This is a genomic window from Alloalcanivorax mobilis (assembly GCF_002864685.1).
Classification (GTDB): domain Bacteria; phylum Pseudomonadota; class Gammaproteobacteria; order Pseudomonadales; family Alcanivoracaceae; genus Alloalcanivorax; species Alloalcanivorax mobilis.
The window spans coordinates 1-43455 of sequence record NZ_NMQZ01000045.1 but is presented as its reverse complement, the minus strand read 5'-3'; the positions used below and the strand labels follow the sequence as shown (position 1 = coordinate 43455).

The 43455-nt window shown below is 61.7% G+C and carries 29 protein-coding genes and 1 tRNA gene; 6 read left to right on the top strand and 24 right to left on the bottom strand.

Features of this window, described 5'->3' with window-relative positions; translation table 11 throughout:
* Positions 1-87: 87 nt before the first annotated feature.
* From ligA to CGS25_RS16765, 5 genes are all read right to left on the bottom strand, one after another.
* Entirely contained in the window at positions 88-2418 is a 2331-nt protein-coding gene (ligA, locus tag CGS25_RS16785; protein WP_101676171.1) for an NAD-dependent DNA ligase LigA, read from the bottom strand.
* A 114-nt stretch (positions 2419-2532) separates the two neighbouring features.
* Positions 2533-3468 (bottom strand): cell division protein ZipA, encoded by a 936-nt coding sequence (zipA, locus tag CGS25_RS16780; RefSeq protein ID WP_101676170.1) that lies wholly within the window; start codon positions 3466-3468, stop codon positions 2533-2535.
* A 76-nt stretch (positions 3469-3544) separates the two neighbouring features.
* Positions 3545-7054 (bottom strand): chromosome segregation protein SMC, encoded by a 3510-nt coding sequence (smc, locus tag CGS25_RS16775; protein ID WP_101676169.1) that lies wholly within the window; start codon positions 7052-7054, stop codon positions 3545-3547.
* A 407-nt stretch (positions 7055-7461) separates the two neighbouring features.
* Complete coding sequence (locus CGS25_RS16770; protein WP_101676168.1) at positions 7462-9762, bottom strand: tetratricopeptide repeat protein; 2301 nt, start codon at positions 9760-9762, stop codon at positions 7462-7464.
* Positions 9763-9849: 87 nt separating this feature from the next.
* Entirely contained in the window at positions 9850-11937 is a 2088-nt protein-coding gene (locus CGS25_RS16765) for a sulfatase-like hydrolase/transferase (protein WP_157933860.1), read from the bottom strand.
* A gap of 350 nt (positions 11938-12287) precedes the next feature.
* Here CGS25_RS16765 and CGS25_RS16760 point away from each other — a divergent pair, with 350 nt between their 5' ends.
* Genes CGS25_RS16760 through CGS25_RS16750 form a run of 3 tightly spaced genes read left to right on the top strand, consistent with a single transcriptional unit; the run spans position 12288 to position 17090 of the window.
* Positions 12288-12953 (top strand): response regulator, encoded by a 666-nt coding sequence (locus tag CGS25_RS16760; RefSeq protein WP_101676166.1) that lies wholly within the window; start codon positions 12288-12290, stop codon positions 12951-12953.
* The gene (locus CGS25_RS16755; protein WP_101676165.1) at positions 12950-14782 is read left to right on the top strand and encodes a sensor histidine kinase; all 1833 of its coding nucleotides are present in this window, start codon (positions 12950-12952) and stop codon (positions 14780-14782) included. Before CGS25_RS16760 ends, CGS25_RS16755 begins: the two co-directional genes overlap by 4 nt.
* 37 nt (positions 14783-14819) lie before the next feature.
* The gene (locus tag CGS25_RS16750; protein ID WP_101676164.1) at positions 14820-17090 is read left to right on the top strand and encodes a sulfatase-like hydrolase/transferase; all 2271 of its coding nucleotides are present in this window, start codon (positions 14820-14822) and stop codon (positions 17088-17090) included.
* 39 nt (positions 17091-17129) lie between these two features.
* Here CGS25_RS16750 and cysZ read toward each other — a convergent pair whose 3' ends face one another.
* The 3 genes from cysZ to CGS25_RS16735 form a co-directional block, all read right to left on the bottom strand.
* Complete coding sequence (cysZ, locus tag CGS25_RS16745) at positions 17130-17939, bottom strand: sulfate transporter CysZ (protein WP_101676163.1); 810 nt, start codon at positions 17937-17939, stop codon at positions 17130-17132.
* Positions 17940-18024: 85 nt separating this feature from the next.
* Positions 18025-18990, bottom strand: a complete 966-nt coding sequence (locus CGS25_RS16740; protein ID WP_101676162.1) for a cation diffusion facilitator family transporter — start codon at positions 18988-18990, stop codon at positions 18025-18027.
* Positions 18980-19705, bottom strand: a complete 726-nt coding sequence (locus CGS25_RS16735; protein ID WP_101676161.1) for a transporter substrate-binding domain-containing protein — start codon at positions 19703-19705, stop codon at positions 18980-18982. The genes CGS25_RS16740 and CGS25_RS16735 overlap by 11 nt, the downstream gene beginning before the upstream one ends.
* Positions 19706-19989: 284 nt before the next feature.
* On the opposite strand from CGS25_RS16735, the gene CGS25_RS16730 reads away from it, so the two are divergent.
* Complete coding sequence (locus tag CGS25_RS16730) at positions 19990-20316, top strand: four-helix bundle copper-binding protein (RefSeq protein WP_089032259.1); 327 nt, start codon at positions 19990-19992, stop codon at positions 20314-20316.
* 952 nt (positions 20317-21268) lie between these two features.
* On the opposite strand, the gene CGS25_RS16725 is transcribed toward CGS25_RS16730, so the two are convergent.
* Both CGS25_RS16725 and CGS25_RS16720 read right to left on the bottom strand, forming a co-directional pair.
* A tRNA-Asn gene (locus CGS25_RS16725) sits at positions 21269-21344 on the bottom strand.
* A 68-nt stretch (positions 21345-21412) separates the two neighbouring features.
* Positions 21413-22603: a pyridoxal phosphate-dependent aminotransferase gene (locus CGS25_RS16720; protein WP_101676160.1), complete on the bottom strand. Its 1191-nt coding sequence runs from the start codon at positions 22601-22603 to the stop codon at positions 21413-21415.
* A gap of 165 nt (positions 22604-22768) precedes the next feature.
* Between CGS25_RS16720 and uvrB the strand changes: the two genes are divergently transcribed.
* The gene (uvrB, locus tag CGS25_RS16715) at positions 22769-24784 is read left to right on the top strand and encodes an excinuclease ABC subunit UvrB (protein ID WP_101676159.1); all 2016 of its coding nucleotides are present in this window, start codon (positions 22769-22771) and stop codon (positions 24782-24784) included.
* A 280-nt stretch (positions 24785-25064) separates the two neighbouring features.
* A complete protein-coding gene (locus CGS25_RS16710) occupies positions 25065-26390 on the top strand; it encodes a sugar transferase (RefSeq protein ID WP_101676158.1) in 1326 nt (441 codons plus the stop codon).
* A gap of 497 nt (positions 26391-26887) precedes the next feature.
* Here CGS25_RS16710 and CGS25_RS16705 read toward each other — a convergent pair whose 3' ends face one another.
* The 14 genes from CGS25_RS16705 to CGS25_RS16640 all read right to left on the bottom strand — a co-directional run bounded on the left by CGS25_RS16705 (position 26888) and on the right by CGS25_RS16640 (position 43382).
* Positions 26888-27859, bottom strand: a complete 972-nt coding sequence (locus CGS25_RS16705) for a hypothetical protein (RefSeq protein WP_101676157.1) — start codon at positions 27857-27859, stop codon at positions 26888-26890.
* Between the two features lie 177 nt (positions 27860-28036).
* Positions 28037-28996, bottom strand: a complete 960-nt coding sequence (locus tag CGS25_RS16700) for a glycosyltransferase (protein ID WP_101676172.1) — start codon at positions 28994-28996, stop codon at positions 28037-28039.
* A 14-nt stretch (positions 28997-29010) separates the two neighbouring features.
* Positions 29011-30156 carry a UDP-galactopyranose/dTDP-fucopyranose mutase family protein gene (locus CGS25_RS16695; protein WP_232802455.1) on the bottom strand — a complete coding sequence of 382 codons (1146 nt, stop codon included), beginning with the start codon at positions 30154-30156 and terminating at the stop codon, positions 29011-29013.
* Positions 30153-31055 (bottom strand): glycosyltransferase family 2 protein, encoded by a 903-nt coding sequence (locus CGS25_RS16690; RefSeq protein WP_157933859.1) that lies wholly within the window; start codon positions 31053-31055, stop codon positions 30153-30155. The genes CGS25_RS16695 and CGS25_RS16690 overlap by 4 nt, the downstream gene beginning before the upstream one ends.
* A gap of 4 nt (positions 31056-31059) precedes the next feature.
* Positions 31060-32607, bottom strand: coding sequence for a beta-1,6-N-acetylglucosaminyltransferase (locus CGS25_RS16685; protein ID WP_101676154.1), 1548 nt, complete (start codon positions 32605-32607; stop codon positions 31060-31062).
* A gap of 6 nt (positions 32608-32613) precedes the next feature.
* A complete protein-coding gene (locus CGS25_RS16680; RefSeq protein ID WP_101676153.1) occupies positions 32614-33441 on the bottom strand; it encodes a glycosyltransferase family 2 protein in 828 nt (275 codons plus the stop codon).
* A gap of 217 nt (positions 33442-33658) precedes the next feature.
* Entirely contained in the window at positions 33659-34594 is a 936-nt protein-coding gene (locus CGS25_RS16675) for a hypothetical protein (protein ID WP_157933857.1), read from the bottom strand.
* Between the two features lie 115 nt (positions 34595-34709).
* Positions 34710-35366 (bottom strand): ABC transporter ATP-binding protein, encoded by a 657-nt coding sequence (locus tag CGS25_RS16670; RefSeq protein WP_101676151.1) that lies wholly within the window; start codon positions 35364-35366, stop codon positions 34710-34712.
* Positions 35366-36850: an ABC transporter permease gene (locus CGS25_RS16665; protein WP_101676150.1), complete on the bottom strand. Its 1485-nt coding sequence runs from the start codon at positions 36848-36850 to the stop codon at positions 35366-35368. Before CGS25_RS16665 ends, CGS25_RS16670 begins: the two co-directional genes overlap by 1 nt.
* Positions 36847-37863, bottom strand: coding sequence for a UDP-glucose 4-epimerase GalE (gene galE / locus CGS25_RS16660; RefSeq protein WP_101676149.1), 1017 nt, complete (start codon positions 37861-37863; stop codon positions 36847-36849). Before galE ends, CGS25_RS16665 begins: the two co-directional genes overlap by 4 nt.
* A 205-nt stretch (positions 37864-38068) precedes the next feature.
* Positions 38069-39445 carry a phosphomannomutase/phosphoglucomutase gene (locus CGS25_RS16655; RefSeq protein WP_232802454.1) on the bottom strand — a complete coding sequence of 459 codons (1377 nt, stop codon included), beginning with the start codon at positions 39443-39445 and terminating at the stop codon, positions 38069-38071.
* A 79-nt stretch (positions 39446-39524) separates the two neighbouring features.
* Positions 39525-41162, bottom strand: a complete 1638-nt coding sequence (pgi, locus tag CGS25_RS16650; protein WP_101676147.1) for a glucose-6-phosphate isomerase — start codon at positions 41160-41162, stop codon at positions 39525-39527.
* Positions 41163-41189: 27 nt separating this feature from the next.
* A complete protein-coding gene (locus tag CGS25_RS16645) occupies positions 41190-42500 on the bottom strand; it encodes a UDP-glucose dehydrogenase family protein (RefSeq protein WP_101676146.1) in 1311 nt (436 codons plus the stop codon).
* Between the two features lie 3 nt (positions 42501-42503).
* Positions 42504-43382, bottom strand: coding sequence for a UTP--glucose-1-phosphate uridylyltransferase (locus CGS25_RS16640; protein WP_101676145.1), 879 nt, complete (start codon positions 43380-43382; stop codon positions 42504-42506).
* Between the last annotated feature and the right edge of the window lie 73 nt (positions 43383-43455).

The window sequence follows — 43455 nt, the reverse complement described above, 5'->3', positions numbered from 1 at the left end:
GCCGGCCTCGCCTTTCGGCTCGGTTCGCGATCAAGGATCGCTCCCACAGGGGCACTGTAGCGGGCCCTGGTTCGCAAACCGCAGCCCTCAGCTCACGCTGATGCCATGGCCATTAAGAAAATGCACGAAGGCGTCTTCGTCGAGAATGCTGACGTCCAGGTCACGGGCTTTGTCCAGTTTCGAGCCGGCGGCTTCGCCGGCGACCACCCGGGCGGTTTTTTTCGAGACACTGCCGGCCACCTTGGCGCCCAGGCTTTCCAGGTGCGCCTTGGCCTGATCGCGGGTCAGGCGGCTCAGGGTGCCAGTGAGCACCCAGGTCTGGCCGTCCAGGGGGCGGCCGGCCTGGTCTTCGGGCGCCCGGCTTCGCAGTGTTTCGGCCTGCTCCCAGGCCTGTTCCAGGCGCGGCCGCCAGTCGCCTTTGTCGAGGGCGGCGGCGATCTTGTCCAGGGTGCCGGCTTTGATGCCCGGCGCGGTTTCGGAGGTCTTGGCTTGCAGCGCCTTTAACAGTTCGGGCCAGGAACCGTAGTGGCGGCCCACGCTTTCCAGGGTCTTCTCGCCGATCCCTTCCAGGTCCATGCCCAGCCGTTTGGCGGCGCGCAGCATGGACGCCAGGGAGAAACGCTTCACGAACGCCGCCGCGGGCTGGCCGGGGGATTGCGGTTCGACACCGGCTTTCAACAGGCCGTCGATCACCGTTTCATTGTGCTCTTCGGCGAAGAAGGCGGCGATCGCTTTGGCCACCTCCACGCCCACGTCCGGCACCTCCAGGAACAGCAGCAACGGCGCTCGGCGGATCGATTGCAGATCGCCGAAACTGTCCGCCAGGGCCTTGGCGGTTTCTTCGCCGATCTGCAGAATGCCCAGGGCGAACAAAAAACGGCTGAGGCTGTTTTTCTTCGAGTTTTCCAGCGCCTGGATCAGATTGTCGGCGGACTTCTCGCCCATGCGTTCCAGGCCCGCCACGTCTTCGGCCTTCAATCGATACAGATCGGCGACGTTGTCGATCAGGTTGCGATCCACCAGGGCGTCCACCAGCTTCTCGCCCAGGCCGTCGATGTCCATGGCGCGGCGCGAGGCGAAGTGCTTGATCGCCTCACGACGCTGGGCGCCGCAAATCAGGCCGCCGGTGCAGCGGGCCACCACGCCGTCGTCGGCGCGCAGGATTTCACTGCCGCACACTGGGCATTGGTCGGGCAGGTGAATTTCCCGGGCGTCTTTGGGGCGCCGCTCGGGCACCGCGCGCACCACCTTGGGAATCACGTCGCCGGCGCGGTACACCACCACGGTGTCGCCGATGCGAATGTCCAGGCGCCGGATTTCATCGATGTTGTGCAAGGTGGCGTTGCTGACCGTGACGCCGCCCACCTGCACCGGTTCCAGCTTGGCCACCGGGGTCAGGGCGCCGGTGCGGCCGACCTGCCAATCCACCTCGTTGAGGACGGTAAGCTCTTCCTGGGCGGGAAATTTGTGGGCGATGGCCCAGCGCGGCGCGCGGCTGACAAAGCCCAGATCGCGCTGCCAATCCATGCGGTCCACCTTGTAGACCACGCCGTCGATGTCGTAATCCAATCTGTCGCGGCGTTCCAGAATGTCGTGATAAAACGCCAGCAGCGCCTCGATGCCCTGGCAGTTCTTGATCTCCGGATTAACACGCAAATTCAGCGCGCGCAGGCGCTTAAGAATCGCCGAGTGGGTGTCCGGCCAGGGCTCGCCTTCCAGTTGCGCCAGCGAATAGGCGTAGAACTCCAACGGCCGCGCGGCGGTGATGCGCGGGTCCAGTTGCCGCAGGCTGCCGGCGGCGGCGTTGCGCGGGTTGGCGAAGGTTTTCTGTTCGGCCTGTTGCTGGCGCCGGTTGAGTTCTTGAAAGCCGCTGTGCGGCATCACCACCTCGCCGCGCACCTCCAGCACAGAGGGCGGATTGTCGCCACGCAGACGCAGCGGGATCGATTTGATGGTGCGCACGTTGGCGGTGATGTCCTCGCCGGTTTCGCCGTCGCCCCGGGTGGCGCCGCGCACCAGTTCGCCGTTTTCGTAGAGCAGCGAGACCGCCAGGCCATCCAGCTTCGGCTCGGCCACGTAGACCACTTTTTCGCGCACGTCCAGACGCTCATGAATACGCTGGTCGAAATCGCGCAGCTCATCGTCGCTGAAGGCGTTGCTCAGGCTCAGCATCGGCACCCGATGACGGACCTGCTGAAACGCGTCCAGGGGTTGATCGCCGACCCGCTGGGTGGGCGAATCCGGGCTGACCAGATCCGGGTGCTTTTCTTCCAGGGCCTGCAGCCGGCGGAAGCCACGGTCGTACTCCGCATCCGGCACCGCCGGCTCGTCGAGCACGTAATAGCGGTAAGACCAGTCGTTAAGCGTCTCGCGCAATTGGCGGATTTGTTCGGCCGGAGAGGGGGTCTTCGAGGTCACGATTTTTAAATCCGATTCTGGGGTTCAGCGGCAAGCGACAAGCTGGCCGTGCCGACTGGGCAGCTTGCAGCTTGAGGCTTGTCGCTCGCAACTCGCGGCGAAGCCGCGTGCGCGTCAAGCGCCGTGGGAAACGCGCTGGCGGCGCTCGAATTCCTGCACTCGCTGGCGCAGGTGTTCCATGGTTTGCGGGGTGAGCACGCTGTGTTGCTCATCCTTGAGTTCGCCGTCCAGTTGCTCGGCCATGCGGCGGCCAATCGAGAGCATGCGATCCAGCGAGCCGAGCGGCTCGCCGGGGCCGGGCAGCTTCATAAAGAAGGTGATGCCGGCGAATTGCTGCTCTTCCATGGTGTCGATGTCGAAGGTGCCCGGCTCCACCGCGTTGGCCACCGAAAATTCCAATTGCTCGGCGCCCGCCACTTCACGGTGCCGGTGAAAGATGTGCATATCGCCATAGCGCAGACCGCCTTCCAGCAGCAGACTGAGCATCGCCTGGCCATCGAAGCGCTCGGGCCGGCGGGCGATCAGATGGAATACGATTACCTCCAGCACCGGCTGGTTCGGCGCCGATTGGCGCGGCGGCTCGGCGGTTTCGCGACGGGGTGCTTCCCGTGGCGCCGGCTCTCTGACCGGCGCTTCCCGCCGGGTCGCGGCGGCGGCCGGGGCCGTCGGCGCGCGCGCCGGTTCCGGCTGCGCCGTGGGCGGCTCGGGTTCCAGCTCCGGCTCGGGCTCGGGCTCGCTGTCGAACAGGCTTTGCTGCTCGGCACTCGGTCTCGGTGGCGGCTGTTGCGCTTCGTCCATCATCATCGGCGGCGCGCCATCGTCGTCGGCGCTCTCCGGGTCGATGTCCCGGTTGCGTACCCGTGGCCCGCCCATCAGCTCGGAGGGGTAGCCGTCATCCTCGTCGTCCACGCCCTGATCCCGAAAACGCCGGTCGATGCGCATGCGCAACCGACCGTGCCGCTCACGGATCATGCGCCGCACGCCGTCAGCGAGAATCAGGAGGATCAGAATAACCAGAATGCCGATCAATGTTTCCAGATTCAGGCCCATTTGCCTCTTCCTTTCAAATTTGGCCCCAATAATTCGTCACCGGGGAGATGCTTGTCAAAGCAGGGTATTGACCAGCCTACATGGCCGCCATCTCGGCGGCCTCTTCCACGTCCACCGAGACCAGCCGCGATACGCCGGCCTCGTGCATGGTCACGCCCATCAGGGTGTGCGCCATCTCCATGGCGATCTTGTTGTGGGTGATATAGATAAATTGCACCCGCGTCGACATTTCCTGCACCAGATTACAGAACCGACCCACGTTGGCGTCGTCCAGTGGCGCATCCACCTCGTCGAGCAGACAGAAAGGCGCGGGGTTGAGTTCAAAAATACTGAACACCAGCGACAACGCCACCAGCGCCTTTTCGCCACCGGAAAGCAGGTGGATGGTGCTGTTCCGCTTGCCCGGCGGGCGCGCCATGATGGTCACCCCGGTATCGAGCAGGTCATCACCGGTCAGCTCCAGATAGGCGTGGCCACCGCCAAACACTTTGGGGAACAGCTCCTGGAGCCCTTTGTTGATGCGGTCGAAATACTCCTTGAAGCGGGTGCGGGTTTCGCGATCAATCTTGCGAATGGCGTTTTCCAGGGTTTTCAGGGCGTCGTCCAGATCGTCGTTCTGCTGATCCAGGTATTGTTTGCGCTCGGATTGCTGCTGGTATTCCTCGATCGCCGCCAGGTTGATCTGGCCCAGCCGGGCGATGCGCTGGCCGATCTGCTCCAGCTCCTCGGACCACAGCTGCTCGTCGGCGTCCTCGGGCAGGTTGGCGATCACCGTTTGCAGGTCAAAATGCTGCTCACTCAGTTGTTCCGCCACGGTCTGCCGGCGGGTGCTCAGTTCCTGCCACTGCATGCGCTTGGCGTTCATGGTGTCGCGCACGTCCTGGGCCTGCCGTTCAAACTGGCCACGGCGGCCTTCCAGGTCGCGCATCTGGTGTTCCACGTCTTCCAGACCACGGCGCGCCTCGACCAGGTTCTGCTCCGCTTGCAGGCGCATTTCCAGCTTTTCTTCCAACTGCTGTTGAAGCTCGGTGTTGGGGTCATCGCCATCGCTGGCCTGGCTTTCCAGCAGCGCTTTGCGTTCCGCCAGGCTCGCCACCTGGGATTCCAGACGGTCCAGATTCTGGCGCAATGATTGCGCCTGGGTGCGCGCGCCCTGCGCCTGCATTTCCACCTGATGGGCCAGGTCGCGCTGCTGGCGCGCCTGCTGGCGGGCTTCGTCCAGGCGCAGGCGGGTTTCGTCGCGGCGCGAGAGCAGCGCTTCACGTTCGCCGGAATCCTGCTCCATGGCGTCCAGCGCCTCGGCCAGCACGGCGCGGGCCTCTTTGATCTGTTGCTGTTCCTGTTCGAGCTGTTCGCCGGTCTCTTCGAGTTCCTTGCCAAGCCGCTCGCGGCGCATGGTGATCTGCTCCAGACGCACCTGACGGGCGCTCACCTGGGCGCTGACCTCGCCCAGTTCGCGGCTCAGCCGGCTGGCCTGGCGCTGCACTTCTTCACGCTCTTCTTCCATCGCCGCGACTTGCTCGCGGGTTTCTTCGAGCTGCGCCTTGAGGGTCTCGACGCGCTGTTCGGCGTCGTCGATCTGCCCGCCCAGCGTCTCCAGTTCACGGCGGCGTTCCAAAACGCCGGCTTCCTGGTCGCGCTCGCGGGCCACCTTCAGCCAGTCCGGCCCCAGCCAGATGCCATCGCGGGTGACCACCGACTGCCCGGCGGCGAGCCGGGCACGCAGGGCAAGGGCGTCGGCCAGGCTGTCCACCGCGTGCACGCCGGCCAGCAGGCCTTCGGGCACGGCGCCGGAGACCTGATCGCGCAGCAGCGCGCCGTGGGCGTCGCCGCCGGCGACGGCGGAGGGCTGCACCATCGGTTGCACCATGGCCACGCGCCCGTGGGTGAGGTCGGCCAGCCAGTCGCTGACCGCGTCCAGCCCTTCCACGCTGATCGCCTGCAGGGCGTCGCCGAGCACCGCCTCCACGGCGTTTTCCCAGCCTTCGGCCACGTCAATGCGATCCGCCAGCCGCGGCTTGTCATCCAGATCGTGCTCGGCGAGCCAGTCGCTGACCGCGCCGTCGTCGCCCATCGCCGCCTTCTGCAGCGCCTCCAGCGAGGTGTGCCGGCTTTTCAGGGCCTGCAGTTTTTCCCGGGCGTCGTCCAGCTCGCGGCCGCGCTCGCCGTTTTGCCGGCGGTGCTGATTGATCTCTTCCTGCAGGCTCTCGGCGCGCAGCTCGCTTTCCTCGCGCTGCTCCTGGAATTGCGCCACCTGTTCTTCGAACTGGCGCATCTCGGACGCCAGCGGGCCGGCGTCCAGCGAGGCCTGCTCTTTAGTGAGCCGCTCGGCGCGATCGCGCAGCCGCTCAATGGATTTTTCCAGATGCTGAATGCGCGACTGCTCCACCTCGGCCTGGCGGCGCGATTCCCCCGCTCGCCCGTTGAAGGTTTCCCAAGCCTGCTGCCACTCCTGCATCGCCTCTTCGGCCAGCGCCAACGCCTCGCTGGCGCTCTCCTGGCGCTCGCTGGCCAGGTCCAGGTCCGGTTCCAGCCCGGCCAGCGTTTGTTCCAGTTCGGCGAGGGTCTGGGCGTCGGTGCTCTGGTGTTGATCCGCTTCGCGCCAACTGGCGGTGACCTGCTCCAGCTCTTCATACAGCTGCTGACGCCGCTCACGCTGATGCTGGATGCTCTGTTCCAGACGCGCCACCTCGGCGCCCAGCGCATAGAACCGCTGTTGCACCTGGTTGAACTGCTCCTGCACCTCGTTGTGATTTTCGCGCAGGCGCTCGATCTCGGCGTCCACATGGCGCTGCTCGGCGATCTTCGCCTCGGTGGCCACTTCCAGCTCGCCGATCACCACATCCAGTTGTTTCACCTGGGCGTCCAGGCCCCGCCAGCGCAGGGCCTTGAGCTGGGCGCTCTTGTGCCGTTCCTCTTCCTTGAACTGCTTGTACTTTTCCGCCGCCGACGCCTGGCGGCTGAGCCGCTCCAACTGGCGGGCCAGCTCGTCGCGGATGTCGGTGAGCCGCTCCAGGTTTTCGCGGGTGCGGCGCATGCGGTTTTCGGTCTCGCGGCGGCGCGCCTTGTACTTGGAAATGCCGGCGGCCTCTTCGATATAGACGCGCAGTTCTTCCGGCTTGGCTTCGATCAGCCGGGAGATCATGCCCTGCTCGATGATCGCGTAGCTGCGCGGCCCCAGGCCGGTGCCGAGAAAAATGTCGGAGATGTCCTTGCGCCGGCATTTGGTGCCGTTGAGGTAGTAATTGGATTGCCCATCCCGGGTGACCTGGCGCTTTACCGAAATCTCGTTGAATTTGCCGTACTCGCCGCTGACGGTGGCGTCGGAATTGTCGAACACCAGCTCGATGGAGGCCTGCGCCACCGGCTTACGGGCGTTGGAACCGTTGAAGATCACGTCGGCCATGGACTCGCCGCGCAAATGCTTGGCGGAAGACTCCCCCATCACCCAGCGCACGGCGTCGATGATGTTGGACTTGCCGCAGCCGTTGGGGCCCACCACCGCGGTCAGGTTGTCGGGGAACAGGGCCGAGGTGGGGTCCACGAAGGATTTGAACCCGGCCAGTTTTATGGTTTTCAGTCTCATAGAGTACGCATCGCGGCTCATGCCGCTCCGGAAAAAGCAAAACCGCCGACGCGGTCCGCGAAACGAGGCCCGCCGCCACGTTCATCAGCGGCCCGAGGTGCGACCGTAAAGCCTGCCAGTCTAGCCTTAACAGCGGTCGAATTCACCACGCCGGGCCCATTTTGCGCACCCTGGCGGCGAGATCGGAAGATTTACCGAGAGCCGGCCTCGCGTGTTCGGGGCGGGCGGCTGGGGGCGTGGGTCGGTTCGTCTGACGTTTGACGTTTGACGTCGGACGTCGGACGTCGGACGCCAGGATCAAAACCCATTACGGGAAGCGGTGCGACTACGCAGCTATTATGGCTACACGTCGAGCCGTTGAGTTACGAGAGGCAGACGTCAGTCGCCCTGCGCCCGACCCTGGCCCTTTACGGAACCTGCCCCCATTGCCGCAACATCCGCTGATAGCGCATCGCCTGGTCGGGCTGGCCAAGCTGGTCGTAAAAGCTGGCCAGCGCGGCGATGGAGGGCCGGTGGAAGGGATGCTGACCCAGGGATGCTTCCAGAACCTCAATGGCCCCGGCGCTGTCACCGCGTTCGTTCAGCGCCAAGGCATAGACGTATGCGTATTCGGGGTTATCGGGCGCTTGGCGCCGGGCGGCGGCGAGCGCTTCCAGGGCCTGCTTGTGATGCCCGCCGCGCACTTCCAGCAAGCCCAGTGCGTAGCTCAAGGCGGGCGCCTCGGGGGCATGGCGCCGCGCTTCGCGCAGCACCGCTTCGGCCCTGTCATCGTGACCCTGAGCGCGGTGGAAATCGGCCAGATTGATCGCTGCTGGCACAAAAGCCGGGTCCAGGGCCAGCGCGGTTTCCAGCTCGGCCTGGGCGCGTTCCAGATCACCCTGGGCGGCGTGAAAACCGGCCAGCCCCAGGTGCGCCTCGGGACGGTCGGCGTTCAACGCCTGGGCCTGACGGTACTGGCCCGCCGCCGCCTGCAGGGTTTGCGACGCGGCCCGCGATGACGGTGGCGCCGCCAACGCGGCCAGCGATTCCGCCGCCGCGATGCGCACCGCGCGCACCGGATCGTCGAGCAGGGCAAGCGCCGCCGACGGATGGCGCGCGGCGGCGCGCCTTACCAGTGGCGACCGGTCGTCGGCGGCCTGCCGGAACAGCGAGCCGGCATCGTCGATTTGGTTGCCGGCGGCGCTGTCGGCGAGCAATGACAGGGCGGTGGCACGGGCGATCGCCGGTTGCTCGGGGTCGCCGATCAGCCGCTCCAGACTTTGCCCGGCGCCGGGCGCGCCTTCGCCCGCCGCCCACAATGCCGGCCCAAACCGCTGTAAGCCCTTGGTGTGAGCAGCACGCCAGTGGTCGATGCGGCCCGCCGCCCAGGCCGGGCTTCGGTCCTGGTGGCACTGGTTACAGGCATTGGGCGTGCCGAGGGACGCCGACAGATCCGGCCGGGGCACACGAATGCTGTGATCGCGGCGCCCATCGATGCGCATATAGGTGCGCTCGGGCATGTGGCAGGCCACGCACTGCGAACCCGCGGAGCCGGCCGGGTGGTGTGAGTGAGCCGGCGTGTCATAGGCGGCGGCCTGGTGGCACTGGGTGCACAGGCCGTTGCCCTCGGCACGCAACCGGGCGCTGTGCGGCTCGTGGCAATTGGCGCAGGTGACGCCGGCGTGGAACATGCGGCTCTGGATAAAGGAGCCGTATTCGAACACCTCGCCTTTGATCTGCCCGTCCGGAAAATAAAGCTCGGGGTCGAGCAACGCCACGCGGATCTCGTCGCTGACCGGCTGGCCGTGCACCGGGTCTTCGTGAATCGGCGTGCCGAGGGCGTGGCAGCGGGCGCAGGTTTCCACTTCCAATGCGCCACTGCGCGGGCCCTGCCCGATCACCCGCCCGGCGCTGGCGTCATAGCGCCAGTGGCCGCGAGCGTCTTTGCCGAAATCCAGACTCAGGCCATGGCCGGGGCCGATGTTGGCGTGCCCGTGGGGATCGCGGGCCCAGGCCAGGTGGGCCGAGCCGGGCCCGTGGCAGGCTTCGCAACCGACGCTGACCTCTGAAAAGGTGGTCGCGTAGCGCTGTGTCTTGGCATCGTAATGCTTGCGCAGCCCGGTGGAATGGCAGTGCGCACAGGCGCCGTTCCAGTTCTGGTCGATGGCGCTCCAGTGCAGCGGGCTGGAAGGCTGCCCCTGGGACTCCGGATACAGCGCGAACCAGCGCTGGCCGCCCTGTTCGCGGGGGCGGCTGTCCCAGGCGGTGCCGAAGGCCTGCAAGCGGCCACCGGGCAGTGCGATCAGATATTGCTGCAGGGGCTCGACTCCGAAGGTGTAGTGGATCGGGTAGTCGCGCACGGTGCCCTGAGGACCGGTGGTGCGCACCATGAAGGCGTCGCCATCGCGAAAAAAGGTGGCGCCGTCGCCATCCGCCAGGCGCGCTTGATTGAAATCACCGAGCACGCTGGTTTCGCTGGCCGGTTGCATCGCCAGTTGATGATGGGAACCGAGCCAGGCCTGGTGTTGTTCAGCGTGGCAGCCGGCGCAGGCCCGCGAGCCAACGAAGTCAGGCGCGCCGTCGCCGGTGCCGCGCCGGTCGATGGTCGGGCCGCCCGCGGCCGGGTCACGCCAGGCGCTGTGCAGAGCCAGGGACACCACCAGGATCATTAACCCGGCACCGACCAGCAACAGCCCCCGATTCCAGCGCTGCGCACGGCCGCTCGCCAAGACCCCGGCTTCCTTTTCCCTGTCGGTCACCGGTACCCCGTCCGGCCCCGGCCGGATAATCGCTTCGCACCCAGGCCGTCGAACACGTCAGCCGCCGTTGTCGCCGGAAGACGAACAGGCGCCGAAGCTCTCTTGTATCAAGGTCCGGTCGGTGTCGTCGGTGATGCCGTCCTGGTTGATGTCGGCCCAGCTCGAGCGGCCACCGGACTTCGCCTTGAGGTCACTCCATTGGGCGATGTCGTTTTCATCGACGGTTCCGTTTAGGTCCACATCGCCCCGGCAGGACGCCCGCGACGCCAGCAGCGTATCCATCTGATTGTTCAGGTCATCGTAATTTTGCTGCTGCTCCACGGTAAGCGATACGCCGGTGGACGCCGGCATCAGGTTGGCCTCTTCCCGGTCCAGGGTCGGGGACGGCACGGCCTGGTCGATCTGATAGAGCTCGTAGACCACGGTGTCGTCCGCGCAGGCATCGGCGCTGGCGTCGTAAGCGTCGTACTCGTTACGTACCAGCTTGTAGATCTCGTTGCGGATCGCGTAGGCGGCCTTGGGGTAGATATTGTCGGCCACGGTCAGCCCGTTGTCGTTTTGCCATTGGGCCAGCTCGCAGCACTTTCCGAAGCCCTCCGGAGGCGCACTGGCGTTGTCCGGGCCTTCGCCCCACCAGGTGCCGCCGTTGTCGTTGCACACGCCTTTGCTCGGGGCGATCTGAGTACAGGTGGTGGTGCTGTACACACAGGGCCCGTTCAGCTCGCCGTTGGCGTGCAGATTGGTGCCGATCTCGGAGAAATTGCTGGCGCGAATGGCGCTCTGGTTGGCGCTTTCCAGATACGGCCTCATGGCTTGCGAATCCAGCGGCCGGGGTACCGCCGCGTGCACATCCTCGACACCCGCCAGCTCACCGATCAGTTGGTACAGATCGACGATGTTGACCATGGCGTCCACCGAGCGGCCCGGCTCCGCGATGCCCGGCCCGGCGACGATGCCCGGGTTCCAGATGCCGGTCTGGTAGGCGGTGGATTTGGCGCGGGTGGGCTCGAACGGCGCCTTGACCACGGTGCCCAGGCTGCCGTTGTCACTGACCAGCACCACATAGGTGTTGCTGGCCTTGGGGTCATAGATCAGCTCGCCGCTCGCGCCGTAGCGAGCCAGGCCGGCGTTGACCATAAAGCGCGCCAGTTCGTGGTCCATCGATTCTTCCATCTGATTGGAAAGAATCCGCTGGTCCACCATGGAGGCGCAATCCAGATGGCTGGAGTCCGGCTGGTCGTCGGGCAAGGTGGCGCTGGGCGGTTGCATCAATGGCGTGTGATCGGTGGCGAAGCTGAGCGCGATCATCCAGGGCTGCCCTTGCGGTTGACGATCAAGCCAGCCCAGCGCGGCGTCGATCGGCTCACTGCCGCGCCAGGTGCGCGCGCGCCGGTCGGTGAGTGGCACCTGCTCCACCGAGCCGTCTTCGTGGTTGATCACCAGCGGCGACACATAGTGGCCGCTGAGCCGATTGAAATCGATGTTGCCCGGCGTCGGCGCCTGGCAGGCAGCGCCGGGATCGAAAATACCACCGCTGTCCCGGCACACCCGGCCCGGTGCCTGGGCGCCGGTCTTGCTCAACGCCTGGCAGGCACCGTCCGGCGTGTAACAAGCACCGCTGTTGGCACCGCCATGGGCGGCGTCGGGCACGAAACCACACGACCAGCTACCCTCCGGCGCCACTCCGCCGGCGGTGGTGTCGATGGACGACGGGTCGCCGGTTTGGTCCAGCCAGCCTTCGAAATAGTCGAAGCCACTGGCGTGCACCATGGCTTCGCCATCGGGGTGATTGGCCTGGATCCCCATATGGTATTTGCCAAACAACGCACTCTTATAGCCAAGCGGCTTGAGCAGCCGGGGCAAGGTGGTCTCGTTGGGGTTGAGCATGTAATTGGCCAGGTCGTTGTTGCCCAGCGCGGTATAGACCTGAGTGCGAAACGGATAACGGCCGGTAAATAAAGCAGCACGACCATTCGAGCAGGCCGGCATCGACCACAAATTCTGGAAACGCACGCCACCCTGAGCGATGGCGTCAATGTTCGGAGTCTGCGCTGGCGTATAACCGCCGTAACCAAACAGCCGCCACTGATCAATGCCGACATCGTCCACCACCACCAGCAGGAAATTGGGCGGTGCCTCGGCCACCTCGGGCGACGAATCGCCGCCGCCTCCCCCGCACGCTCCCAACAGCAAGACCAACAGACAAGGCCAAAGCGCAGCCCCTTTTATCAACGATTGGCACCGTTTCATGGTATCCCCCATCAGGCGCTCAAAAAAATCCCGGCTTGCGATTGGTTGTTCGACGGCACCCTTTTTCCGGCGACGATGCGGCTATTAAGCCCCTTTTCCGTCGCGGTGTCATGAGCCAGGCCGGTTACATTATTCATATCGCCCAGTATCGCCATCGGCGGCCGCAGGGGGGCATACCATAAATGGGGTATATTGATCGTCCGCCCTGTGCCGCACAGTCACGGGCAAATCATCATGAGCCGCTCATGGAACACAACCCGTCCACTCAAGACCCGGTGGCGCAAATCCTTCTGCTTGAGGACGATGCTCCGCTGAGAGAGCGCTTCGCGCGCATTCTGGCAGGCTGGCCCGGTGGCAGGCTGGTGACGGCGTGCGCCACGCTTGGCGAGGCCCTGGCGGCACTGGGCAAGCACAAGGTTGATCTGTTGCTGACGGATTTGCGCCTGCCGGACGGTCACGGCACCGAGGCCATCCGCCAGTTGCGCCGGCTCAATCCGAACGCCGACGCCCTGGTGATTTCGGTGCTGGCCGATGACGAAACCGTGTTGGAAGCCATTGAAGCCGGCGCGGTGGGGTATCTGCTCAAGGACGCCGACTCGATTGAGCTGCTAGAGGCGATTGAGGAGGTGCGCGCCGGGCGTTCGCCGATTTCCTCATCCATTGCCCGGGTCCTGGTACGGCGCATGGGGGCCCCGGCGCAAAACCCGACGGGGCCGGCGTTGACGCCTCGGGAAACGGAAATCCTGCGCGGCATCGCCAAAGGGTTCACCTACGCCGAGCTGGCCGAGTGGTTGAATATTTCGCATCAGACGGTGCCGGTGCATATAAAAAATATCTACCGAAAGCTGGCCGCCAACAATCGTTCGGAGGCCGTTTACGAGGCGTCGAAACGGGGGCTTATTCGTTTGTGAAGCGCGCTTGGGGGGTGGGACTACTGTGGGGACTTCTGGCCATCCTGGCCAGCGTGCCGCTGTGGCTGACCCTGCCGGAGCCCGACGCCCGGGCCATCACCCAGGCGGTGCGCGTGGAGCCGCACGGCGAGGTTCCGGTGAACCTGCCGCTGGTCGGCCGCAAAGCCGGTGGCCATGAGCATTACCGTCTGAGCTTCGAGCTTGATCAGGTGGCGCCGAGCTATTTGTTCATTCCGGTGGCCAGCCAGCAGGCCACCTTTGAACTCGCCGGGCAACCGGTCGGCAATGCCGAGGATCGTATCTCCATGGTGGGCATGGCCTCCGGCACACCGGTGCTGATCCGTTTGCCACTGGAGAGTCTCAAGGTCGGTCGCAATGTTATCGAGGTGTCGTTGCGTTCCGTGGATCTGCTGCCCACCGGTTTGTCCCGGGCTTACGTGGGCGGTATCGAGCAGCTGGCGGTGCACTATCGGGTGCGGGTGTTCGTGCTCGAATATCTGCGTTTCATGGTGCTGGCCGCGCAATTGCTGATCGCTCTGGTGGTCGGGGTGGTCTGGTTATACCGGCCGGCGGAAGCGTTGTTTGGCTGGATGTTCTCGCTGCTGCTTATGTCCATGGTGATCTATCTGGGCATGGTCTGGGAGCTGGTTCCGAACTTCATGGCGGTGATGCCCTATCTGGTGATGGCCGGCTCTTCGGCCAGCCTGATCCTGGTGATCACGGTGTTGCTGATCGCCGGGCAGCCACCGCCGCGCTGGCTGAAAATGGCGACGGTGGCGATTCCCTCGGTGTGCGTGCTGCTGGGTCTGAGCGGGCTGGTGCCGGCACATCGTCTGGTGCTGCTTGTCAGCGCGCCGCTCAATATTCTCAGCATGCTGGTGGCGTCGGGCATCGTCGCCTGGGCGGCGTTTGCCCGCCGACTACACGAAGCCTGGCTGTTGGTGTTGCCTTTGTCGTTGATGACGATTACCGGGCTCCACGATCTGCTGGTGCTGCTCGGTGAACTGAGCAACCCGATTCTTCTGTCGATGTATTACCGGCCGCTGATGTTGATTGGTATCGCCATGATTCTGATGCGCCGTCTGGGCATCAGCCTGACACGCCTGGACAACGTCAACGGTTATTTGACGGATCGCCTGGAGCAGCGCGAACGGGAGCTGGCGTGCCTGCATGAGGCGGATCGCCGCAAAGCCGCACAGCAGGTACTCAGCGAGGAGCGCGCCCGCCTTACCGCCGATTTGCATGACGGGTTGTCCGGCCATCTGGCATCCATCATTGCTTTATCCGAACGGGAAAATTCGCGGCAAGTGGAACGTGCCGCCCGCGAGGCCCTGGACGATCTGCGGTTGGTGGTCCAATCCCTGGATATCGATGACCGCGAACTGCCCGTGGCCTTGGCGGGGCTGCGTGAGCGGCTGGAGCGGCAACTGAAACGCACCGGCATCGGCCTGGAATGGTCGATGGCACGGCTGCCGGAAATCGCCGGCGTTACGCCATCGCACGCCTTGAATGTGTTGCGCATTGTCCAGGAAGCCATCACCAACGCCATCAAGCACGGCCAACCCACACGCATCCTGGTGTCCGGCGACCGGCAGGACGATGGCCGGGCACGCATCGCGGTGGAAAACGATGGCCTGCCCTTCCCCCGTCAAGCTGACCGGGGCGGCAGCGGGCTGCGCAATATGCGCCGGCGTGTGCGCCAGCTCCATGGCGATATTTATATTGAGCCGCTGGAAAGCGGCACGCGGTTATCCCTGCTTCTGCCCCTTCGCCTGCCGGAACCCACGGTGGCGGAGTCGCAACGGCCGTTGACGGGAACGCTGCTTTGAAAACATCCGTGGTGGATGTTACATAAGGGGGAACATCATGAAAGCGTTATACAGCCTTGGGCTGTTGGTGACGGCAGCGGTTCTGAGTGGCTGCCACTCCGACTCTGATTCAACGGCGCAGCAAGACGCCCAGCCACCCAACATTCTGTTTATCGTGCTCGACGACGTGGGCGTCGACCAACTGCAATCGTTCGGTTACGGCGGCCTGGTCGCACAGAACGAGGAACAGCGGGCGGCGTTCGAGGAAATGATCCGCCAACGCGCGCCGCTCTGGGACGCCGACTTCAGCGGCGCCGCCGCGATCTCGCCGGCACTGACACCGAGTATCGACGCCATCGCCGACCAGGGTGTGCGCTTTCGCAACACCTGGGCGATGCCCACCTGCTCACCCAGCCGGGCCACCTTTTTCGAAGGCCGCTATCCGTTTCGCACCAACGTGAGGAACGCCATTGTCACGCTGGACCTGGCCAATTCGCAGGTGTCGCCGTACGAGATCACCACGCCCCGGCTGCTGCGCCAAAAGGGTTACGTCAGCGCGGTCGTGGGTAAGATGCATTTGTCTGGCTCCGACCTCAACCCGGACAATAACCCGCTGGGCGATGACGTGATGCGCGAGCTGGGCTGGGATTACTTCGACGGCTACCTGGATGGCGGCCCCTACCCCATCGACACCAGCGCCGGCGGCGTTGGTGACAGCGGCGACTACCCGTGCGGTTTCGTGCCCAACACCCGGGACGCCGCCAACGGCGCCGACCAGGGCATCTGCCACCTGCCCGGTGGCGGCGAGTCGTCGATGAGCATCGATGATTACGACACCCCGGGGCAGGCCTGCCTGGAACAGGGGGGCGTCTTCGTCCCCACCGGCGTGGCGGCGGCGCCCGACTTCGACCTCCAGAACGGCTATTACACCGGCGACTGGATCATCAATAACATGGACGGCAGCGACGACCGGGCCCCTGTCGCCGACAGCCGCTCCCGGGGTTACCGCACCGTCCTGGAAACCGACCGCGCCCTGGATTGGCTGGCTCAGGTTCGCGAGCAGCAACCGGATCACCCGTGGATGCTCAGTGTCGGTTATTCCGCCATCCACACCCCCTTGCAACCGCCGCCGCGCGCTCTGTTACCCAGCGACGCCGAGCAAACCGGCGGCTACGACTGCACGGATCTGTCCAATATCCGCCAGCAACGGGTGATGACCAAACAAATGCTCGAAGCGATGGATCATGAAATCCGTCGTCTTCTGATTCAATCCGGTGTCGCCCGGACAGACGGAGACAGCCTGCAATACGATCCGCACAGCAATACCGTGGTCATTATTGTCGGCGACAACGGCACCTACGCCCCCAGCGTGCGCTGGCCCTTCGATCCGACCCGCTCCAAGGGCTTTCCCTATCAAACCGGTGTCTGGGTACCACTGATCGTGGCCGGCCCGATGGTCAACCAACCGGACCGCGACATTGGGCATTTGGTCAACAGCACCGATCTGTACAGCTTGTTCGCCGAGATCGCCGGCATCGACCTGGAGCAGGCGGTACCCGCGGAGAGAGACCTGGATGCGCAATCGCTGCTGCCCTACCTGACCGAGCCGGTTTATTCGAGCAGCGGCAGCACCGGCATCCGCGACGTCAACTATACGGAAATGGGCGCCAACCTGGCCGCCGCGCCAGCGCCGCCCTGCGTGATCCCTTCTTACAACGTTTGCGTACAGATTTTCCCACAGCAGGAAGTGTGCGAGGACCAGGGCGGCAGCTGGTACGGCCCCGGTAGCGAGATGGGCGGCGTGCCGGACTCGGGCTTTGATTCCTGCTGCGCGGTCAACGCTTTCCTCGGCGAGGAAGCGGTGGACATCATGCCTACTTCTCAGCGCGCAATCCGCAATGCGCACTTTAAGCTGGTGCAACTGGAACGGCCGCAGTGCGAAGCCGGTGAACCGACCGGTGAATCGGTGCTCAGTGAGGAATTTTACTCAGTGAACGAAGAGACGCCGGTGCCGGAAATCGACAGAGCCGCCGAGGATCTGCTTGCCGACACCGCACCCGATGGTCTGCCAGAGGATGGACTCGATCCGCGCGCCAACTACGCGGCCCTGAAAGCGGACATCACCACCCTGTTGGCCAGCGCCGCCGAGTGCCCCGGTGACGGCAACCTGGATCAGCGGGTCGACCAGCAGGATCTTGCCAATTGGCAGCGCTTCAGCACCAGTAACAACGGTATGTCCAGCTGGTATGACTTTAACCGCGACGGCCACACCGACGAAGCGGATAAAGCCATTATCGACGCCAATTTCGGCAACGACTGCCGGCTCTGACAACGCACGACGCAGGGCCGCCCGCCGGCGGCCCCCGCTCTACTCTGGCCGGGCTGATGACCGGTGATCAATCCGCCCAGCCGGGGGCACCGCCCCCGGCGCCAACTCGTGCACCCAGATCAGGGTGCCGGCAATCACCGCCACCGGCATGATGAACAGATTGACCAGCGGCAGCATGGTCAGCCCCAGCACCACCGAGCCGAACGTCAGCACCAGCCAACGGCGGGTCTTGAGCCGCTCCAGCATCACCGGAAACGGCGTCTGCCGGTTGTCGGCGGCGTAATCGATGTACTGCATGCCCATCAGCCAGCCAGACCAGAAGAACCAGAGCGCCGACGCCAGCACGTTGACCACCGGAATAAAGTAGATCACCAGTACCACCAGCAGAATCAGCACCGCCCGCCACAGCCAGTACCAGGTCTTGCGCAACTCCCGTTTGAAGGTGCGCGCGGTCATCGCCAGGATCGACTCCTCCGGCATCGGCCGGCCGGTCGCCTGAACGTCCACTTTTTCCGCGAGAAACCCCATGAACGGGGCCGCCAGCAACTGCACCCCCAAGGTGAACACACTGGCGAACAGGCCCAGCAGCAGAATCCAGATCAGAATCACCGCGGCGTTGACCAGGAAATGAATGCCGCCGTTGAGGAAACTCCAACTGCCCTCGAACTGCCAGCCGGCGGTCAACCCGGCGATCCACTCTCCGATCCAGTGCCCCGAGAGCCAATACAGCGCCCCGAACACCAGCACGTTGAAGATCATCGGAATCACGACATAGGCCCGCATTCCCCGGCTTTTCGCCAGAGTCAGGCCCTGGGCCAGGTAGTTTAAAGCACGGCTGATCTGCGACACGGCGTCCTCGCGGCTGGCTCAAAACGGCCATGCTAGCATGTTCCCCGGGCGCTCAGGAGTGTGCCGCCGGCGTTGCCGGGGGCGCTCAGGGGCGCGGCGCGAAACTCTGCTCAAGATCCGGGACCGGCATGATCACGATCTCGTGAATGCGCCAATCGTAGGCGTTCAGCTGACGGGCGGCGGCGGCGATGTTGCCGGTCAGGTTGTCGTCACTGCTGGGCACCACGAAGGCCTCGCCACCGAACACGTGGCCTTCTTCGCGCAGGCGCACCTGCGCCGCCGCCACCCATGGCATCCGTCGCAACAGGCTCTCCAATTCGCCCCCCAACGGCGAGGGCCGGGCCTTGGCGGTGAAGCGGGGCCGCCGGTCCATCAGGTCGCCAACCGCTTCGCGCAGCATTTTCAGACCATCGAACGTCACGTCCACGGCGATCAGCGCGCCGGCCAGGGCATCCGCCCACCACCAGCCCATGCCCACACCCAGAATGCCGGCGATGGCGGCCAGGCCGGTGAGCCAGTTCGCCTTGCTCATCTTGGCGTCCGAGAACACCGTTTTGTCGTGCACCGCAATGGCCGCTTTCTCCTGGTAGTAACCCAGGATCAACGGCGGGATGGTCCCGTAAATCAGCGCCGCCAGCATCAACCAGCCCATCCAGACGGTGTGCCCGAACAGCGTAATGCCACCGATGATCGGATGCTCCGCCATCACCAGCTTGCTCACCGAGTCGACCAGCAGATATCCGCCGAGCAGAAACAACGACACCGCCGACACCAGGAAGGCGATCACCGAGGCACGCTGATAGCCATAGGGGTACTCCACATCCGGCTCGCGGTGACGAAACCGCATCGCCACCAGAAACGCGATGGGTGGCAGCAACGACAGCACATCCTCGTACCAGCTCGCCTTCATCGCCTGGCTGCTGCCCATGGTCAAGAACAGCACCAACACGATGGAGCCGCGCACCCACAAATTGATCCACTCCAGCCGGATCAACCGGCCCAAGGCGCGCTCTTTGTCCGCCGGCAGCCGATAACCTTGTCTAACCCTCATGACGACGCTCCCCGCCGGTCTCGGCACGCAACAGGGCATCCACATCCGCCGCGTCGCTGAAGTGTTTCTGAACACGCAGCAACCAGGCGTTCTCCCCGGGCGGCAGCGCGACCACATGCTTGTCGGTGATCAACGTCCAGGGGCCCGGCCGATAGCCGTGGGCACGCAACCACCAGTCGGCGGCGGCCAGTGGCTCGCCGGTGGGCGGGCGGTCCGCGTAGCGCCGCGCGATGGCGCCTTCGTCGCGCAGCGCCAGGAACACTTTATTGATCACCGGCACCGCGACGCGCACCCCTTCCAGCGACGGCGGCACCGCCGCGCCGGCGGCGAACCCCACCGTCACGCGGCTCTCCTGATAGGGTTTGATCAACGCCACCTGATCCATCAGCCAAGGGCTTTCCACCAACCCGCCGACCAGCAGATCGATCTGCCGATCCCGCAACGCCGGGATCAACTCGCTTTCCGCGCCCCAATGCCAGCGCACCCGCGCGTTAAGCTGCCGGGCCAAGCGGCGCACCAGCACCACCTCCACCCCGCCCGGCTCGGCGCCACGCACCACCCAGGGCTCGTTCTCGGTCAGTCCCACATCAAGCACACCGCCTTGTACCCGCTGCAGCGTTTGTTCCACGTCCCTGGGATAGCGGCAGCCCGCCGCCAGCAGAAGCACCGCCAGCGCGCCCACACACCATCCGGTAACAACACGCCCACCCGCCATCGCACTCTCCTGTCGAGGTGTCTCCGCCGCAGAGACCCCGGTTGTCTTATCCAAGACCGAGAATCTTCCCCCACGAAGAAAGCGTCAAAGCGCTTGTGCTGTTGCGGCCGCCATCTAACGAACTTTTACCGATTTAACCGACTGCCCCTCACACTCCGCCACTCCGCCGATTGGCATTGGCCGGCGGCGCTGCTAGCGTCAATGGATGACGTTGAAGTGCGTCAGATCGGATTTCTCACCGCAGTCAGCCCGGCCTGTTTCGCCGGCCGAGCCAGGAGAACCCCATGCCACTCGCCCATCAATCCGTTATCGAAGCCTGCACTCAGTGCGCCGTGCAGTGCCATCACTGTCTCGCCGCCTGCCTGGAAGAGCGCAACACCGACGCGATGGCGGCCTGCATTCAGTTGGACGCGGAATGCGCCGGCATCTGCCAGTTAATGGCCCAGTACCTCGCCCAGGACAGCCGCTTCACTGAAGACCTTGCGTCGGTGTGCGCGCGGGTCTGTGAAAGCTGCGCGGAAGAATGTGGTCAACACGATATGGAGCATTGCCAGGCGTGCGCCGACGCCTGCCGCGCCTGCGCTCAGGCCTGCCACAAACTGGCGGCTTGAACGGCGCCCGGCCGGTCTTACGGCGGCGTTGTGGCAAGGCGGGAACAGGGAACAGGTTGAAGGGAACAGCCAGACCTGCGCCGGGATTGGATTCTGGTGTGGGAGATTCTATGGTGTCCTGTAAGAGCAATGATCGTGAGAAGATACCTCTTACCGCTGTTGACGCCCTATTGGGCGTCCTACTTTCTTGCTTGTCCAAGAAAGTAGGCAAAGAAGGACACCCCGCTGTGTCGCCCTTCGGGTGCCCGAGTCGCGGGAAATTGATGGCCGGGTCGGCGACGAGACGACATCCTGTCGTCCGCCGCCTCAGTTGGCCGTCCCTGGCCAACTGACCCTATCAATTTCCCGCGCCTCGGCGACACAACAAGGGGAGGCCCTCCAGAGCGGCACCAAGCGCACCATACCGCTGACAGCCCTCTACAGCGCCGCGTAGGAGCAGGCCTTGCCAGCGACATATTTTGATCTTATGTGGGAGCGGTCATCGACCGCGAATCGGCGCTGCAGAGTGTTCGGTTTTCAGTGTTCAGAAGGAGCGCGGGGCTGGCGCGCGGGCACGGCCTCTGCCGCCACCCTGGCGTCAGTCGTGTTGTCGCTTGAAGCTTGCAGCCTGAACCACGCGACGTAGTAGCGACGTTGAGTATTTTTCGGACCCACAACGACAAAGGGCCTACCTTTCGGTAAGCCCTTTGAATTTGGCTCCGCCTGCTGGAATCTAACCAGGCGAACGCACTGCGTTCGCGCAAGGATTAACCAGCGGCCGCCAGGCCGCTCCAATCATTGGGCAAAGAAAAAGGGGCTAGCTTTCGCTAACCCCTTGTTCTGTTTGGCTCCGCCTGCTGGGCTCGAACTAGGCGAATGCATGCATTCGCCAATGATTAACCGGCCCCAGCGGGGCCCAATCATTGGGACCCACAACGACAAAGGGCCTACCTTTCGGTAAGCCCTTTGAATTTGGCTCCGCCTGCTGGGCTCGAACCAGCGACCCAATGATTAACAGTCATTTGCTCTACCAACTGAGCTAAGGCGGAATGTCTTGAGGCCGCGTATATTAGTGTCGGCCTTCGGGGTCGTCAACACCCCGGAGGCCGTTTGCCGTTTATTTGGCCAGTGCTTGCTCGATACGGCGGATGGCTTCTTTCAGCGTATCCATGCCCACCGCGAACGAAAGCCGCAGGCAACCGGGCGCGCCGAAGGCGGAACCGGGCACCAGGGCCACTTCGGCGGTTTCCAGAAGCTGGGCGGCCAGGTCGGTGCAGCTTTCCACACCCTCCATGTCAGCAATCGCCTGGGAGAAGTCCGGGAAGGCGTAGAAGGTGCCATCACCGGCCGCGCAGGTGACGCCGGGCAGTTTGTTGAGGGCGTCCACCACGTAGTCGTGACGCTCCTTGAACGCCTTAACCATGTCGGCCACGCACTTCTGATCACCGGCCAGGGCCGCTTCCGCGGCCGCCTGGCTGATCGAGGCCGGGTTGGAGGTGCTCTGGCTTTGCACCTTCTTCATCGCCGCCACCAGCTTCTGCGGGCCGCCCACGTAGCCGATCCGCCAGCCGGTCATGGAATAGGCCTTGGAAACGCCATTCATCACCACGGTGCGGTCGTACAGCTCCGGACAGGCGTTGACGATGTTCACGAACGGCTGGCCGGTCCACAAAATGTGCTCGTACATGTCGTCGGTGGCGATGACGATCTCGGGGTGCTTCTTGAGCACCTCGCCCAGCGCCGCCAGTTCGTCCTGGGTATACGCCATGCCGGACGGGTTGGAGGGGCTGTTGATCACGAACAGGCGGGTTTTCGGCGTGATCGCCTGTTCCAGCTGTTCGGCGGTGATCTTGAAGCGGCTGTCGACGTCGGTTTCCAGCACCACGGGAACGCCGCCGGCCACTTTCACCATGTCCGGGTAGCTGACCCAGTACGGGGCGGGGATAATCGCCTCGTCGCCGTCATTGAGCAGCGCCAGCGCCATGTTGAAGAAGCTCTGCTTACCACCGCAGGAAACCAGAATCTGGTTGGCTTCGTAGCTCAGGTCGTTGTCGCGTTTGAACTTGTCGATGATGGCCTTTTTCAGGCAGGGAGTGCCGTCCACCGGCGTGTACTTGGTTTTGCCGGCGTTGATCGCCTCGATGGCGGCCTGTTTGATATGATCGGGGGTGTCGAAATCCGGCTCGCCCGCGCCCAAACCAATAATGTCCTTACCCTGTGCCCGCAATTCAGCCGCCTTGGAGGTGATTGCGAGAGTCGGGGAGGGTTTGATGCGTTGCACGCGGTCGGAAAGGTTGATATCGGACATGCACTCCTCATTTAGCTAATGAGTTGGGGCCCAGGGGCCTTGGAAAGACGCCTGACCTGGCCGTGCCCGTGGCACGGAAGGGGCCGGTAATACTACCGCATTCGGGTGAGGTAGCACCACCAAAGGCACCGGCCCGCCACCGCTTCACACATCACCGGGACACAAATGGCAGACACCGCGTTTAAACTGCAATCGGATTACCAGCCCGCCGGCGACCAGCCCACCGCCATCACCGGGTTGATGGACGGCATCGCCGATGGCCTGAGCCACCAGACGTTGCTCGGCGTGACCGGCTCGGGCAAGACCTTCACCATGGCCAATGTGATCCAGCAGACTCAGCGGCCGACTCTGATCCTGGCGCCCAACAAGACGCTGGCGGCGCAGCTCTACGGCGAGTTCAAGGAGTTCTTCCCGGACAACGCGGTGGAGTACTTCGTCTCTTATTATGACTACTATCAGCCGGAAGCCTACGTGCCCAGCTCCGACACCTTCATCGAGAAGGATTCGTCGGTGAACGAGCACATCGAGCAGATGCGGCTGTCCGCCACCAAAGCGATTCTGGAGCGGCGCGACACCATCATCGTGGCCACGGTGTCGGCGATTTACGGCCTCGGCGACCCGGCCAGCTACCACGCCATGGTGCTGCATCTGGTGCGCGGTGATCGCATTGATCAGCGCGACCTGCTGCGCCGCCTGGCGGAATTGCAGTACACCCGCAACGAAATGGATTTCCGCCGCGCCACCTACCGGGTGCGCGGCGATGTGATCGACATCTTCCCCGCCGAGGAAGAAAAAGAGGCGGTGCGCATTGAGCTGTTCGACGACGAGGTCGAGGCGATCAGCGTGTTCGACCCGCTCACCGGCGAGGTGCTCAAGCGCGTCGGCCGCATCACCATTTACCCGAAAAGCCACTACGTGACGCCACGGGACACGGTGCTGCGCGCCATCGAAATGATCAAGGAAGAGCTGGTTGATCGGCTCAAAGTGCTCAAGGACAACAACAAACTGGTGGAGGCCCAGCGCCTGGAGCAGCGCACCCGCTTCGATCTGGAAATGCTCCAGGAACTGGGCTACTGCAACGGCGTGGAGAACTACTCGCGGCTGTTCTCCGGGCGCCAGCCCGGGGAAGCCCCCCCTACCCTGTTCGATTACCTGCCCAAGGACGCCCTGCTGATCGTCGACGAATCCCACGTCACCATTCCGCAGCTCGGCGGCATGTACAAAGGCGACCGCTCGCGCAAGGAAACCCTGGTGGAATTCGGCTTCCGGCTGCCCTCGGCGCTGGACAACCGGCCGTTGCGCTTCGAGGAATGGGAAGCGCTGGCGCCGCAGATGGTGTTCGTCTCCGCCACCCCGGGGCCCTACGAGCAGAAATACGCCGGCCAGGTGGTGGAACAGGTGGTGCGCCCCACCGGCCTGGTGGACCCGGCCATCGAGGTGCGCCCGGCCAGCAGCCAGGTGGACGACCTGCTTGGCGAGGTGCGCGAAAGCGTGCAGAAAGGCGAGCGGGTGCTGGTCACCACGCTCACCAAGCGGATGGCCGAGGACCTCACCGAATACCTCAACGAACACGGCGTCAAAGTGCGTTACCTGCATTCGGACATCGACACCGTGGAGCGGGTGGAAATCATTCGCGACCTGCGGCTGGGCAAGTTCGACGTGCTGGTGGGCATCAACCTGCTGCGCGAGGGCCTGGACATGCCGGAGGTGGCCCTGGTGGCGATCCTGGACGCCGACAAAGAAGGCTTCCTGCGCTCCGATCGCTCGCTGATCCAGACCATCGGCCGCGCCGCGCGGAACCTGGAAGGCCGCGCCATTCTCTACGCCGACAAGATGACCGGCTCGATGCAACGGGCCATGGACGAAACCGAACGGCGCCGCGACAAGCAGACCCAGCACAACAAAGAGCAGGGCATCACCCCGCAGGCGCTGAAAAAGCGCGTTCGCGACATCATGGACGACGCCTACACCACCGGCGCCGGCCAGCCGGAGCGCAAGCGCACCCGCAAAGTGGCGGAAGAGAAAGAGAAATACGTGGTCCGCTCACCGGCCCAGGTGACCAAGGAGATCGGCAAACTGGAAGCGGAAATGCTGGAACACGCCAAGAACCTGGAGTTCGAGCAGGCGGCGGCCATTCGTGACCGTATTCACACTCTGCGCGAGCAGGCCTTTATGCGCTGATTTCGCCCTCCTCAACGGCCGCTGGCGGGGCATCATCCCCCCCCGCGGCTGCCATCAAAGGACATCAGCCGCCGCCGCTCTGTCGGCGCTCGATGGTAATGCTCGAAAACGTCCTGAAAAGATTGTTAAAATGACCGTTTTGCGACATCGGTTCGCCGCGCGGCGGGGGGATTCCGTGGAGACTGTGGGCGAAAGTCTATAGTGTGACGGCCTTGTGAAGCCGGCTTGGCCTGAACGAACCCCGGTATCGCTACCAGGTCGCTCCCAGTGAGGTTGTTGTATGCGCCAGGATGGTGCGGTGTTGTCCGTCGAGTCACAAGAATCACAGAACTTTCTGGAGCTGGAGCCGCGCCGCCACCAGCGCTGGTACGAGCGTATTCTGCTTAACACCCCGCTCGGCTACGCGATTTCCCTGGCGCTGGTGCTGCTGATGCCCTTCTGCCTGGCCTATGGCCGCTGGGGCCTGCCCGCGGACCCCAACCAGTTTCTCACCCTGTCGGTGCTGGCCGGCACCTTCGTGATCAATGTGTTGCTCTCCAGGGCCTTGATGCAATACCCCGGCGGCAATCTGGTAACCTACCAGCTCGCCATCAGCGCCCTGACCATTGGCATCGCCCTGGCCACCATCACCGCCCTGCGCCTGGGCTACGCCCGCAAGCCCCTGTTCATCGGCTTTTCCCTGCTGGCGCTCACGCAAATGCTGGCCTTCGCCGTCAAGGGGCGCTTTCGTTACACCAAATTCGCCCTGGTGCCCGGCGGCAACCTGGCCGAGCCCAGTCCCTGCCAGGAAAACGCCCGCTTCTTCGAGCTGCGCTCCCCCAAGGACCGCCGCCGCTTCGACGCCCTGGTGGTGGACATGGACGCCCCGCTCAGCGACGAATGGGTGCGCTTCATCGCCCTCAACAACTCCCGCCAGATCCCCGTGCTCAGCGGCAAATACCTGCACGAATCCCTGGACGGCAGCGTCGACCTGGACGCCCTCAACAGCTCCGACCTGCGCACCCTGCAGCCCAACCCCCTGTACATGCTCGGCAAACGCGCCCTGGACCTGGTCGGCGCGCTGCTGCTGATGCCCATCGCCCTGCCGCTGATGGTCCTGATCGCCGCCGCCATCCGCCTGGAATCCCCCGGCCCGGCCCTGTTCATCCAGCGGCGCATGGGCACCGGCAACGTCCCCTTCCGCATGCTCAAGTTCCGCTCCATGCATCTGGACGACGGCGAAAACGACAACCCCAGGTTCGCAGACGAAGATGACCACCGTATTACATCGTTCGGCCGCTGGCTGCGCCGCACCCGCCTGGACGAACTGCCGCAACTGTTCAACGTGCTGATCGGCAACATGAGCCTGATCGGCCCACGTCCGGAACAACCGCTGTTCGCCAAGCAATTCGACCGCAAAGTGCCGTTCTACAGCTACCGGCACATCATCAAACCCGGCATCACCGGCTGGGCGCAGGTTCAGCAGGGCTATGTGTCCGGCCTAGCGGAAACCCGCAAGAAAGTGGAACACGACTTCTACTACATCAAACACCTGTGCTTCGGGCTGGATACGCTGATTCTGCTGAAGACGGTGCGCACCGTTCTGACAGGATTCGGGGCGCGGTAAGGATCGGCCATTGTTGGCAGGAACGGCTGCCGGGTTTGATCTTGATGTGGGAGCGGTCCTTGACCGCGAATGGCTTGCCCAGACTCGCCTCATCCGCTCCGTTTCCTACTCCGGCCTCCTAAGGCTCAGGGCAAAACCGCTGTGCCACTCGGCCAAAAGATTTCGCGATCAAGGATCGCTCCCACAGCGGCGTTGTAGCCGGGCCGGAGCAGAAGACAGGTTAAAGGCATCAGGGCAATCTTGATGTGGGAGCGGTCCTTGACCGCGAACCGAGCCCGAAGGGCGAGGCGGGCGACTCGGCGACACAACAAGGGGGAGACCCTCCAGATCGCATCGTTGCGAGTCCGGTTGCTGTGTGCAGTCTGGCGCCGCCTCTGCAACGCAGCCGCTGTGGGAGCGGTCCTTGACCGCGAACCGAGCCCGAAGGGCGAGGCGGGCCGCGATCGCAACCAACGAATCTGCCCGTCACTCCGCGACGGGCACGCCCTGCCCCTGCCTCAGGTCGCCAACCCCAGCGCCCGCGCTTCTTCTTCGTACTTCGCATAGGACGCCTTCAACGTCGCCCCATTGAGAATCATCTCCGCCACCAGCGTGCGCGTGCCCGCCTCGAACACCTGCGTGCGCACCCACACCGACTCGGTGCGCTTGCTCTCGCTCAAGGCGATAATTTCACGCTCCAGATCATAAGCCTGACCCACCAACACCGGGCCATTGATCAACCGGATCTGCTGACCGGCGAACAGCCCCACCGCCGGCCCGCGCCCCTTCAACCCGGCGCGGTCGCCGCTGCTGCCCAGCAGCACGCTGATCATCTCGATGGGAACAATCGCCCGCCCCCAAGGCGAAGCCGGCCCGCCCTCCGGGGTGTACCAGGGCGACAGCTCGGTGATCACCCTGAGCTTGTCCGCCAGGGTAAACGGATAGTAATCGCCCATGTGCTGCTCAAAATCCATGGACACCTGCTCAGGCTGCGCACCGCGCTGCCCCACCTTCAAATCCCGATTGATCACCAACCCGGTGGCCGGACGCAATCGAGCAATACGCTGTGGAATTTCATGCGCCTCGTCCGGCACATCGCCCACCGACGCAGTCCCCGACAACACCGGCGTGCCATCGCTCTTCTCCGCCCAAATGCGCGCCACGCTCTCACCCGCCGCCGGCGGCTGCACAAAGGCACGCACCTCCTCGCCCTCGACCACCATGTTCTGGTAATGCGAACTGATGCAACCGGACTCAAACCAGCGCTGGCCGAACAACTGAAACAACAACGGATCGAACTGGCTGAAATGAGTCGGCCCTTCAATAGGACCGGCGCGCAAGCCCAGATCGCCCGCCGTCGCATCGTCGTGGATCGACTTATGGCCGTCGTAGGTCTGCTCGGCAAGCATTTGCCGAGGCTGGCGTAGAGGGCCGCACAGCGGCGTTGGGGTGGGGAACGCGGGGAATGCAGCGGTGACGTCGTGAGACATGGCGACTTCCTTAATGTGGCCTCGAAAACTCGTGCCGGAGCATAGCACAGCGCCCATTTCGGCATCGGGCTTGGTGCTTGATATTCTGAAGGTGTGTGGATTGTGTCGTGATGGGATTTGGGGCGTTGGCAGTACTGGTGCCGAATGGGGCAACCATCCTCCGAAAACCTTATGTGACTAACGCCTCGATTCGCACATTTTGACCACGTCTTCGTGGCGGCGACCATAATGGCCGGTCATCGCATCCCGCACTGCCAGATATACTACCTTTAGATAAGTCGTGGGATGGTCGTAAAGGCGTGCATTCAGCAGCCACTGTGCAATCTTCAGCGGTGCGAACAGCCAGAATAACCAGCCGGCTGCGGTATGGTAGACACGCAAGCCGTTTCGGTAAGTGTAATAGGCCTTCCATAATGGCGCATAAGTGCTTCGATGATTTGCAAAGGTAGAGCAATCGTGGGTGAATGTGACCCAAGGCAGGAAGCAAATGCGCCCCCCCGAATCGGACACTTTCAAAGTGTAGAGCACATCGTCCCCATAAATAAACAGCCGCCCCTCCGGCAATCCGACACGCTGGATCATGTCCCTACGCACAAAAAATCCCACAAAGGATGTGGAGTCGATGTCTACCGGCATCTTCGAGCAGTAATCCCTATCCTCCAGATGAAAACCCTGGCGACCTTTACCGAGCACGGTTTTCAGAAACAAGCGCCGATGCCAAAAAGGATTGAGGCTGGGCCGATTCATCTCACAGATCTCGCCATCGGGGAGATACACCGCCGCCGCCGCCGCATCAACGCCTTCTAGATCGGAATCCAGAAAAGTCCGAAAAGCTCCGGGCTGTGGATAGGCGTCGTCATCGAAGCACACCAACCACTCTGCGTGGTAACGCTCCATAGCGTGGCGAAAACCCAATTCGAAACCACCAGCGCCGCCCAGGTTACGCGGCGCCAGCACCACGTCAAGCCGTTCGTTCCGCACCGCCTCTTCGAGCAGCCATTCCTGCGTGCCGTCGGTGGAGCAGTTGTCCACCACCACGATGGCGTCACAGTCTTGCCGGCCCAGCGCCTCAATGCCCACCTTCAGATGGGAAAGGCGGTTGTAGGTCACCACCACGACGACCAAGGAACTACTCATCGATTGCCCTGCTGTCACATCGGCTCCGTGAAAAAGGCCGGTGGCGTGTCGCCGCTCTCTCGGCAACACAGGAAGCCCCGAGCCACGTCTAGCGCCTCGCGAATGGTCACGTCCATATCCAGGTAGCGATAGGTGCCAAGCCGCCCGACGAAGGTCACTCCATCGGTACTTTTTGCTTTCTCCATGTAGCGTGCCAGCATCATCTTCTCATCCAGCATCCGGATAGGATAATAGGGGATATCGTGGGGCCCACAAGCACGGCTGTATTCCCGATAGCAGACACTGCCGTGGTGTTGCTCCCAGGGCGAAAAGTGTTTGTGCTCGGTAATTCGTGTGAAAGGTACCGACTCATCGCCGTAGTTCATCACCGCGCAACCTTGATAGTCGCCATCATGAATGAAACGTTCGAAGTCCAAAGTGCGGTAACCTAGACGCCCTTCGCTGTAATCGAAGTAACCGTCCAGCGGCCCGGAATAGAACACATGGTCGTAATCCCCGGTCATAGCGCGCTGGAAGGGCGTATTCAAACGCACTTCGATGTTGGGATGATCAAGGATGCCTTCCACCAGAGCGGTGTAGCCGTGCTCGGGCATACCCTGGAAGCGGTGGAAGAAATAGTTATCGTTGTAATTAAAGCGCACCGGCAGTCGCTTGAGAATGCTGGCCGGCAGTGCCGCAGGATGGCAACCCCACTGCTTTTGGGTGTAGCCTTTGAAGAAAGCCTCATAAAGATCTCTGCCCACGAATTTCAAGGCCTGCTCTTCAAAAGAGGCTGGCTCCTTGATGCTATCATCCGCTTTCGCACCGATAAACGCCCTCGCTTCATCAGGGCGCAGGGCTGTACTAAAAAATTGGTTTATCGTATGCAGATTAACCGGCAAAGAATAAACACGACCATCGACCGTGCTTTTCACCCGGTTTGTGAATGGCTTGAACGTGGAGAATCGATTCACATAGTCCCAGACCTCAACGTCATCCGTATGAAAAATATGAGGCCCGTATACATGAGTCATTACATGGGTTTCCTCGTCCCGTTCGGTATAACAGTTACCCGCGACATGGTGGCGGGCATCATAGATAACCACCTGATGGGCAGCCTCGGCCAACTCTCTACCAATCACCGCGCCGGAAAAACCCGCCCCAACCATGCAAAGCTTCATTTTCCACCCCTTACTTTTTTCCATATCGACAGAAGGCTCAGCCTCTTCAATCTGAAATAGAGATAGTGAAACTTTTCCCCTAAGCGGTTGGCCTGGATTCCCGGTTCTGTCGCAGCCAATAGATGCCCCAGGGTGATATCACCTGCCTCTAACGCCTTCCGGATATGGCGATTGACAATCATGGCTCGATAGTGCTGATGCTCCAGTCCTCTCGCAAGCGAATTGTCCGAACTCTGCCCGATCACAACCTCTCTCACATGATAATAGGCTTCAGTATTGGGTTCGAATGCGATATCGAATTTTTCGATAAAGCGCAGATTGAATTCCCAATCCCCGACCACAGGGAGCGACTCATCGTAGCCTTCAAGAGTCTTCAAAGCTTTCCGTGTATAGAGAAAAGCGATAGGCATGAAAGGGTTGCTCTGTGCCACCCTGGGGATCGTATAGGATCTCACCTCCGGTAAAAAAAGAGAGCGCCCGGTGATACATATCTTATCCTTCTCCAGCCGCTCCATCACTTTAATTGTTTTTGCGGCAACCCCTTGGATGCTACTATTCTTTGAAGACTCCAGATGTGCTACGCATACTTCCAGAAAGCTTGGCGCCCAGCTGTCATCATCGTCATGGATCACGTAATAGTCCGCTTCGCAATCATTCAGCCCGATATTGCTGGCGGCCTCCATCCCAAGTGTTTTTGCATTATGTATAATAGAAATCCGCCCGTGATGTTTGTCCTCCAAAGATGCGATTACGCGTTCGACTTCGAAAGGCTCGCCACCATCGTTGACAACTGTACAGTGCCAGTTTTGATAGCTCTGAGCGATGATTCCCTGCAATGCTCGTTGCAAGAATATCGGCCGGTCTTTGGTTCGGGTAACAACTTGCACTTTACCTGACATAGCCTTAACACCCCGCCGCCCGCGCCAATACAATTTCGCTGATACGATCATGACATCCCGGTTTGGCCAGATGGTAGTCACACCGTCTATGCTGCATCAGACGTTGAATGCGGCGATTGAATTCATGTTCCTGCCGCTGAGATCGACTCACTCGGAACATCGAGCTCAGATCGTGACACTCGGGCACCAACGATGGCGAGCGCTCATCCAATAAAATAACCGACAGGTTACGACTCCAGCGCATCACCTTTAGATACTCGACTGCCTCCGCCCCCATGGTTAGTACCAGACGTTCACACGTCGGATGCTGGGCGGCCAAATCGCCTAAAAAAAAGAACCATCGATGGCGAGCAACCTCAGGGTGCGCCCTATGGTAACCCACAACAATTTCCTTGCCGTTATTATAAGCATCCGGCTTGGGACTCAGCACATCTCCGTAAACAGCGGTGGCCGAAGTTTCCTTGAGAGAAGCCACCGCATCTTTCCTGGCTAAGTCATTGAGGGAGCAGATGACGACTATCGGTACCGGAATTGACATAAAGTATTCGTCAGCGGTATTCGGCGACACTGCCAAAGAGTGCCAGGCACCGCGCCGAGACTCGAAATCCAGATCCAGAGATTCTTTATATCTCCGACTGAATTCCGAAAAATTCTCCTTCATGTAACATCTGTATTCCGGTTCTGACATCGCGCCAATTTCAGCCAATGACTCCTTAAGAAAACAAGCATCAGGAGAAATCTTCCGCGCAAAAAAACGAGACTCTCCCAACAATTCAGGCAGGGCATCATTATAATAGACACGAGGAACCCCCCAGCTATTAAACTGGTAGCGTGTCAATGGAGCCATGCCAATCTCATTCTTTGGCACCAGACTGGCTACCAATGTCTGAAAAAACAGCTCATCAGGGACCCAGGTTCGCCTGTAAAACTGAATGAGCTCGGGGTGCTCATCAATCAGATTAAGAATGGCATCCACGGTTCGAGTGCGTAGACACCACCACTGGGAACCCATACGAGGAGTATGCCCGAGGGGCAGCTTGCGCTTTACGCGCAACAACTTTTGCACCTTATTAGCCGCGCGAAAACGAAATCTTTGAAAACGCCAGTTAAAGAAGTGGTAGTACTCCCAGCGTTCGCGCTGAATACCATCCGTTACCCATTGCGTCGTCTCCGCATTCACGACCTCTATATGATCAATATCCGTACTGGCCAAGTGGTTCACTAAAATATCAATAGGCTTCACAGGCATACATGAACCTGAGATCAGCATTAAGTAATCACACTGATAGCCTTTTGCACTGGCCAACCGCAAACAATTTAGTGTTGCTTGAACAATAGACCATTCACCCCACACCACCGGAACTCTTTCGACAAAATAAAGCTTACCAGACAACCGATTGAGTCCCCACTCCATCGCTGCTCCAGCCAAATCATGAGGGGAAGAAGCATCATAATGAACAAAAATATCCGCCCCCGACGAGAGAATGGAAGTGATCAGGTGCCTTAAATTTTCAGGGGTTTCGTGAGCCAGAAGAGCGAATGAAATCTTCATGTTTCTTCACCACTCCCCTTTATTCATCAAACCCAGCCTGACCAGAGTACGCCAATTTTCGTATCGCCCTGAAACGGAAGGGCAAAATAGCGTTTGATGGCTATTTATAAGCACATCATATCTTTTATATTCCGCCGAATCGTTGAAATGCTGCTTGGCCTCCAGCTCTTCATCTACCTTCTGCCGCAACTGACTAATAAACTTAAAATGCAACAAAGCCCCTGTGGTCTTATTTCTGGAAATGGATTCGTTGAGCCGCCTTGGAATAGCCATATGCATGGATTCAACATAAGCAAAGTGTCGCTGCCATTTCACCAATGGAATTTTATTCAGCGCAGGAGCACCTGAAGGATTCGCACTGGAAAAAACCCGGCGCCTCACCCCCCCCTGCACCCAAACATTACGCAAATCATCGATATATGTCTTGGCATACCCGAAGCGATCAAAATAAGGACAAACATCCAGAGGGTCGGTTCCCTGCTTATAGTGGCAAAACTCAATCGGCTTATCGCCATACATATCGATCATGCAGGAAAAGAATGACTCTTCACGAATAGAGGCCAGGTAATCGGTGAGCTCGTGAAGACCCCGGCTCTCCATTTCGGGATAGACAATAAACTCATCGGGGTCACAGGTCAGACACCAATGTCCCGAGCCATATTTTCTCAAAAGATAATTGGCCCAATGCATTCCAAAGTTCGCGTCCTTGTAACTTCCCTTTGCATGAAAGGAAGTCACATCTTCTTGGCCTGATGTGATCCCCCGAAAATCATCTTCCGACTCATTATCCACCAATATAAAATGATCCACCCCCAGTTTCCTATAATACTCCAAAAAAAAGGAAGCCGGTGAGACTCATTCTTCATTACCGAGAATAGCAGAAGATCCCCCTTTTCTATTTTTTTCAGGTTGTCCTGAACGAGCCACAACTCCTTGGACTTTCTTTGAGCCATGGCATGGACCTTCATGAGGCGAAGCCCCATGCAAACGAGATCCTTAAACCACTGATACCGCCATTTAATAGACATCACACAACCTTGGAAAACCGCTATTACCGGGCGACCAGAATCTTCAACAATTCCGGAATGTACCGCTTGTACGCCACCTCGTCGGAAAGGAATACGGGCTCAGCACTACGCTCGCCCCTCGGGGAAAACAGTCTGTCTCTTGAAAAATACTTTTTTGCCACTAGCGCATTGGAGTTTTCATACGATTGACTGATGTCGATTAGCTGCTCATTACTGAACACCTCTTTCCTGCCATTATCTTCCGGCATATCGAGAGCGTTAATTGCATCGAGCATTTTTACTCTTTCTGGCGCGGAGAGTTCATACAGATCTATTCGTCTTAGCAAATCCAGCTTGGCTGAAGAGAGGGAAGTGTTCTCATTCTTATAGGAGTTCATCCACAACGGCTCTATCCCAACGCATTTGAGAAAATCTTCCACGGTATCACTGGTGCCCAACGGATCAACCACATCTATATGCAGGCGCCCATTCCCCACATTTCGCTCGATCTTTTCAATTAGCTTGTCGTACGACATCCACCAAAAATCATCTTTATAGTCACTCAAGAACTCTTGCGGGGTCGCCGATGAAAATCGCTTTTCCCATGGCCACTTGACATGCTGATTATACCAGGATTCAAGCCAGAGATCTTGACGCTTCAGATATAGGATTGCCTCCAGGTCATACTCGGCCCCAAGCCTGTCAAAGAAACTATCATTCTTAACCAAACACCAATCTTCCGCGGAAAGAATAACAGTATGCGTCAGGGCGTTCGCTTGCGACTCAATATCCTTAACGATATCCTCGAAAGTTATCTGACCGGAGTTCAACATCCAAGGGAGCCGCACATGGCCATTCATGCCCCGTACTCTCGGATAGAGATAACCATGGCTTTTTAAGATGTTATGACTATTACTCAGGCATTCCTGAATGGACGTACTTCCAGTCCTATGGATACCATAGTGCAGAATGATTTTCATAAAAGCACCGAGCTAAGCAATTTAGGCGGTGCGGCCAGTACCGGGCCGCACAACGGTCCATTCACATACACAAACCATTTATTCCAAGGCGAGCAAGCCATCTCAGTTGGTTGAATTACGATCTTACACCCTTTTCCAACTCGATCACGCGATCACATACTCTTCTCACCTGCTGCTCTGAGTGTGATACCAGCAGCACTGTTTGATCAGAGTGAATCTTCTTCATCATTTCGTATTCAGCCTTCTTGCGAAACTCTTTATCTCCGACACTCAGGACCTCATCGAGCAACAACACGTCCGGCGTCATGAAAACAGCCACGGAGAAGCCCAGACGGGCCCGCATACCTGATGAATAGGTTTTCACCGGCTCATCCATAAAACTACCCAGCTCGGAGAATTCAGTGATATCACTCGAACGGGCTTCGACTTGTTTTCGCGTATACCCCATCAGCATGCCGCTCATTATCGCGTTGTCCCGTCCGGACAGCTCTGGATCAAAACCTGCCTGCAGCGCAAGCAACGATACCGTTACGCCGCTATTGACTATTTCTCCGTCATCCGGACGGATTATGCCGGCCACGACCCTTAGCAACGTGGATTTCCCAGCACCATTACGTCCTACGATTCCCAGAGTTTCACCACGGTAGATGTCGAACGTGACGCCTTCCAGTGCCTGAAAGTATTCAGGGCGCCTAAACAACCCTCCGCGACGCTTATAGCGGACTCCAACGTCGCGTAAACCAATGATAATGTCGCCTTTCTTCTGACTCATCACTCTATTACCACCCGCGGGAAGATAGATTCCAGACGACGATAGAGCAGAACAATAACCGCCAACGCCAGCAGGCATCCAAGCGTAACCCACCACATGGAACTCCAGTCAGGCCATTGGTTTTCGACCAGTATCAGACGATACTGATGAAGAATATTGGCCACCGGATTGAGAAAAAACAGACTGCGCCACTGTTCGGGGATACGATCAAGCGTGTAGAAGATACCACTTACAAACATCGTGAATTGGATACCCGTAGGCACCAAATTGATGATATCCCGTACAAAGGGAGCCAACATCGCCACGGCGCAGCTTACCACCACCATTAGTAGCAGCTGTAGTAGCACGACAGGAAGTATGGCGACCCAGTGCAGTGTGGGGGGCAAGCCATAGAACACAAGGAAAAGACCCAGCATCAGGAAAACCAGCAGCTGCTTCCCGGTGTTCTGCACAATGCCCACCAAAGGGAAAAAGAGTGGCGAGATTCGCACCTGGTGCATTAAGCCCTTGCCTTGGATAATAGAATTTGAAGTGTGCTGGATCGTCTTAGCGAACCACTGAAACGGAACCAATCCTGTAAGAAGATAAGCGACGTACCCTTCTCCTCCACGCTGCATTAACATGCCAAAAACGATGTAAAACACCAACATGTACAGCAGAGGATCGATAACCCACCACATATAACGCAGATGGTTGCGGTTGGCCTCGGATTTCAGATTAAGGCGTGCCTTGGTCCAGACCAAGTCAACGAAGCTGCGCCAATCCCGGCGTCGGGGCGGCATAACCGGCGCAGTCACCTCCCTCTCCGTATCCTCCAGTTCCGACAGCCAATCCATCCCATACTCTTCCGCCAGACGCAGCCGGCGCGCTGCGCGGTGGCGCCCCAGCCGCTCCTCTGCCTCAGCGGCCCGGCGGTATCCCATCGGCAAGGCAGGGAAACGTTCCCGTACCCGTGTCCAACGTTCGCCAGCGGCCTCCCAATCACCGCCCGCCATCGCGAACTCGGCGTATTGAACATAACCACCGGGTTTGTCAGGGAAACTATCCCGGGCATGCTGGTTGTATCGAAGAGCAGTATCAACATCGCCCCGCGCCCAGGCCAAGTCGGCGCTGCGCAGCCACACTGGCGGCTCATCGCGAAAGCGAATACGGGCTTCATGCAATAGACGATCCGCCTCTTCGTGGTCGGAACGCTCCAGTTCCACCTCGGCCCCGTCTATCCAACCACCAGGGCGATCCGGAAAACGATGTCTAGCTTCGCGAAGCAACGTGGCGGCCTGGTCATAACGACCCAGATGCCTCAAGGACACGCCCGCCTGAATCCACACCGGCGCATGGTCCGAGTAGACAACACGCAGGGTAGCCCAACGCCTGGCCGCCTGCTCCCAATGGTGGGCCGACATCGCTCCCCAGGCCCATTGAAACGCTTCCTCGGGGGCAGCCCGATCCTCATTATCAGTCTGGAGAGAGGGATTGTTATTCATTCGTAACCGCTCGGATTCCGCTCTTGCCAACGCCAGTGATCCCCGCACATCGCCTCGATGCCGTGCTCGGCGCGCCAGCCAAGCACTTGCTCCGCGTGGCCCGGGTCGGCGTAGCAGGTGGCGACGTCGCCGGGGCGGCGGTCGACGATCTGGTAGGGAATGTCGCGGCCGCTGGCTTTGGCGAAGGCCTGGATCATTTCCAGCACGCTGTAGCCGCGTCCGGTGCCCAGGTTGGTGGTGATCAGGGTGCCGTCGTGGCGCTCGAGCGCTTGCAGGGCGGCGAGGTGGCCCTGGGCGAGGTCCATGACGTGGATGTAGTCGCGCACGCCAGTGCCGTCTTCGGTGGGGTAGTCGCCGCCGAAGACGTTCAGGCGTTCGAGTTTGCCGACGGCGACCTGGGCGATGTACGGCATCAGATTGTTGGGGGGGCCGCCGGGGTCTTCGCCGATTTGCCCGCTGGGGTGGGCGCCGGCGGGGTTGAAGTAGCGCAGCAGGGCCAGGTTCCAACGCGGGTCGGCGCGGTGCAGGTCGCGCAGCATGTTTTCGATGTGCAGTTTGGTGGCGCCGTAGGGGTTGGTGGCGCTGAGCGGAAAGTCTTCCTGGATCGGTACGCTGGCGGGGTCGCCGTAGACGGTGGCGGAGGAGCTGAACACCAGGGTGCGCACGTTGGCGCGCTCCATCGCTTCCAGCAGGCGCAGGGTGCCGACTACGTTGCAGTCGTAGTACGCCAGGGGGTTGGCGACGGATTCGCCCACCGCCTTGAGGCCGGCGAAGTGAATCACCGAGCCGATGTCATGGGTTTGGAACAACAGATCCAGGCCGGCGCTGTCGCGGATGTCGCCTTCCACGAAGGTGAGGCTGGCGCCGGTGATCTTCTCCACCCGGCGCAGCGCTTCGCGGCTGCTGTTGCTGAGGTTGTCCAGCACCAGTACACGGTGGCCGGCTTCCAATAACAGCAAGACCGTGTGCGAACCGATGTAACCGGCGCCGCCGGTGATCAGAACAGTGTTCATTGCGCATCCTTGTGACTAGCAACGCGATAGTGTAACAGAACCGTCTTTTGCCAACCCGCCTGGCGGCCCGCGGTGAGCAGGCGCCCGGGCCAGCACGGAGGCTGTTTGGGAGACCGTGGCGCCGCGAAGGTTCCCTTTTACGGGGGGAACCGTGACGTTGGTCACGGCCGGTGCGTGAAGTGTTCGGCCAAGGTCGGCCGTGGTTTCAGCCGACCGCTTTGATCGCCTCGTCGATGGCCTGTTCGAAGCGTGTCTGGATGCGCGCCAGCGCCTGGGGCTCGGTGGCTTCGTAGCGGGTGACCAGTTTCGGCGAGGTGTTGGAGGCGCGGCACAGGCCCCAGCCGTCGCCGTAGTCCATGCGAATGCCGTCCAACACGGTGCGCTCGCCGTCACCGAAGTCGATGCGCTCTTGCAGGTATTCGATGATGCGGAATTTGTTCTCTTCGGTGACCGTGATGTTGATCTCGGGGGTGGTGCACAGCACCGGAAAGCGGGAGAAGTAATCGACGGCGTCGCCGTGGTGGCGGCTGAGAATGCGCAGCAGGCGCGCCGCCGCGACAATGGCGTCGTCAAAGCCGTACCAGTCTTCGGCGAAAAAGATATGGCCGCTCATTTCCCCAGCCAACAGGGCGCCGGTTTCTTTCATGCGCGCTTTGATCAGCGAATGGCCGGTGCGCCACATTTCCGGTTCGCCGCCGGCGGCGCGGATCACATCGAACAGGGCGCCGGTGCATTTCACGTCGAAGATCACCTTGGCGCCGGGGCGGCGGCTGGCCAGGTCTTCGGCGAGCGCCATCAGTAGAATATCCGGGTAGACGATTTCGCCGTTGGGCAGCACCACGCCCACGCGGTCGCCGTCGCCGTCGAACGCCAGGCCAAGATTGGCGTTTTCCTGCTTCACGGCGGCGATCAGGTCTTGAAGATTGTGCGGGTCACCCGGGTCGGGGTGGTGATTGGGAAAGGTGCCGTCGACTTCCGCGAACAGCGGCACCACGTCCACGCCGAGCAGCATCAGGGCCTCGGGCGCCACCACGCCGGCAACGCCGTTGCCGCAATCGACCACCGCTTTAAGCGGGCGCTCAAGCTGGTGGCGGCGTTGCAGGGCATTGAGGTAAGCGGGCAGCACGTCGCGGCTGACGCGCTCGCTGGGGCCGGCGCTGAAGCGCTGCTCCTGGATGCGGGTCTTCAGCGCCTGGATCGCGTCGCCGGACAGGGTGACGCCGTTGATCACGATCTTGAAGCCGTTGTAATCCGGCGGGTTGTGGCTGCCGGTGACCATCACGCCGGAGCGGGTTTCCGGGTAATGGTGGGTGGCGAAGTACAGCACCGGAGTGGGCACCATACCCACGTCGATGACGGTGCAACCGGAGGCCTGCAGGCCTTCCGCCAGGGCGTTCAGCAGGGTGGGGCCAGAGAGCCGCCCGTCGCGGGCCAGGGCCACCGCGTTTTCGCCTTGCTCGCGGATCTCGGAGCCGATCGCCCGGCCGATCAGGCGGGCGCCGTCCTCGGTCAGAGTGTCACCGTAAATGCCACGGATGTCATAGGCCCGGAACAGAGTCTCGGGCAGCGCGTTCGCCATCATGTTTTCCTTTCAATGTCGTCCTTGAAGGCTCCGCGAACAGAGCCTCTGTTGGTTCAACCCGCGTTCGTGATCGGCGGGTTCAGTCCTGGTTCAAGCGCCGTGCGCGTTCGGCGAGGGCACGGCTGGAGGCGTCCAGATTGTCGCCGCCCTGCCCGCTCTCGAGCACCTGGATCATGTCGGTGGCGATCACCTTGCCCATCTCCACGCCCCATTGATCAAATGGGTTGATGCCCCACAGCACCGCCTGTACGAACACCTTGTGTTCGTACAACGCCAGCAATGAGCCCAGATGCCGTGGCGAGAGTTCATCGAGCATCAGCGTGGTGCTCGGCTGGTTGCCCCGGTAACGCTTGAACGCCGGCAATTCCAGATCCGCCGGCAGGGCGTGCTCACCAAGCGCCAGCAGCCGCGATTGCGCCAGACAGTTGGCCAGGGTGAGCTGGTGCTGATCCTCAAGCTGCTTGAATTCGCTGCCATCGGCGTTGAGCCGGTCGTGGCGGGCGGCGACGATGAATTCGCAGGCCACCGGCTGGGTGCCCTGGTGCAGAAGCTGATAAAACGCGTGCTGGGCGTTCGGCCCCACTTCGCCCCAGATCACCGGGCAGGTGTGGTGGGTGACGTTCTCGCCAGCGCGGGTCACGGATTTGCCGTTGGACTCCATCTCCAACTGCTCCACGTACGAGGGCAAGTGTTTGAGACGGCCGTCATAGGGCAATACGGCGCGGGCGGTGATGTTGAGAAAATTCAGGTTCCACACGTCCACCAGGCCCATCATCACCGGCAGGTTGTCCTGCCAGGGCGTGTCCTGAAAGTGGCGGTCCATGTCGTGGGCGCCGGCCAACAGTTCGCGGAAGCCTTGCATGCCAATGGTCAGGGCAATCGGCAGCCCGATCGCCGACCAAAGTGAGTAGCGCCCGCCCACCCATTCCCAGAACTGAAGCTGGTTATCTTCGTGAATGCCCCAGCGGCTCATGCGCTCCGGCTGGGCGGAAATACCCACAAAGTGACAGCGCAGCACGGCGCCATTACGGCCGGGCATTTCCCGTTCCAGCCAGCCCCGCGCGGTGGCCGCGTTGGTCAGGGTGTCCACGGTGGTGAACGATTTCGAGGACACCACGATCAGGGTGGTGGCGGGGTTCAGCTCTTGCAGCAAAGGGGCGACCTGGCTGCCGTCCATGGACGACACGAAATGCACCCTGGGCCGATGACCGCGCGGCGGACGCTGCTCACTGAGCGCGAACGAGGCCATCAACGGCCCCAGATCCGAGCCACCGACGCCCACATTCACCACATCGGTAATCGCATCGCCCTCGCAGCCGCGCCATTGGCCGCGCAGAATACGGTCCACCATGCGTTCCATGCGCGCCAGTTGGGCGTGCACGTCCGGCGCCCGGTCCTTGGTGTCACGCAGGCGCCAGTGCATGGCCGGCCGTTGTTCGGTCCAGTTGACGTCCTCGCCCTTGAACAAACACTCGATCCAGCTTTGCAGGCCGCGGGCGCGGGCCAGCTCGCTGAGCAGAGACAGGGTCTCGGTGGTCAGCCGTTGTTTGCTGATGTCCGCCAGCAGGCCGCAGCCGCTGCGCGAAAGCCGCTCAAAGCGCTGGGCGTCGTCCTCGAACAGCGCCGCCAGATGGCGCTCGCCGGTCTGCTGGGCGTGCTCGCGCAACGCCTGGTGGGCGGCGCGGGCGGTGTCGGTGTCGTGACGGGGAAAATCCATAATCAGCTCGTTAGGGCCTGTTCACACTCATTTTGATGGTCGCGCCGGACGGCGCTGCCCGCGCCCGATGCCTTGATAGTCGAATCCATGACCACGCACATAGTCCGGGTCGAAAATGTTGCGCCCATCGAGAATCAGCGGGGTGCGCATGGCGGCGTGCAGGTCGTCCCAATCCGGGCTCCAATAGGCTTTCCATTCGGTCACAACCATCAGCGCGTCGCTGCCGCGAACCGCTTGATAAGGGTCGTCGTGGCAGGTCAGTTCGCCGTGCCCGTTTGCCCAGCGTTGCAGCTCCGGCATGGCCAGCGGATCGTGCACGTGCACGTCCACGTCCTGGGCCCACAGCGCCTCGATCAGGCTCAACGCCGGGCCGTTGTCGATGCGGTCGGTATTGGGCTTAAAGGCGGCGCCCCAGAGGGTCACCCGGCGGCCTTTCACGTCGCCGTCGAAGTGGCGCCAGAATTTGCGAAACAAGACCTCTTTTTGACGCTCGTTAATGCGCAACACATCGCTGAGCAGCTCGGCGCTGATGCGCTTGTCGCGCAGCGTATCGGTGAGGCTCATTACGTCGCTGCTGAAGCCCGGTCCGCCAAACCCGCAACCGGCGTACAGATACGCCTCGCCAATGCGCGGGTCCGAGCCCATGCCCTGGCGGATCATATCGATGTCCACGCCCAGCGCCTCGGCGAGCAGCGCCATGTCGTTCATGTAACTCAGCCGGGTCGCCAGCATGCCACTGATCGCCAGCTTGGCGAATTCCGCCTCGCGGGGCTGCATCACCTGGATCACGTCGCGGCGGCGGTTGTAAGGGCGCAGAATTTCCCGGATCAGCACTTCGGCGGCGTCGTCGTTGCAGCCCAGCAGAATGTGGTTGGGGCGGGTGAAGGTCTGCAGCGCCATGCCTTCTTGCAGGGTGTCCGGCAGGCAGGCCACCGGCGTGTCCACGCCAGCCTTGATCAGGCGCGCCTGCAGTTTCTCGCTGCTGCCCACCGGGAAGGTGCTCTGGTTGACCAGCAACCGGCAGGCGCTGCCCGCCGCCACCCGGTCGACCACCGCGCGGGCCTGATCGAAAGTGCCCGGCTGCAGGGCCAGAAACACCACCGGCGCCGGCGCATCGCCTTGCTCGTTGAACCCCAGGCAACGCAGCCGCCCGGCGTCGCGTTGCTGCGCCACCAGCTCCGCCAGGCCCGGTTCCTGATAGAGCACCCGGCCCTGATCGCGCAGCGCCTGGTCCACGCGGCCGGTGGGAAGATACCAGTTGACCCGGTGGCCGCTTTGCGCCAAGGCGGCGGCGGTAACCTGGGCACACAGGGTGTCGCCGAAAAGATCAATGCGCATGGTTCAATCCTGGTAGCGACGCAGCAAAGCCCGGGTGGCGTCCGCCAGCTCAGGATGTTTAAGGGCGTAGTGCAGAATCGCTTCCAGGTACCCCGCCTTGCTGCCGCAATCAAAGGTCTGGCCGCGCATCGCGTAGGCCTCCACGGTTTCGCGCTCGATCAACGCGGCAATGGCGTCGGTCAATTGGATTTCGCCGCCGGCGCCGGGTGCGGTTTCCGCGAGCAGATCCATCACCGCGCCGGGCAGCACATAGCGCCCCACCACCGACAGGTTCGAGGGTGCATCGGCGGGCTTGGGTTTCTCCACCACGGCGCGCATCGGCGCGCTCTCGCCGGCCGCCGGGGCGGCCCCGTCCAGGGCGGCGATGCCGTACTGTTCGACCCGCTCTTCAGGCACCGGCTCCACCATGATCTGCGCGCGGCCGCTGGCCTGAAAGCGCTCGATCATGGTGCTCAGGTCCTCGGCGCCGTCACCAGCGTCCACCAGTACATCGGGCAGAATCACCACGAACGGCTCGCCGCCCACCACCTGGCGGGCGGCGTGCACCGCGTGGCCCAGGCCCAGCGGCGGGCCCTGGCGCACACTGATCACTTGCACCCCGTCCGGCAACGGCCGGCTGACCTGCTCCAGCAGCGTCGTCTTGCCCTTGGCCTTGAGCTGCGCTTCCAGTTCCGGGTGGCCATCGAAGTAGTTTTCAATCGCGCCCTTGGCGGCGTGGGTCACCAGAATGATCTCGGTGAGACCGGCGCGGATCGCCTCGTCCACCACATACTGGATGGCCGGACGATCCACCACCGGCAGCATTTCCTTGGGAATGGATTTCGACGCCGGCAACATGCGCGTGCCAAAGCCGGCCACGGGAATCACGACTTTCGATACCATCGAAAAGGGCCTCTTTTCTCAAATCCGTTTATTGGGCGGGGATTCAGTGTTCAGTGTTCAGTGTTCAGTGTTC

What these genes read in the sequence shown, in the direction of transcription:
- CGS25_RS16710 (WP_101676158.1), top strand. Translation starts at nt 25,065, where the DNA reads ATGCGCCAGGATGGTGCGGTGTTGTCCGTCGAGTCACAAGAATCACAG.
- CGS25_RS16670 (WP_101676151.1), bottom strand. Translation starts at nt 35,366, where the DNA reads ATGAGTCAGAAGAAAGGCGACATTATCATTGGTTTACGCGACGTTGGA.
- CGS25_RS16700 (WP_101676172.1), bottom strand. Translation starts at nt 28,996, where the DNA reads ATGAGTAGTTCCTTGGTCGTCGTGGTGGTGACCTACAACCGCCTTTCC.
- CGS25_RS16685 (WP_101676154.1), bottom strand. Translation starts at nt 32,607, where the DNA reads ATGAAGATTTCATTCGCTCTTCTGGCTCACGAAACCCCTGAAAATTTA.
- CGS25_RS16675 (WP_157933857.1), bottom strand. Translation starts at nt 34,594, where the DNA reads ATGAAAATCATTCTGCACTATGGTATCCATAGGACTGGAAGTACGTCC.
- CGS25_RS16655 (WP_232802454.1), bottom strand. Translation starts at nt 39,445, where the DNA reads ATGATGGCGAACGCGCTGCCCGAGACTCTGTTCCGGGCCTATGACATC.
- CGS25_RS16750 (WP_101676164.1), top strand. Translation starts at nt 14,820, where the DNA reads ATGAAAGCGTTATACAGCCTTGGGCTGTTGGTGACGGCAGCGGTTCTG.
- CGS25_RS16735 (WP_101676161.1), bottom strand. Translation starts at nt 19,705, where the DNA reads ATGGCGGGTGGGCGTGTTGTTACCGGATGGTGTGTGGGCGCGCTGGCG.
- smc (WP_101676169.1), bottom strand. Translation starts at nt 7,054, where the DNA reads ATGAGACTGAAAACCATAAAACTGGCCGGGTTCAAATCCTTCGTGGAC.
- CGS25_RS16690 (WP_157933859.1), bottom strand. Translation starts at nt 31,055, where the DNA reads ATGTCAGGTAAAGTGCAAGTTGTTACCCGAACCAAAGACCGGCCGATA.
- zipA (WP_101676170.1), bottom strand. Translation starts at nt 3,468, where the DNA reads ATGGGCCTGAATCTGGAAACATTGATCGGCATTCTGGTTATTCTGATC.
- CGS25_RS16740 (WP_101676162.1), bottom strand. Translation starts at nt 18,990, where the DNA reads ATGAGGGTTAGACAAGGTTATCGGCTGCCGGCGGACAAAGAGCGCGCC.
- CGS25_RS16640 (WP_101676145.1), bottom strand. Translation starts at nt 43,382, where the DNA reads ATGGTATCGAAAGTCGTGATTCCCGTGGCCGGCTTTGGCACGCGCATG.
- CGS25_RS16695 (WP_232802455.1), bottom strand. Translation starts at nt 30,156, where the DNA reads ATGAAGCTTTGCATGGTTGGGGCGGGTTTTTCCGGCGCGGTGATTGGT.
- CGS25_RS16760 (WP_101676166.1), top strand. Translation starts at nt 12,288, where the DNA reads ATGGAACACAACCCGTCCACTCAAGACCCGGTGGCGCAAATCCTTCTG.
- CGS25_RS16720 (WP_101676160.1), bottom strand. Translation starts at nt 22,603, where the DNA reads ATGTCCGATATCAACCTTTCCGACCGCGTGCAACGCATCAAACCCTCC.
- uvrB (WP_101676159.1), top strand. Translation starts at nt 22,769, where the DNA reads ATGGCAGACACCGCGTTTAAACTGCAATCGGATTACCAGCCCGCCGGC.
- galE (WP_101676149.1), bottom strand. Translation starts at nt 37,863, where the DNA reads ATGAACACTGTTCTGATCACCGGCGGCGCCGGTTACATCGGTTCGCAC.
- pgi (WP_101676147.1), bottom strand. Translation starts at nt 41,162, where the DNA reads ATGGATTTTCCCCGTCACGACACCGACACCGCCCGCGCCGCCCACCAG.
- CGS25_RS16665 (WP_101676150.1), bottom strand. Translation starts at nt 36,850, where the DNA reads ATGAATAACAATCCCTCTCTCCAGACTGATAATGAGGATCGGGCTGCC.
- CGS25_RS16645 (WP_101676146.1), bottom strand. Translation starts at nt 42,500, where the DNA reads ATGCGCATTGATCTTTTCGGCGACACCCTGTGTGCCCAGGTTACCGCC.
- CGS25_RS16730 (WP_089032259.1), top strand. Translation starts at nt 19,990, where the DNA reads ATGCCACTCGCCCATCAATCCGTTATCGAAGCCTGCACTCAGTGCGCC.
- CGS25_RS16705 (WP_101676157.1), bottom strand. Translation starts at nt 27,859, where the DNA reads ATGTCTCACGACGTCACCGCTGCATTCCCCGCGTTCCCCACCCCAACG.